This is a genomic window from Shewanella sp. 3_MG-2023, assembly GCF_030548765.1.
Classification (GTDB): domain Bacteria; phylum Pseudomonadota; class Gammaproteobacteria; order Enterobacterales; family Shewanellaceae; genus Shewanella.
Map to the genome: position 1 here is coordinate 1 of NZ_JAUOSH010000010.1, position 57,671 is coordinate 57,671.

Sequence of the window (57,671 nt, forward strand, 5' to 3'; positions counted from 1 at the left end):
CCTACAGAGGACTTTCACCTCATTAGTTCATGCCCATGCTGGGCGTACACAAGGCACTTAAACGGAACTAAAACAGTGGGTTACGTTTCGCTTCGCTACACATTTTAACCCACTATTTTAGTCCGCTTAGTGCGGCGTTAGCACGATCGACATACTTAAGCACTACACATTACTCAAGGAATATAAAATGGAATGCACCTCTGTAATCTCATTCGATACTAAATGTAAAAATAAAGCAGTCTTCTTCATGGAAGCATTTAAATCATTCGAAGGAGTGCGGCTATCAGAATGGACAGATATTGACTCGAGGAAAGAAGCCTTCAATTTAGCTCTTAAGGATGTGAGTGATACTTTGACCGCAGATGAAATCTACTCGCATCTTAACGCTATTGATACTGGAGTGGTAACAGTGTCTGTTAAACAATCTATAGTTTCAGTCGAGATTTTTCCTTGGGCTTTTCCTGAAGAGCTTTGTGAGTACGCATTTACAACACTTAATAAAAATGGTTTTGTTGACATTTCTTGTGAATCTGTCAGTGAATATGGCACACAGTTACTTACTTTTGAAAATGGTGTAATTTCTGAAAAACTAGATCTTATTGAAATGTAAATGTCGTGCTAACAGATAAGGATAGGCCGCGCGTAGCCGCGTCCTTATCCCAAGTGTTGAACAAGCCCGAGTGATACCTTTATAGTGTAAATATCGGCGTAAGATCTTACGCTTTTTCGATGTGTGCTGAGCAGTTACATTTTTTACTAGCCGCATCGATCCCTTAGCAACGTCAGCTAATTTCATTACCCCAAAATATCAATGCCTTAGCACCTCCTGATACTTTTATTGTTCTGCATCTTAAGTGTTAACTTTCTAATTCCTCGGCTTAAACAGTGGCGTTAGATGTCGTTGATTTTTGCCTAAAAAAGCTTGTCAGTCGTGCATGCACTTTTTCATCCCTTTGTTGCCAGCAACCCATAATTATCATCGGTTGTCGGCAGCATGGGCAAGGTCGTATGGCTTGCGTTTTAGAAAATTAACTGTGAAACCCATAATTAATTTTTCCCAAATCTAGTTTGTCATTTTGAATAAATCAAAATAGTGATATTAGGTCACATACAATTTAAAACGTTGGTTTAATTGCTTTATTTACAAACTCCGTTTGAATTAACGTCGTGGTGCTTCGCCCATACCAGAGTCAAGGGGGAAACTGCTTGTCCCCCTTAACAATCCCTCAGCACCCCGACGAAAAATGCTGAATAACGCATGATTTTCGATGGGGATTGATCCAGCTTTTAACTTCATCTGTATCCCTCTTCGGTCATTGTCGAAAAGCCCTAACGCTTCCGATAGGCCATCCCTGGCCTAACGATAGCTAGCTTGGCATCCATGCCAAGCTCACGGCCTTTTCTCGATGACCTCAATTCAAATTGAGTCTTTTAGAATTTTAATTTCAGATGTATTTATTTTTATTGTCATAAATACCGTCAAATCGAAGAGATAATAAACCCAGTGTAGATGCAGCAGTGAGCTTCCAAAACATGGATGTTTTGGCAGAGCTTACAAGGACGTACTTGCAGCGTCTCGCAGTTGTATCTGCACATAAGCCTGCGGCAGGCAATGGGTTAGATGGAAGTGATGGTCATCAGTAACTGAGTGAATATAAATAAAGTATAACGTTGGTGCTGGTAACACGTTTATGTCCAGAAATAAGCTAGCTCGGTTCTAAATGAGTGACCATTCCCCCTTGGCCACTCAAACAAAATGATGAGTTAAATTGATAACAAATTTCTCGGAAACAACAGTTAAATTATTTTAAAATCATATACAAGAATACTAGTAATATTGAAGCCAATTATCTTTCATCGCTAATATGATTATCTGTTTTGAATTCGATTGTAATCAAGTATGCCTGCATCTATTGGATGATTTTTTTTGTATTGCGTCATCAAGGTGTCACTGAATGCCCAAAAAGCAGGGTCAGTTCTTCGAACGCCATAGTTATCTAACAATCTTTTGTAATCAGCATTGGTTTTAACCTTGAGAACTTGAGCGACTAATGCTGGCAGCTCAGCTTCTTTTACGCGCCAAAAAGCATTGGGGTAACTTCCAAGTAGGCCGTTAACCAGTGTCACATTATCGCGTTTATATAGCCGGTTGGATTCTTCATCAAATAAGCTAGAGATGTTTTTATGGGCACTGTTTCTTATTAGGGTGAAAAGCTGAGGTTCAACAGAGGTATCTGCAGCTTCAATCACAATATAAGTAAGTTCAGGGAATATAGATGCATTTTCCCCTTGTAGATGATTAATCCTTTGAAGGTGCGCCTTACTCTCATCTGAAAGCTGGGTTGACTCAAGTGCATAACGAGTTGGCGTTACCTTTGCGACTCGCTGTTTGAGCATTTGCAATAATTCATGCTTAGGGTCGTTTGTCGTATAAATAACTTCTGTGGGTTTAATGAACTCATTGATATTGCCTTCAAGATGATCTGTTAAATACAGACTTGCATCTTGATACCAATCAGCAAGCTCTTGGTGACGGTTTTTCGTTGGTAACAAGGTTAAAAAGTTCGACTCACCTTCCATGCGAAGAAGATCCATGTACATGCGAGTAATTAATTGATGGCCAAAATTACCATAGACATCATAACCAGCCACAAGCAGGTAATGAATGCGCTCTAATAAAGAATAACTGATAATCCAAGCGGTTTTAGGTTGCTCACCGATTAAGCCTTTCACGACTGATGCATTATCAAAATGGCGAAATACTGTCAGGCTAGCATTAGCATTCGTACCATTGCCGTCCCAAATAAGCTGAGTCGTTAAGTGCTCATTATTTTCGAATTCTTCTTCCAAGAATGCATTTTTAGCCCGAAGAAAGCGGCCCTGTTGTCTAGCATATTTAATCCAATTACTAACCGGTCGCAAAGTATTGCTTTCCTGCTCAGCAGGAAGGGTCAGGTTGTCGGCCTGTGAGCGATAAAATTCATTTAATTGTGAGAGGTTAGACATATCAGGGTCGACAAAAAACACCCAAAATCTGTCATTAATAACATCAAGTGCAAGCTGTCCTCGACATACCGGGCCTTTTATATACGCCATAATGGTATTTTGCGCATTATCAAGCATAAACTTATAGCGCGCCTCTACGGGTAATTCTGTGAAGGCGATAAGCGGATTTGCAGCAACTGATGGTTTATAGCTTGGTAAAGCGCTAACTGTATAATTGGGTTCAATAAACAATGACTTTATACGCTCAAGCTTTTCATCGCTAAGTGCATATGGCATATGTGTTTTATCGACAATGGTTTCGCGCACTTGTTCTAAGCGATAGTAAAACGAATCTGTCTTTGGATCATCGTAAGGTCGACGTGTTGCGATGACATCGACGACTTCCCCAGGGGCGGTTTTCGATCTAACCAATTTAAAAAAAGTGGGTACCCCTTGCAGGCCAATTTCCTCGTTCTCGAAATATAAATGTGAAACAAACAAATGTTCAAATATATAGCGACTTGATAGTTGTTGTTTTAATGATTTTTTATTAAGGAATGTTTCCCATTTCTGCACCGCTGTAAGTTCATTGCTTGAAGGAGGAGCGACAGCTGTCATTGGTGCTCCATCCACAAGCCACTGCAACAAGATATTATTTTCATTGTTTGATATTTGCGGTAAGCCATAAGGCATCCCCCATTTAGGGAAGTCCTCTTCATAGCTGTCCATTTCTTCAATCGATGGGCACTGTTGGTTATGATCAAGGGAGAAGTCCCACGAGTCATCAAGTATGTCATCTGTTGGTAAAGGATGGCTTTGTTTTAACAGTAGCATTCGCGCAATAACACCGGCTTGTATATTGGCTGCTGGTGATTGTGAGCGTTCATTCAGTACTGGAGTAAAGCCTTTATCACGCCATTGCGCCGTTGTTTGGGCATCGAGAAACATGCGAGTAGTATTTGCGGAAAGTAACCGCGTACCTTGGTACACTTTATCTTTATTCGCACCACGGTCTATACCTTCAGCGGATGACATCTTAAGTTGACAAGGCGCATCGTAACAAGCGTGGCAGACAACACATCGGTTATCGATTATAGGTTTAACATCATTAATATAGCTTTGAGCTTGAACTGAGTTTGTTTCTACCATGCGCTGTTGGGGCTGCGCTTTACCGTATAACTTATCGTAATTAAAACCCACAAAAATCGCGCAACCTGACAAGATAACACAAAGAAAATTACCATTGTGCGGCTGTAGTACTTCAAAAAAAAATTATACATAGTCAATTGGCAACCTCTTGGTTTGTTGCGTTTGCATCAAATGATTATTGATGGTTTTGTGGCAAAAAATTTGCTGTTGCTTCAGGAATAATCTTTCCCATCTCATTCAGCGATTCAATTAATCAATGATAAGGAATGAATTTGAATAGAAATATTTTGTTATTGAGTTTAACCTTTGCTGCTTGGGTTGGTATGGCTTGTCACCAATGAGTTATCTTTATCTCATTCTGTCATAGCGAGTAATTTGCCACTCCTTCAATCACTTGGCGTGGGTTTATTGAATATGCGCCTATATGGCCTAACAAGCTAGTTCAATATCAATTTATCTCGAACACATCGAGGTCCAGAACGACAAAACCTAGCCTAAAAGTAGTCTAGTTATACTGTGCTATCAATAAACACAGTAATAGCCTAGTAAAATTGAGCAGATCATCACAGAGCGAATCCAGGCATAAACGAGTGTTATATAAGTGATAGGGTTTTACGCATTCTAAAGCCAGCGTATTTTTAAGTGAAAAGACCACTGAGGGCAGATAAAAAGTCTAACTTTTTTATTGGTTAGTTGAATCATATCTTATGATTCAAGATGCTGCTGTAAAGACAAAAAGTCTGACCTTAATATCTGCCTACTTCAAGTTATTTTTGGCATAAAAAAAAGGCTACCAGAAAGTAGCCTTAAATCCCCAGCTCTGAAGCAAGCTTCAGCGCAAATGGTGTAAAATTAGCAGACTCTAGCAACTAAGCCTTTTAAATAGAATCCTTCAGGGAAGCCGCTACCGATTGGGTGATCGCTGGCTTGGCTTAAGCGGTCAATAAACTGTACATCACGCTTGGCATCTAAGGCTGCATCTGCCACAACCTTTTGGAATAAGTCCGCAGGCATCAGCCCAGAACAAGAGAATGTCAGTAAAATGCCGCCTGGATTTAATAACTGCATCGCAATCATGTTGATATCTTTGTAGCCGCGACAAGCACCGTTTAGTTGGGCTTTATTATCGGCAAATTTTGGTGGGTCTAATACAATAACATCAAAGGTTTTACCCTCGTCACGGTACTGGCGTAATAGCTTAAATACATCAGCTTCATGGTAATTAACATGGTCATCATTAAAGCCATTGATTTGCATATTTTTACGGGCGGTATCTAACGCTAACGCCGACACATCAACGTTTTCAATGCTCGATGCGCCGCCTTTAGCGGCGTATAAGCCAAAGGTGCCGGTGTAACAAAAACAGTTAAGTACTGACTTGTCTTTTACAAATCTGGCAGCAATATTGCGGTTATCACGTTGGTCTAAATAAAAGCCGGTCTTATGACCTTTAGTGACATCAACTGCGATTTTAATGCCGTTTTCTTCAATGATCACTGGCATTTCTGGCAGCTCACCATGAAGTAAACCCGTTACCGGCTTTAACCCCTCTTTTTTACGAGAGTCAACATCTGAGCGCTCATAGATAGCGCAATCAGGATAAAGCTCAGCGAGGACTGATACTAAGGTATCACGCCAGTAATCTGCGCCCGTGTTAAGTAACTGGCACACTAATACATTAGCGTATTTATCAATGGTTATGCCAGGCAGTCCATCTGACTCAGCAGCAACCAGTCTGTAACCGGTTAAACCCTGCTCAGCAATTAATGCTTCACGGCCTGCTTGGGCTCGTTGAATGCGGCGAACAAAAAAGTCTCTATCGATAGCTTCTTCTTTATCAAAGCTCCAAATACGCACTTGAATTTGCGACTCTGGTGACCAAGCACCACGACCTAACCAATGACCATCATGGGCTACAACATCAACAGTTTCACCAGCTTGTGGTTTTCCTTTAATATTGTGTATACCACTTGCAAAAACCCAAGGGTGTTTACGTTCAAGTGATTTCTCACGCTTTGGTCTAAGCTTGATTCTGATAGCCATGATGTTGCCTTTTTCAAATTGGGATACGGATGATAAGGATCCTCAGAAAGGAACGCAAGAAACAATAGTAAAATATAGCGTATAGCAGGCTTTAACGGATTAAAAAGCAAGATGATGTTGCTAAAATGATGTTACTAAGATGATGTTACTAAGATGATGTCTAGCATCGCTAAATTTATACACGGCTGATTATATTTTACCGAGTGTAAGCAGTCATTAGGTTATTTTCTTGTTTATATTTACAGCTCAAATATGAGCTCTCTCATTTTTATATCATTATTCTCCTTTAAATTTACAACCCAAAAAACGCTAGTTAAAATAAATTCAATAGCGTTTTTAAATAATTTGAAAATTGAAACAGCAAATTGCAACGACAAAATATTAACCATTACTTTTCATGTAATAACAGGGTAAATAATTGAGATTGGCTTAATAAGGTAATATTTTTATAATTATTACCATCTGTGGTTAATGAAATAATCGGGTTTTGTAAAAAGTCTTTGGCATCATCTGCAGAATACAATTCTGGTATGTCTAAATGATATGTTTCACTGCCCTGTACATCGAGTCTTAAATATAGCGGCTCTGATTTTACCCAATAACCTGAGTCATCGGCATTATCTTGAAATAAATCACTATAGCTAATTTCTAACAAATGTAGCCCTTGGCCTAAGTCTACCTCACGCTGAAACTCTACAATAACACCATTAACGCTATCGACATCAAGATCGTCATGAAAGGTTATGCTGGCGGACTGGGCTGTAAAACTGCTGAGTAATAATCCCATAGCAATCGCTAATGTTAATTTAGTCTTCATGTTTAACTCCAATAAATTAATAGTTAATGTCACTTATATTCAAGCTAGCAACTGTGCTTTCACAACGGTCATTTAATTAGACCTAATGCCGTCATAAAAAATTTCACAAATACACTATTTAATTTATTTGAAGACGAACAATACAATCATTAAAAAATAAAACCTGTTGATAATCAACATCACAAACAATAATAAAATCTGATCAACACTTAAATGTTTATCAAAATTTTAATATCATTAAACATCGCTGCAGATTTACCTAATAGGCTTCAACTCACAAAATCGATTGCTCAAGATTACGTATTTTTTTATCAAAGTACGCTTTTAAGAAATCTAGCAATAAGCGCACTTTTTTAGAGTCTGTCGCCCCGGGTGGAAATACCCCATAAATGGTAATGTCACTAAATTGATAATCATCCAATACGGTTTCTAAACTGCCCTGTTTCACTTTTGGCCAAGCATCATAGGTTGGCACTCGCCCTATCCCATGGCCGCCTTCAATGAATGCGGTACGCGCTGAGGCGTTATTGGTGGTAATTGAGCCTTTCATTTCAATACTAAATGAGCGTGAACCCTTATTAAGATGCAGCACTTTTTTTTGTGGTTTATACATCACCCAGTCATGGCTGGATAAATCAGCTGGGGTTTCTGGCCTGCCGTATTTATTAAAATACTCAACCGAGCCACATAGGCAAGTTTTGAGCACACATAATTTAGTTGCCTGTAAGCCTGAGTCAACCAAAGGCGCACCACGAATCGCTAGATCAATGCCTTGATTGATAATATTAACGATTTCATCAGTTAACATCACATCAAGTTCAATTTTTGGGTACAAACGTTTAAATTCATTAAGGGCTGGCACTATGGTTTCTAAGCCAGCGTTGACAGGACAGGTGATCCTAATCAAACCCATAGGCTCACTTTTCATATTCTCAATTTGCTTGTTGGCCGTGTTAGCTTGATCGGCTATCACTTTACAAGATTGATAATAGGCTTCACCTTCTTCGGTCAAACTAATACTTCGAGTAGATCGATTTAACAGTCTTACCTCTAAATGCGCTTCAAGCTTTTTTATGTGATAACTCACTACCGCCCTTGAAAGACCAATATGCTTTGCTGCGCCGCTTAAACTGCCCTGTTCAACAACTTGGGCAAACACCACCATGCTTTTCAACTGCTCAAATGACACATTCATATTTTAATATCCAAGAGTTTATTTACTGGAATATTGTATCAATTATTTAAACAATGAAGTCAATTATATCTGCATTGTCAGATGCTAATTGGCTTTCTATACTGTAGCCACTTTCAACAAAGAGATAATGACTTTCTCTTTTGAATCACTCTACATCAGAACTTATGCAAGCTTTGTACTTGCCGTAATAACTAAAATAAAAGGGTTTTAAAATGACACAGAAAAAAGTATTAATGGTGCTTACCTCTCATTCAGAACTAGGCAACACGGGTAACAAAACTGGTTTTTGGGTCGAAGAATTTGCCGCTCCATATTATGTGTTTTTAGATGCAGGTTTTGAAATCACCCTCGCATCGCCAGCAGGCGGACAACCACCGATTGATCCAAGCAGTGAACTAGAAGGCTTTCAAACCGCTGACACTCAGCGCTTTGAAGACGATAGCCAAGCTAAAATGGCACTGGCTAACACCAACGTATTAGCTGATATTGATGCCAGTGATTACGACGCGGTATTTTATCCTGGCGGTCACGGTCCACTGTGGGACTTAACAGATAATGCAGACTCTATTAAATTAATCGCGCAATTTATTGCTCAAAACAAACCTGTTGCTGCGGTATGTCATGCAACGGCAGCGTTACTTAACGTAAAACAAGATGACCAGTACCTTGTAAAAGGTAAAGCGGTAACTGGTTTTACAAATAGTGAAGAAGATGCTGTGCAATTAACTGATGTAGTTCCTTTTTTATTAGAAGATGAATTACTAAAACGTGATGCAGATTACCAAAAAGCAGCTGACTGGCATGCGTTTTCAGTTCAAGATGGGCTAGTTATTACAGGCCAAAATCCTGCAAGCTCATCATTAACAGCACAAAAATTAGTTGCTCAGATCACTGAGTCATAAATTCGTTATTTAGGATATTCTCATGCTTAATTTTACATTCCAAAATACCACTAAAATTCATTTCGGTGAGGGCCAAATTAGCGCCATCTCAAAGGAAATTCCAACATCAGCTAAAATATTAGTTGTTTATGGCGGCGGCTCCATTAAATCAAATGGTGTTTATCAGCAAGTGTCTGATGCGCTCAAAGATCACACATGGTTTGAGTTTTCAGGTATTGAGCCTAATCCACAATACGATACGTTAATGAAGGCACAAACCATCATTGAAGCTGAAAACATCGATTACTTGCTAGCAGTCGGTGGTGGCTCAGTGGTCGATGGGGTTAAATTTATTGCTGCTGCTGCGAAATTTGAAGGTGATGACCCTTGGGATATCGTCGCAAAAGGCGCCAAAATTGAACAAGCATTACCTATTGGTGCCGTATTAACCTTACCTGCTACGGGTTCTGAATCAAATGGCGGCTCTGTTATTACTCGTAATGGTAATAAATTGCCTTTTGGTAGCCCATTAGTACGTCCGTTATTTGCAGTGCTTGATCCTTCAGTCACTTTATCTTTATCAGACCGTCAAATTGGTAATGGTGTTGTTGATGCTTATATCCACATCATGGAACAGTATTTAACCTTTGATGTAAACGCTAAAGTACAGGACCGTTTCAGTGAAGGTTTACTACAAACCTTAATTGAAGAAGGCCCTAAAGCCCTTGCTGCTGAAACAAAAGACGATTTAGAGATTAGGTCTAATATCATGTGGTCTGCCACTATGGCGCTTAACGGCTTGATTGGCGCCGGTGTACCACAAGATTGGTCTACACATATGATTGGCCATGAACTAACAGCAAGCCATGGTATTGATCATGCGCGCACCTTATCAATCGTACTTCCTGCGGTAATGAAAGTGCGTCGTGAGCAAAAACATGCAAAATTAGTTCAGTATGCTGAACGTGTATTTGGCATCACAACAGGTAGCGATGAGCAAAAAATTGATCAAGCTATTGAGGCTACCGAAAACTTCTTTAAGTTAATGCAAGTCCCTACACGCCTAAGTGATATTGATCTTGGTGCAGAGCAAGTTGACGTATTAGTTGCTGCACTTGAAAGCCATGGCATGACTAAACTTGGCGAACATGGCGATATTGACTTAGCAGTAAGCCGCGAAATTCTCACCACTGCGATCTGATCTATAACTCAATTGACCATTTAGATGAAAGGCTAGCATTGCTAGCCTTTTTTAATGGCAGTTTTTATCTTTACTCTTAATAGCTCACTGTTCTTTGCTTCTTTGCAAAATAACACCACTAAGTTTGCCAAGTGGTTTTATAGGTAAAATTATGCTTCGACTTGTAGCTTTAATCATTGACTTCATAGCAGTAAATAGCTATTTCCGCTAATCCCAGCCTTCACTAGCGCTTGTATTTGTGATCTAGTTAAATAATTCATCAGATGATGAATATTGAAGAATTAATTCACTAAAACAATCCGCTGCATTGCTTTACCATATTCTACACTTAATGAATTAATGGATACGCTAAGTATCTTCAAATCTGTGTTGAATTTATGCCTAAAAAAATAATGCCAGTTAAAAAGCCAGTCGGTAGGCCAGCTGTCAAAGCAGATAATCGCTGCGCACTTATCAATGCAGCAAAAACCTTATTTGTCGATAATGATTACGATAAAGTCTCTATTCGAGCCATTGCTGCTAAAGCAAAAGTGGATGCAAGTTTAATCCGCTATTATTTTCAATCTAAATTGGGGCTTTTTGCCGAAATGCTCAAGGAAACCATTGAGCCAGTTCATGCCCAATTAAATAATTCCAAGGAAAAATCGACTCAAGATTCACCAGAAAAAATATTACTGGCCTTTTATAAAATTATGAGTCAAAACCCAGATTTTCCGAAACTCATATTTCGCACCGCCAGCCTTAAAACCACCAAGAAAAACCAAGAGCTGCAAGCCAATTTATTGAGTTTATTCCCGAAAAATAGGTTAACCATTTTTGAAAAGATGCATCAGCAAAACCGTCTACAGCAAGGTATTGATCCAATGTCCGCCAAAATGAGTTTTATTAGTTTAATGGTATTTCCATTCTTAATGCCTGACATATTTAAACAAGCATTGAATATTAAAACCTCAGCAGAATTTTTACAGCATTTAGCTAAGCAAAATGCACAAATATTACGTCATGGGCTTATTGCCAATGAATCTCAACTCAGTCAGGACGCTTAACATGACCCCGTTAAAAAGACGCTATGTTTTTCCAGGCATCATCGCCGGTATTATCATCTTTATCGCTGCGATATCATTACGCTCGTCACCAGAGTTGCAACCCAACCATGATAAATCACGCCTGGTCGATGTTATTAGCCTGACAAAACAACCCGTACAACCTGTGATCAAAGCCTATGGTCGTGTGGCTCCAAAGCATATCTGGCAAGGCATTGCCGAAGTGGGCGGCAAAATTACTTATCGCCACCCTGAGCTTGAAACGGGCAGATTGATCAAGGCTGGCACCTTAGTGTTAACCATTGACCCTCTTGAATACCAACTAAAACTTGCTCAAGCTGAAGCTAACTATAATTCAGCTCAAGCGCAGTTAGTACAGCTAAATCAGCAAGAAATAAACTTACAATCAAGCATAGAAATTGAGCGCCAACGACTGACCTTAGTTGATCAAGAATATAAACGTAAACAATCGTTAAATAAGAAAAACTTGATCTCAAAATCAGAACTTGAAACCCAAAAACAAGCTTTACTGGCCCAGCGTAACTTAGTGCAAGACTTAACCAGCAGCTTAAGCTTGTTGCCTGATGATAAAAAAGTCACTGCGGCGCAAGTTAAGGTTAATCAAGCTTTACTGGAAGATGCCCAACGTCAACTCAATAATACTCGCTTTACTTTGCCTTTTGATGCACGCATTGCCGAGGTCAACATTGAGCAAGCTCAAGCCGTCACCAATGGCGCTGTGTTGTTCGAGGCCCATCAATTAGGCGCAGTTGAAATAAAGGCTGAATTGTCATTATTTGATGCCGAAACCTTAATTCATTCAATTAATGAACTGCCAAGAGATACCTCTGCATTACCTTCAATTGAAAAAGTTAATTTTGACACTCATATCACGGTCAATATGGGTAAAACCTTACACCAATGGCAAGCTAAATTGACTCGCGTTGCCGATACCATAAACCCAGATCAAGCGACGATAGGTTTTTATCTTGAAGTTGATCAAGATTTCAACCAAATGAATTTGTTAGCTAAACCGCCATTAACCAAGGGCATGTTTGTCACCTCCTATATTAAAGGTTATCCCTCAGAGCATTACGTTATCCCAGAAAAAGCCTTACATGGTGAGCAAGTTTATTTAATGGATCAAGACAACAAGCTGGTTATTAAACAGGTTGAAGTGCTATTTAGAACCGACAATGGCGTCGCCATTAAAGGCGATATTCACCAAAATGACCGTGTGGTTACCAATGACTTAATTCCTGCCATTAATGGCATGGGGCTTAAATTATCAACAGCGAACGAAACCACTACCCCAGTAACAAGTGATCTAGCGAATGACGAGGAGCAGGCACTGTGATTAATTTTTTCACTCGTCACCCCACCATTGCTAACTTAATGATGTTGGCATTTTTTGTCATGGGCTTAAGCAGTATTGGTAACATTAAACGTGAAACCTTTCCTGAATTTAGTCCGCCTTACATTATCGCCAGTGTGGTTTACCCCGGCGCATCTCCAGCAGAAGTGGAAGAAAGCCTGTGCCTGCGTATGGAAGATGCCATTGATGGCTTAAGTAATATCGAAGAAGTGAAATGTGACGCCCAAGAAGGGATTGCATCATTGACGGTAAAACTTAATGGCGAAGCCGACATTGGCCGCAGTTTGGTTGATATTCAAACCGAAATTAACGCCATTAAAGACTTTCCGGCGCAAATTGACCCACCAACGGTCAAAGAGCTTGATTGGGCTGAACCGGTTGTAGATATTGCCATCGCTGCAGATGCCAGCTTGCCACACCTTAAATCCTATGCTGAGGATTTAAAGCGACGGTTAAAAATCGAGGCGGGCGTGAGCTTAGTGAGCGTGTCTGGCTTTTCAGATCATCAAATACGAGTCGAGTTAAACGAAGCGGATATTCGTCGCTTAGGGCTAACAGTAGCCGAAATAGCTGATAAAGTGGGCAGGCAAAATGTCCAAATGCCCGCTGGCAGTATCGAGCTTTCTGATAAAAACCTGTTGATCCGTTTTGATGAACGACAAATCACCCCTGATAACCTCAGTAAAATCATCGTTTCCTCTAATACTGAAGGCGGCGTGGTTACCTTAGGCGACATTGCTACCATCACCGACTTATTTGAGCTTGAGGAAGAACATACCATCTTTAATGGCCAACCTGCGGCCATGCTTAAAGTGCAAAAAAACAAAGCCGATGATGCCTTAAGAATTAAGTCCAGAGTCACTGAGTTTATCGAACAAGAACGGCTTATAGCCCCCGATGGCGTGACCCTAACCTTAACCAACGATTTATCTTCACTACTGCAAGACCGATTATCAATGCTGCTGCGAAATGGTTGGCAAGGGATCATCTTAGTGTTCTTTTCGATGTGGTTATTTTTCTCGTTACGCTATTCGTTTTGGGTTTCAGCGGGCTTACCTGTAGCCTTTATGGGCGGCTTGTTCTTAATGAGCATGTTTGGCGTGTCAATCAACATTATGAGCCTAGTCGGCTTACTAATGGCCATTGGTATTATGATGGATGATGCCATTGTTATTGCCGAATCCGTTGCTGCCCATGTTGAAAAAGGCTTACCCACCAATGAGGCGGTGATCCAAGGGGTAAATAAAGTCGCCCCAGGCGTATTTTCATCATTTTTAACCACAGTGTTTATTTTTGGCAGTTTATTGTGGTTAGACGGGCAAATGGGCGCGGTATTGTCGGTGGTGCCACTGGTATTAATCATGGTCTTAAGTGTGAGCTTAATTGAAGCATTCTTGATTTTACCGAATCACTTAAGTCACTCGCTAAAATCTAATAAACAGCAGAAACCACCGTTAAAGTTTAAACGGGTCTTTTTAGAAAAGTTTGAACACTTCAAAAACAACACCTTAGTTAATGCCGTTACCTTTGTGGTGAAATGGCGCTATGCCAGCCTTGGGCTTACACTTGGCGGTTTAATGCTGTCTTTTGCCTTAGTGGCAGGTGGCGCGGTAAAATTTGTCGGCTTTCCTGAACTCGATGGCGATATTGCTGAAGCAAGAATCATTTTGCCACCAGGTTCCACTTTAGAGCAAACCAAAACTGTCGTTAGTCACTTGGTTGCCGCAGCCAATACCGTTGGCGATAAATTAACGCAACAAAATGGCGAACAGTCGAATCTCATCCGCTACGTTACCGAGCAATATAATGTCAATGCGGATGCGGGCGAACAAGGCCCACATGTGGCAACGGTAAGATTAGATTTGTTATCAGCTGAAACCCGCGAAACCCTGATTGATAACTTCATTTCAGCATGGCGCAGCGCCAGTGGTGATATTGCAGAGCCCATCTCCTTGGTATTTAAACAACCGAGTATGGGCCCTGCTGGCCGTGATGTTGAAGTCAGACTGCAGCATGATAATTTAGCCACGTTGAAACTGGCCTCCGTTGATTTGCAATCTTACTTAAGTCAGTTTTCTGGGGTTAATGGCATTTTAGATGACATGCGCCCAGGCAAAGAAGAAGTACTGGTAAAATTAAAAGATGGCGCTGAAAATTATGGTGTTGATGGTGAGATGGTAGCATCGCAACTGCGTGCGGCATACTTTGGCCAAACCGCAGATGATGTGCAATCAGGCCCTGAAAACATCGAAATACAAGTCAGGTTGAATAAACAGCAAGCAGGTAATCTGCAAGCGTTAGCTAACTTCCCAATCATGTTAAGTAACGGTAATCAGATACCATTAAGCGCAGTAGCAACATTAGACTTTGAACGATCTTATGTACGTATTCAGCGCATTGAAAGTCAGCGCACTGTAACCATTATGGCTGACATAGATAATGCCAAAGCCAATGGCAGCGAAATTGTCGCCAAAGTGCAAAATGAATACGCTAATGAATTACGCCAAAAGTATCCGGGACTAAAAGTTGATTATGAAGGCGCAGCCAAAGAAACCGCTAAGACTGGCGCTTCTTTCTTACAGGGTTTTATTATCGGTTTATTTGGATTATTTGCGATTTTAAGTTTTCAATTTAGAAGCTATTTAGAACCTTTTGTGGTGATGTTAGCCATTCCTTTAGCACTCATAGGTGTGTTTTGGGGCCATTTACTCACAGGCCATAATCTATCAATGCCATCAATTCTTGGCTTTGTATCTTTAGCGGGTATTGTGGTTAACGACTCCATCTTGTTGGTGCAATATATCCGCCATCACGTAGATATTGGCGATGATATTCAGCAAGCGGTAATTAAAGCGTCTCGAGACAGATTCAGAGCAGTATTTCTCACCTCACTGACCACTGCTGCGGGACTATTGCCATTACTGTTAGAAACCTCGCTACAAGCGCAGGTTGTAAAACCCATTGTAATATCAATTGTGTTTGGAATATTTACCTCAACCTTGTTGGTACTGTTTATTATTCCCTGTGCGTATGCGGTGTTAGCAGATTTTAATTTAGTCCATAAACACGAGGATTTAGAGGCCTAGTGCTTACTAGGCTATAGCTCTCAGACAAAGTTACAAGCTAAAAATAATGGCTAATTAATAACCCGCAAGCTGTATTAATGGCTAGCGGGTTATTTTTACATGTGTAGATATATGAAAGAGCTAGAAGCTTTAGCTATAGGTTGGCGCTTTAGCCTAACGATCAATAAGCCCCAAACAATGATGTTAATCTGGCTTATTGATTTTATTTAATAATCTCATGAAAGTTTGTTGCTCTTCATAGGATAAGCCACTTAGGCATTTTTGATTAACCCACTCAGCTTCACCAATAAGATCTTGCTCTAAGGCCTTACCGGCATCAGTTAAAAAAATCTGAAAGGCGCGGCGGTTATCAGACTCTTGATGGCGAGTGATATAACCCTGTACTTGCAGTTGATCTAATAGCCTAGTCATAGTGTAATTAGCCACATCACACACTTTAGACAGTTCAGTTTGGCTAATGCCCTCTTCTTGCCACAGTGAAAACAGCACAGGCCAAAGCTTAACGTCAAGTTGGTAACGTTTTAAGCGTTCATCTAGCTCGTTTTGCAGCGTAAGATTAAGATGCGAGATTTGATAATATAGGCTTTCGTATCGTTTCATATAACCACTCCTACAGGCTCATCAATCCTTAGTTAAGCGCAAAAGTTAATCATCAACATAAAATACTTGGTGGCTGGTGCGTAAAAGAACTAACCAAGTTAATCAATGTTGCCCTAAAAATGTAATTGCTACTAATCATTGGTGCTATCACTAACGGATGTGACTAACATCAACAGGCTTAAGTACTGATATTATTTATCTTTATACTTATTAAGCTTGTTAACGTGTAGGTCAGTAAACCCTTGCGGAGCTGCTTTGTTATACAACAGCTTGCTACACAGGCCAATTAGCACCTCACCCTCTTTGTACGTATAAGACCGCTTTTTTAGTCAATCTATTACAAACTGATTTATATAACGGTAATAGCAAGCCCGCCCCAAACAAGCGATGATGCCTCGCTCAATGGGCACTTCAATGGTGTTTTCTAATAGTTTCACAGCCTTAATATCAACAATCTGATGCTCAGTGCCAATGCTACTTATTAAGGTTAGTCCATTATTTGCTAGCGGCTCATAGTCAACGATAAAAATTGCATGGTTATCTACGCTGACTTTAACCTTTTCAACCGGGGTGATAAGAAAATATTCATTATCAATACAATGAAGCACACTGGCAAAAAGCTTAGCAAATTTTGTCGGTAAAGGACTGGCTAAATAGAACCAATCCCCATGATGGTCAATATAAAACAATGGCTCAGTGCTACATAAATCAACTTCTGCACCTAATTGACTGGCAATACTCAATGGTTCATCATTTTTATGTTTAGTCATTAGCAACGTGCTCATCGGCAGCAATCAGTAACTGAAGTAAGGCTTCTACTGGGTGTTTTGGCTTAAAGCCCGCAAAACGTTTCACTTGGCTACGGCAAGAATAGCCTGATACCAATATTTGGCTTTTCTCAGCGATGCTGTCTAAGGTTGGCTGCCAAGACATAGCAAACAGCTTAGATGAGCGGCCCATATTATCCAGTTCATGGCCATAGGTGCCCGCCATACCGCAGCAACCCACGTTGATCATTTCAAACTCAGCGCCAAAATGATTAAATACCGCTTTCCATTCGTTGGCCGTAGCCGGTTTTGCGGTGGATTCAGTACAATGACTAAACCAACTAAATGACGCGCTGGTTTTGTCTAACGCTGGCATGAGTTGAATCGCATCGGTTAACCACTCATTAGCTAACAGTACTTCAAAATTGCCTCGCTGCGCCCCTAGCACCTCTTGATATTCATCTCGATAACAAAGCACTAATGCAGGGTCTAAGCCAACCATCGGCATATCAAGTTGATAAACTTGATTTAAAAAGTCTGCACTTGATTTGGCAGTCGCGGCAAATTTATCTAAAAAGCCTTTAATGTGTGATGGTTTACCATTGGGTTTAAACGGCAATAACACCGGCTTTAAACCTATTTTTTCTATTAATTGTATAAAACGATAAACCAGCTCAGCATCATAAAAACTGTTAAATGGATCTTGCACCACCAGTACATAATTGCCACGCTCTGATGTTGGAATACTTTGCAGCGCCTCTAAATCATAACCACGGCTTGGATGGCCATCCAGACGCTGTTTTAATGTGGGAACTGATAATGCAGGTGAATCTATATAACCAATAGATTTTTTGATAACCCACTGACTTAATTTATTTTGCGAGGCAAAATTGGTTACTTTTGGCATAGCAGCCATAAGCGGCAGCATGTCTTCAATACCTGCAACTAAATAGTCTTTTGCTGGGCGCATATATCGTTTGTAATAGATATTGAAAAATTGCGCGCGAAATTTAGGCACATCCACTTTAACAGGGCACTGCCCTGAACAGGCTTTACAGGCTAAACAGCCTTTTAACGAGTCCATGACTTCATGTGAATAATCATAATCTCGGCCAATGTGAAAGCTGTTTTGCGCTCGCTGCATAAAGCTTAAAGGTTTAGATTGAGCCAGTGCCTCTACATCAACGCCCTCTGCCTCCAGCAGCCTTAACCATTCCCGCATCAAGCCACTTCGGCCTTTAGGTGAATGGATCCGATCGCCGGTAACTTTAAATGACGGACACATGAACGAATAGCTACTGTAGTTAAAACATAAGCCATTACCATTACAATTCATTACATCAGGAAATGCATCACGGACTTGAATCGGAATTTGTCTATCAAAGGTGCCGCGCTTAACGCTATCAACATTAAACATCATTGGGCCACTGCCTTTAGGCGCGACTAGTTTGCCCGGATTTAATCGATTGTCAGGGTCAAATAAGCCTTTAACCTCTTCAAGTTCGCCATATAGTTCATCACCAAATACGGCTGGTCCATATTCACCACGCACCCCTTTACCATGTTCGCCCCACATCAAACCGCCATATTTAAGCGTGAGTTCAGCAACTTGATCGGATAACACTTTTAGCAGCTTTTCATCCGCTTCATCGCACATATCAAGCGCGGGACGCACATGCAGCACTCCTGCATCAACGTGACCAAACATGCCATATTGCAATTTATGGCCATCTAATAAGTCCCTAAACTCCATGATAAAGTCAGCTAAATTTTCTGGCGGTACGGCAGTATCTTCGGCAAATGGCAGTGGTTTTCTGCGGCCTTTAGTTGCGCCTAGCAAGCCTACGGCTTTTTTACGCATGGCGTAAATTTTATTAATACTGGGCTTATCTTCAGTAATTTGATAACCCACAACCCCAGCTTGTTCGCTAGCCAATTGTGCCGCCAGTGTTTTTTCAAGGGCAGCAATGCCTTGCCTAATATCAGCCTCATCCCCAGCGAATTCAACCATATTGAGGCCTTCAATGGTTTTATTGGGTACTGATTCAATGAGGTGAGACACTGAGTGCCAAATAATATCTTCACGGGCCAAATTCAGCACTTTTGAGTCTATGGTTTCGACCACGGTGGCATTGGCTTCAACCAATGATGGTGCATGACGCAATGCTGATTCAAACGAGTCATATTTAATATTTACCATCATCCGCGTATGTGGCAATGGGGTGATATTTAATTTGGCCTCTGTTAATACCGCCAGTGTACCTTCAGAGCCTGCAAGTATGCGTGATAAATCAAATTGGCTTAAATCATCATTCCATACATGTTTTAGATCGTATCCGGTTAAAAAACGATTTAATGGCGGAAACTGTTTTAGAATAAGCTCACGCTTGTCGCGGCAACGCTTGGCAATCGTGCTAATAATATTGGCAGCAAAGCTATTGGTGTTTACGGATTGGGACTCTGACTGATTTAACGCCTCATCTGCCGCTATTGGTGTGCTTGAAAGCACACTACCATCAACCAATACGCTGGTAAGGCCAAGGACATGATCAGATGTTTTACCGTAAACCAGTGAACCCGCACCCGATGCATCAGTGCTGACCATGCCGCCAACCGTTGCACGATTAGAGGTTGATAAATCTGGACTGAAAAAGAACCCATGTGGCCTAAGGGCATCATTAAGTGCATCTTTTACCACACCAGCTTGTACTCTTACCCAGCCTTCTTCTGCATTGACTTCCAGTACTTGATTCATGTGCCTTGATACATCAAGTATCAACCCATGGGTTAATGACTGGCCATTAGTCCCCGTTCCGCCGCCACGGGCACTAAAAGTCACTTGTTTATATTGAGGGTCAGCAGCTAATGTCATCACCAGCTCAACATCCGCCTGAGTGAGAGGATAAATAACCGATTGGGGTAAAAACTGGTAAACAGAATTGTCGGTCGCTTGAATTAAACGCGCACTATAACGTTTATCAATTTCGCCAGAAAACGAAGATGCTTCAAGCGCATCAAGAAAGCTTAAGTAAATTGGTTCTAACGTCTGTTGATGTGATAGCAGCGGTAACATAGTCAATTTCTGTTTATAGTAATTTAAAGTCATTATAAACAAAAAAAAAGCCGCTAAAAGCGGCTTTTGTTCATGTTGATAAATTAGTTAACTAAAAACTAACTTTTCAAGCATATTAAGCATGTTCTTCTGCTAAATATAACCAAGTGTCGATAACGGTATCAGGGTTAAGTGATACGGTATCAATACCTTGCTCTACAAGCCATTGCGCAAAGTCTGCATGGTCAGAAGGGCCTTGGCCACAAATACCCACATAAGCACCTTTCTTTTTAGCGGCTTTAATTGCTAATGAAAGTAACGCTTTTACTGCATCGTTACGCTCATCGAATAAGTGACTGATAATGCCAGAGTCGCGATCTAGACCCAAAGTTAACTGAGTTAAATCGTTTGAACCGATAGAGAAGCCATCGAAGTGTTCAAGGAACTGGTCAGCTAATAATGCGTTTGAAGGTAACTCACACATCATAATAACGCGAAGACCGTCTTTACCGCGTTCTAGACCTTCTTCTTTAAGAAGCTCAATAACTTGTGCAGCTTCATCAACGGTACGAACGAATGGGATCATAATCTCAACGTTCTTAAGGCCCATATCATTACGCACACGTTTAATTGCTTCACATTCTAGAGCAAAACAGTCACGGAACGATTCAGAGATATAACGACTAGCACCACGGAAGCCCAACATTGGGTTTTCTTCTTCAGGCTCGTAACGGTCACCACCAACAAGGTTAGCGTATTCGTTAGACTTAAAGTCTGACATACGTACGATAACTTTCTTAGGATAGAACGCACTACCAATGGTTGCGATACCTTCCACTAGACGAGCGACATAGTACTCAACTGGTGATTCGTAACCTGCAATCATTTCATTGATTTCTTGCTGCAGCTCAGCAGGTTGTGAATTAAATTCAAGCAGCGCTTTAGGGTGAATACCAATCATGCGATTGATAATAAACTCAAGACGCGCAAGTCCCACACCTTCGTTAGGTAAACGGGCGAAATCAAATGCACGATCAGGGTTACCGACGTTCATCATGATTTTCATTGGTAGTTCAGGCAAGGTATCAACACGGTTAGTGATAACTTCAAACTCTTGCTTACCATCGTAGATGAAACCGGTATCGCCTTCAGAACAAGATACAGTCACTACTTGGCCATTTTTGATACTGTCAGTAACATCACCACAACCAACAACTGCAGGAACACCAAGCTCACGCGCAATAATTGCTGCGTGACAAGTTCGGCCACCACGGTTAGTGACAATTGCGCTAGCGCGCTTCATGATAGGTTCCCAATCTGGATCAGTCATGTCAGTAACGAGTACATCACCTGGCTCGATTTGATCCATGTCTTCGATAGAGGCTAGCACTTTAGCTACACCAGTACCGATTTTATGACCAATCGCGCGTCCTTCTGAAACAACAGCACCTTTGGATTTTAAGTGGTAGCGTTCAATTAATTGCACGTCTTCACGGCTACGAACAGTTTCAGGACGAGCTTGAACGATATATAACTTACCGTCGTTGCCATCTTTTGCCCATTCGATATCCATTGCACGGCCATAATGTTGTTCAATGATCACCGCTTGCTTTGCAAGCTCCATCACTTCTTCATCATTAATAGAGAAAGTGCCGCGCTCAGCTGCTGCAACATCTTCGATTTTAACTTGCTTGCCGTGAGAAGCATCATCAGAGTAAACCATCTGAATCATCTTGCTACCGATATTACGGCGCACAACGGCTTTATGCCCTTGCGCTAAAATTGGTTTGTGAACATAGAATTCATCAGGGTTAACAGCGCCTTGTACTACCATTTCACCTAAACCAAATGATGAAGTGATAAAGACAACGTCGTTATTACCTGATTCAGTGTCCATGGTAAACATCACACCAGAAGACGCTTTATCTGAACGTACCATGCGTTGTACGCCAGCAGATAATGCCACACCTTGATGCTCGTAACCTTGGTGAACACGATAGGAAATTGCGCGGTCGTTAAATAGCGATGCGTAAACATGCTTAATCGCAAGCAGTACAGCTTCAAAGCCTTTAACGTTTAGGAAAGTTTCTTGTTGACCCGCAAACGAAGCATCTGGCATATCTTCAGCTGTTGCTGATGAACGCACTGCAAATGAAGCTTCTTGAGTCTCGCTAGAAAGTTGCTCGTAAGCTTCACGAATCGCATCTTCTAGTTCTGGTTGAAATGGGGTGTCGATAACCCATTGTCTGATCTGCGCACCAACTTTTGCAAGTTCGTTTACATCATCAACATCAAGGGTTGCCAAGATGTCGAAAATTTTCTGGTTAACACCACTTTGCTCTAGAAACTCATTAAATGCATGAGATGTAGTCGCAAATCCGCCAGGTACTTGAACACCGGCATTAGCCAGGTTACTGATCATTTCACCAAGTGACGCGTTCTTGCCGCCAACCTTGTTTACATCACCCATGCCTAATTCTTGATACCAGAGTATGTATTGCTGCACAGTTATCTCTCCACAAGTTTATTTCAATGGCCCCTTCACACGAGGGCAGAGGCATTCTACACTCCCCCTCAACAACCGTAAATGTATAATTTTATTTGTAATTTTATTACTACAAGAGGCTGAAATGACACCAAAAGTATTCTATATCTCAGATGGGACCGCGATCACAGCAGAAGTATTTGGCCATGCTGTCCTATCCCAATTTCCAGTTGATTTTGAAGCACTTACAATTCCATTTGTTGACAGCATTGCTAAAGCTGAAAAGGTAAAACAACAAATCAATGATAGTTTTATTACAACAAGCTTAAGACCCGTTGTGTTCCATTCCATCGTAAATTCCGACATTCGCGATATTATTTTCTCCAGTGAAGGTTTAGATTATGATTTTTTGAACACCTTTGTTTCGCCATTAGAACAACAACTGGGTATAAAAGCTGCGCCGGTGATCAACCGAACTCACGGTAAAAGCACGACTAACGAATCTTATGATAATCGTATTGATGCGATTAATTTCACTTTAGATAATGATGACGGTCAAACCATGAAACATATGGATAAAGCTGACATTATTTTGCTAGGTGTTTCTCGTTGCGGTAAAACGCCATCGAGTTTGTATCTTTCTATGCAATTTGGCATTAAAGCAGCAAACTACCCTTTTGTTGAAGATGACATGGATAATCTCAAGTTACCTGAAGCGTTAAAACGTAATAAGTCCAAATTATTTGGCTTAACCATTGATCCCCAACGTTTACATGAAATTCGCCAAGGCCGCATGGAAAACAGCCGCTATTCATCACTAAGACAATGCCGGATTGAAGTGAAAGAAGTAGAAATGATGTATAAAAAAGAACGGATCCCGTTTGTTAATACCACATCTCATTCTGTAGAAGAGATTTCAGCTAAAATCCTCGATATTACCGGGCTGAAGCGTCACATGTTTTAATTTTAATGTCGCTGTGGTTATTTAACTGTTAAGCCGAAAATGTGAAATTCATAACATTTTCGGCTAACTTATGTGAATAAAATGATATCAGTTCAAAAACCTGCATGATTTGTCCGTGTCTAACGCCTGCTAATTAGTTATAATCTCGAGCAATATGATGTTAATTCATCGCAAACATGCTCGGTAAAGTGAATGACTATTAAAACAGACGAACTACGTACATCCCTTTTATGTAAGGTTATTTCTCCTGCGCAACTCGCATCTGAATACCCACTGACGCAAGATGCTGCCGATTATTTAGTTGAGCAACGTCATGAAGTTGAAGCCATTATTGCTGGCGAAGATCAACGTTTATTGGTCATCATTGGTCCTTGTTCAATACATGACACCGAAGCCGCTTTAGATTACGCCCAGCGGTTAGCCAAACTTCACCATGAGTTAAAAGACGACTTATGCATTGTGATGCGGGTTTATTTTGAAAAGCCGCGTACTATTGTTGGCTGGAAAGGATTAATCTCAGACCCTGATCTTGATGGTAGTTTTAGCCCAAACAAAGGCTTACGTATGGCGCGTCATTTACTTCAGCAAATCACTGAATTAAAACTGCCTATTGCCACTGAGTTTTTAGATATGGTCAATGGTCAATATATTGCCGATTTAATTACCTGGGGCGCTATTGGTGCCCGCACCACTGAAAGCCAAATTCACCGTGAGATGGCGTCGGCTTTATCTTGCCCTGTTGGCTTTAAAAACGGTACTGACGGCAACATTAATATTGCAGTCGATGCTGTTCGCGCCGCCCAAGTACCACATATATTCTATTCACCAGATAAAGATGGTGCTATGGCAGTTTATCGTACACACGGTAACCCGTATGGCCATATCATTTTACGTGGTGGTAAAACCCCGAACTATTCAGCCGAAGATGTTGAAATCGTCCGCGCCCAGCTCGAAACCGTTGGCGTAACCCAACGTATGGTGGTTGATTTTAGCCATGGTAATAGTGAGAAAAAACATAAAAACCAGCTAAAAGTTGCTGATAGCATCATGGCGCAAATGCGCGCTGGCAGCACTGCGGTTGCAGGGATTATGGCAGAAAGCTTTATGATTGAAGGCAACCAGAAAGTCGTTGAAGGCCAGCCATTAACATACGGTCAAAGTATCACTGATGCTTGCCTGCATTGGGAAGACTCAGAAAAATTATTACGTGATTTAGCCCAAGCCTCTAAAGAACGTAAAGCACTTTTAGCCAAATAACGGCTCAAGTATTAACTTATAAAAAAGCCAGTTAGGGTAACCTAACTGGCTTTTTTATCGCTTTAACTTGTACTGACGTTAACTCACTTTTTGTGCCGACGGCTCCACTGCTTGTAAACAAGGAACATTGGTATAAGCGGGATCGTCATCTAATGAGCTTAATGATAATTGCTGAAATTGTTCATGTACGCTCATAAAGCTCTCAACCAACCTTGGATCAAAATGTTTGCCCTTTCCTGCAACTATCACTCTTACCGCTTCATAATGACTAAAGGGCTTTTTGTAACACCGTGGTGAAGTCAGCGCATCGTACACATCCACTAGCGCGACTATTCTTGCAGACAATGGGATCTCGAGACCTTTTAGCCCTTTAGGGTAACCACTGCCATCCCACTTTTCATGATGCCCACCAGCAATATCACGGCCCATTTTTATAAAACTGCATTGAGGCGCAAATTCAATTAGAGAATCTAACACTTCTGCGCCAATCACTGGATGAGCTTTAATATTTTCAAACTCTTCAGGGGTTAGTCGACCCGGTTTTAATAAAATAGCATCGGCAATCCCCACTTTACCAATATCATGTAATACAGCTGACAGAGTTATTTCTTCTACAAATGAGCCAGTTAACTCATTAGGCGCATCTTTGTCTAACCCTCTTTGGCTTGCCAATAACGCGGCATAGTGCTGCATACGTAATAAATGAGCGCCTGTTTCATTGTCGCGATATTCTGCCAATTTGGCTAAACCAATCACAGTTGCTCTTCTTGAAGTTAATGTTGACTGTAACGAACTGAATAATTTTTCTAATAAATAACTGACAGAAAGCGTAAGAATGGCATTAGCTGCCACAAAATTAATGCATACAACCGCCCAAATAATACTGTTGTAGCCTTCAATACTCGGCCAAGGCAACCAATTATAATGACCGCAAATACCGACAATAACTAACGACATGGCATTGAGTATTTGCGCCCAATAACTGGCATTACGACCTAATAACACCCCTGTTAATGGAGGAAAAAGAAATAACCAGAAAAAACCGGCACCACTTGGGCCTATCGCCAGTAAGAAGCCTGTTCCAATCATATAGGCAAGTAAGCAACCAATGATGAATCGCAGTCTATTTGCTAAGTTGTTTTTATAAATAATCAGCAATAAGGTGGCATAAACCACTGTATTAAAGATCGCCATCGGCCATAAGCCTTGAACAATACACAAATAAACACTAGTAAAGTAAACGGGAATACAAAGGAAGGCTAACGTGGTAAATATCCGGTCAAATACCACTTTACGCCAAATGCATAATGATTCATTTGATGCGGTGAGCTCTCTTAACAAGCCTGCAAATGGTGACATACTTCATCCTTGAATCGTTCATTGGAACAACCAACCTTGCCTTTTTAAAACAAAAATATGATGCTTTAAGCTTTAAGTATTGTAGAGATAGCGGGAATAGCAACATAAATTGCCGATAAAAACCTGTTACCTATAAATAGATTTGCCGCCACAGCCTTAAACAATTATTGCCCCATGAGCTCAATGTTTTTGCCGCTAACAGCTTGCAAGTTTGACTCAGGTAAAAAAAACTGCCAGCTTAAAGGAAAATATCAAGCACAAAATATTGATTATTTAAAAGGATTTACATGAAATCATCATCATCTCTTAAAACCATAGCTGTACTTGTTAGTAGCTTACTTTTGCCTGTGACATCTTTGGCTGCTAACAGCGATTTTAATACTGCATTTAAAGATTATAATTTAGCATTAGAAAATAATGATGCGGTGTTAGAACTACAATATGCCCGGTTAGCGTTTGATTTAGGTAAGCTCAAATTTGGCGAGGATAATATTAATAGCGCTAATTTAGCCTTAAATTTAGCTACTGCGTTAACTAAAAACGCGCAAAAATCACAAGCAATGACTTTTTACCAATTGGCCTTAGATATTTATCGTACCAATGGTGACGCCATTGACGATATAGAATTAATTGATCCACTCACCTTACTGGCCGATGCCACTACAAATAACAAACAAGCAAGATCTTTACTCAATGAAGCAATAAATATTAGTGAAGACTCTGGCAATCCACTATTACATGCTAAAACCTTGATGCTGGCATTTAAACGCTTGGTGAATACTGAGTTTTATACTTCTAGAGTTAAGCAATTTCTAATTGATGCTGAAACGATATACGTGCAGCATTTACCGGCTAATTCTGCAGATAGAGTCGATGCTACCTATCTGCTCGGCTCAGTATTACTTTGGGAAAAACAATACTCTGAAGCTGAAACTAAACTTTTACAAGCCATTAAAGAGTACAGCGTGCTCGATTATGACCATCCCTTCCAGTTAAGTGCTCACGCTAAATTAGTTGAAATTTACAGCTTGCAAGATGAGCCAACCAAGGCTACCGAGCATTGCGTAGCCATTGGAAATATGACGCCATGGGAAGCTAATCAAGAGCAAACACCACTATTTAGATCTAACCCTAATTATCCCAGATCAAAGCTGATTCAACGAAAAGAAGGCTTAGTTCAATTGTCATTAACGATTGATAAAAATGGCTTTGTCACCAATCCTAAAGTGATAAAATCCAAAGGTGGGAAATCCTTTGAAATAGAAGCATTAAAAGCACTTGAGAAATGGCGTTATGCGCCAAAATTTGTTGATGGCAAACCCGTTGAAGCAGAAACCACCCTGCAACTAGATTTTTCCATCGGATAAATTATTGGACATTCTACTGTTCTTTAAAGTCAGCCATCGCTAGCCACTTGAGTTATTTATCTAGGCTAAGACAGTAATAATAGTCTCGTTAATTGCTGTCCTAGTCTAATGTTAAGTGACTAAAGTTAAGTGCCTCATGTTACTTTACTAAGGTTAAGTGCCTCATGTTACTTTACTAAAGTTAAGTGACTCATGTTACTTTACTAAAGTTAAGTGACTCATGTTACTTTACTAAGGTAAAGTGACTCATGTTATTTGACTAATGTAAGGTGACTCATGTTACTTGACTAAGGTTAAGTGACTAATATTAAGCGACTCTCGTTAATTACTTAATCAACAACTCCCCCCGAAAAGCGATAATAAAATGATGAGCTACCCTTCAGTAAAAATTATATTTCAGTTAAGCATCATATCGATAATTTTCATTGGATTAAGTTCGCCAATTCTCGCCACAGCCAATGAAAAAAACGCCGCAGTAAATAGCCATAATACTCCTGCTATGTCTAACGCTAGCGCATCAACGTCCCATAAAACCAGCACCATTTTTTTGGTTCGCCATGGTGAAAAACAAACTGGTGAAGATCCACAATTAACAGAACAAGGTAAAAATCGCGCCCTTGCTTTAGCGAATACCTTATCAGCAATTAAGCTTGATGCCGTTTATAGCACTCAATACCAGCGCACAGAGCAAACAGCGCTGCCAACAGCTAACTCACAATACCTCAAAATCAGTTACTATAATCCCAGAGAGTTAGCTGAATTTGCCAGCCAATTACAGCTTAATAGTGGCGCTAAGGTATTAGTGGTTGGACACAGCAATACCACCCCTAAACTGGTGAATTTACTGGGCGGCGAACCCGGCACTGAGATTAATGAAAAATCTGAATTTGACCGTTTATATATAGTAACGATATTTGCCCCAAGCAGTTCAGAAAAACCAGCAGCGCAGGTTAGTACCACATTGCTAAAGTATTAGCCTACTAAAGACCTGTGTTATTGGCCTTGTTGATTTAACCTAAAACAAGTTAGAGGCTCATGAAACTTGTGCATATTATTATAATTAAACTTTGCTAATCTAAGGCTACTACTCCCTCGCACAGCTACCCTTTATTCCCGCTTAAACGTATAATCGCGCCACCTTGGCGAAGCCGCCACATAAAAGCATAATATTAGGTCGTTATATGCCCTCCACTAGTCAAACAGAAATCACATCACAGCTTAGTTTTCATGAAGATGTCGCTAAGCGAATCGAACAATCAGAGTCGCGAGTGATTAAAGCAATTTTCCCTTCCAATACCAACCATCACAACACCCTTTTTGGTGGCGATGCATTGGCGTGGATGGATGAAACCGCCTTTATTGCGGCCACCCGTTTTTGCCGTAAGTCTTTAGTTACTGTTAGTTCTGATCGCATTGATTTTAAAAAAGCGATACCGGCAGGTAGCTTAGCTGAGTTAATTGCCCGCGTTATCCACGTCGGTAACACATCAATTAAAGTTGAAGTGAATATATTCCTTGAAGATATGTATCAAGACAAGCGTGAGCATGCCATACGCGGGGTATTTACATTCGTCGCCGTTGATGAGCAGCGCGCTCCAACTCAAGTGTGGCCATAAACTCAAATTGCTATAAAAAACTGCCCATCATAAATCGTGATTGACCCTATTCAATGGCGAGTTGCTTATCAAAAAGCAGGTTTAAGTAACGGAATGACTCTTTCGCTCCGTTACTTTCTGTTTTTACGTACAATCATGCCTTTAACCCATAAGCTTATTAGACAAAAGTCTAAAATAATGAGTTAAATTGTTCGTTTGCCGCTTTGTATTTGATAAACCCTAGAATTTTATCTTACTTATCTGTTACATTAAATCTTCTTCACGTGCAAACAAGACTATTAAAAAGCCATGAAGCTACATAACTTAAATATAATTATTGCCGATGACCATCCATTATTTCGAAATGCATTAAGACAAGCGTTAAGTAATGCCTTTCAAGGTACCAATTGGTTTGAAGCAGACAGTGCTGAAGCGCTGCAACATATACTTGATGATAAAGCCAGTGAGCTTGACCTCATTTTACTTGATCTTCAAATGCCGGGATCCCATGGGTACTCTACGCTAATACATTTACGTGGCCATTACCCTGACATTCCTGTGGTGGTGATTTCAGCTCACGAAGATATCCAAACCATCAGTCGTGCTATTCATTACGGTAGCTCAGGCTTTATTCCTAAGTCGGCATCTATGGATACCCTTAAAGAAGCCCTTGATGGCGTTCTTCAAGGAGATATTTGGCTGCCTAAAGGAACTGAAGTACTCCCCGTTTCTGATGATCCTTCAAGCCAAATGGCCAGTAAGCTTTCAGACTTAACCCCGCAGCAATATCGGGTATTGCAAATGTTTGCAGAAGGCTTACTCAATAAGCAAATCGCCTATGACTTTGGTGTATCTGAAGCAACAATTAAGGCCCATGCCACAGCAATATTTCGTAAACTCGGGGTGAGAAACCGCACCCAAGCAGTTATCGCATTGCAGCAATTAGAAATGGAAAAGGTCGACCTATCTTAAGCGAACTCTCTCAACTGCCGTTTTCCCAAGCTTGTGAAAATAATAAAAAACCGATTTTAACTGAGTTAAAGTCGGTTTTTTCAAGTTCAACACAAGTATTAGAAATCGGCAGTGGTACTGGTCAGCATTGTGTTTATTTTGCTAAACATTTACCTCACTTAATCTGGCAAGCTAGCGATCAAAGTGATTACTTAGCCCAGCTTAATAGCCGCATCCACATTGAAGGTCCTGAAAACCTACTAGCCGCAATCGAACTTGATGTCACCAAGGCTTGGCCAAGTGCACAAATTGCGACAAACATTGATGGTTTATTTAGCGCCAATACTCTTCACATTATGAGCGAATCTATGGTAGTCGCCTTTTTTGAAGGCTTAGGGCAATATCTTAATTTACATGCTAATGTCGCAATTTATGGGCCGTTTAATTATCAAGGTCAATTTAGTAGCGACAGTAATGCGCAATTTGATATGTGGCTTAAGCAAAATAACCCTCAAAGCGGTATTAGAGATATAGAGTGGATAACATCACTTGCAAGCGATCAAGGCCTAAGCTTACAAGCCGACACCTCAATGCCGGCCAATAATCGCTTATTACATTTCAGCCGCAGCTAAATTAAATGATTATATTAAAGCACATCTCTTAATACTTAATCTCGGCAACATTAGCATTATTGCTTATCGCTTTTGCCGAACACTAAAACCATAAAATCAAAGCCCAAATAGCTTAAGTTATGTCGCAAAACTTTGTAAGCTAGAGCTTAGTTATTTCTCTAACGATATCTACAACAAGGAACACGCATTATGGGTTCGGTTACCACTAAAAAACACCCAAACGGTTTGGAATTTGTCGAAGTTAATACCCCACTTTGTCAGGCACGTATATTTCATCAAGGGGCTCAAATAGATTTTTTCCAGCCCAAAGATAAAGCGCCTTTGTTATGGGTCTCTGATGCTGATGATTATCAGCCGGGTAACGGTATTCGCGGCGGCATTCCAATATGTTGGCCATGGTTTGGTGCCAGTGACATTGAAGGTTTCCCGCAGCATGGTTTTGCCCGCACCAGTTTATGGTCTTTAGCATCCGTTAAAATGCGCAATCAAATTGTTGATTTAGTGTTTACCTTGAAAGTTTCAGCCGAGCAGCAACAGTATTGGCCACATGATACTGAGGTAAGTGTATTATTTTCACTGTCTGAAACGTTAACTGTCAGCATAGTGAATAAAAACAATGCTGATTACCCAATTAACTTTACCCAAGCATTGCACAGTTATTTTCCTATTGAGGATATTCATCAACTTAAAGCCTCAGGCTTTAAAGATTCCAAATACATAGAATTTGCCAAAGGCCCTTTTGCCCAAGAGTCTGACGACGTGTTATTTGACCGTGAAACTGACCGAGTTTATACAGGTTTAGCACAAACCCAGGTACTGCATACTGCAGCTGGTGATATTGAAGTCAGCCGTGAAAACAGCCAGTCTGCGGTGTTATGGAATCCGTGGATTGATAAGTCCCAGCGTTTATCTCGCTTTAATGATAATGACTATCTCACTATGGTTTGCCTTGAAGCGGCTAACGTATTAGAAGATGAAGTTCACTTGCAAGCAGGTGAAAGTCATACCCTCACAACCCACATTCGCTGGCGATAAGCATAATTTGCATCAGTTATTTCCCTGTTAATAGCACAGCTTAACCTGCTGTTGTTAACAGGGTGATATCAGCGAGTAAACTGCTGTGATAAACTAGCTTACAATCAATATCTTAAAAGACTACTCAGCCCAAATGACAGTTCGCCTTTTTACTGTTAAACGATTCTTTATCCTATGCTTTTTTACCATTGCATTAGGCTTGCTTGTGCTGCAACAAAATTTTCGCCCTATCGCCTTAAAAGTACTTAACACCCTCACCTCGGCTTATGATATTCAGGTTAAAGATCTCGCGGTTAGCTTTGATACTGTTAATAAACTCAATTTTAAATTTATCTCCCTTGAGTATGAAGATAGTGTAATTAGCTTACACAATGCCGAGCTAAGATTAGTCGATGGCTATGGCGCATTAAAAAACATGGCTCTGACAATACAAGATTTTGAGGCTGTTACAGTAGAAAGAATTGATGTTAACTTAGGTTATTCATTTCTTAAGCGCCGTTTTGTGGGTAAAGATAACCAAGCAACAACTGACGCTGATGTCGGCCTGAGTATCAATCATTTGCCGTTCATTGAGCTGGCTAAGATAAATATTTACTGGGCTGATGATAAAGACTTAACTCAGCCGTTAATCGAGGCGCATAATTTAAGCCTTGCTGCCAGTGGTCAAAATCAAAACATAGCAGTTAATCAAACAAGTCGTAAAAAAAGCGCTGCTACATCTTTTGCTACTTCAACTTCAACAATACTGACAGGTAAGCTGTTGCTTATGCAGCAAGAGTTTATTGATATTGCGCTAAGCCTAAATCCACGTGAGTGGCAGCTTAATTCCGATGTCGATATCAATAAAGTGCTCCAAAGCCTGCAATTGCTGGAACAGTCAGTGACTCAGAGAATAACGGCCACCACGAATACAGATGAACAGCAGGGATTACAACTATTATCCCAAGCTTTAGCCCCTGTAATAACGCCTATTTCAGCGGCAAATTATCAATTTAATGGCAACTGGTTAGGGCAAACACGATTAGATTTACCAAGTGGGTCAATCAGCAGTCATCACGAAATTAGCAATATTGAAATCGCGCCAACTGCTGACAATAACGTTAATAGTACTATTAGCTTTAAACCTGAAATGCCCATCAGCCTCGAGGTTAATTATCAGCCACAAGATACACATAATGCTAATCAGCGGGTATCAATTTCTTTAGCGCCGTTTTCGTGGCAGCAATCCACCAGCCCAAAGGCGCTTATAAAACTCAGCGGTTACTTAAATGATATTCAAGGTAATCGTGCAGATAGCGTTGCCAACGTAAATCAAAAAGTCGAAGATCGCCAAAATCTCGAAAAAAACCAAAGTGAGAACAATATACAGTCATTACTGACTCAAGTTGCTAAGCTTAGCGCCGAGACAAATACAGGATTACCTAAGGGTGACGCCACTATTGACTGGTCTTTGGCGTTTAACTCACCGACTTACATGGATATCACACTGGCTAACGATAGCCCAAACTCAAATAGCCATTATGATTTACATATAGCTTCATTCAATGCACAAATAGCCCATCCACTGCTTACTACTCAGCTCATTTTTACTGATAACAGCGCCGCTATTGCTAATGAAAATTACCAAGTAAAAAGCGCAATAAATGTTGATATCAACCAAGTTAAACCAATTGATTTAAGTCACTTAGATAATGTCGACAGTACTTTAATTATTGATGGCGCAAGCTTAACAGGCCAATTAGCTGTTGAGCATCAGCTAAGTCAAAATCACCCCACAACCAAAGTTAGCCTCAAACAAAACGCTCAATTACAGCTTAGTGATTTAAGCTTAATATCTGCCAACAAACTTATCGCCTTTGAGGGACTGAACTGGCAACAACAAGGGGCTAGCGAGCTTAGTTCAACCATTGACGGCAGCCAAATAAAGCTCAATGACTTCTCATTCGGATTTGATAAGTTTCATCTTCAAGATCTAAGCACGGCAACTGATACGATTAACGCCAAAGAATCGCTTGAAATACATTTAGGCCAATTTGCTGTTGATGCTAAACAAGCAATTGAGTTATTTATGCCAGCGACGTTACCCGTGGATGAATTAACCTCAAAGCTCTTACCTTCAAGTATGAACCAGCCTAAGAATCTAGCTAGTAACAATTCAACTAATGACATCAAAAGCCAACCAAGCTTACTTACGTCATTATTAAATCAGCGCAATAGCAGTGATTTAATCTGGCAATTAAACGATATCCGCATCGATAAATTGATCCCGACTAAATCAAAACTGCGCCGCTATCCACTACTGCGATTAGACAGCTTAACCCTTGAACAAAACCTGCAGTTACACAGCCAGCTGCTCACAGGTAAAGAGCTTTGGCAACTTGATGAGCTAGCACTATCGAGCTACCACCTACTGCAACTACCTAAAAATAATAACCCTTTATCATTAGCCGGTCAGTGGCACACTGACTCTGATTTAGCCCCTCTGCTTGGAGTGTTAGCGCAAACTCAAATGCTGCCGAGTGATTTATCCATTGCAGGCCATAATAAATTGGATGCTGGTTTTGCCCTTGTTGAAAGCCAAGGGGTATCCTTATTTGAAATGAAATTTACTCAGTCACTCTCTGATGTTGAGGCGCAGTACAACGAAATGTTTTTTGATAATGGCAGTATCAATGCCCAATGCCAATTTAACTGGCAACAAGCCCATAGCTCACAATTATTAACAAAAACCTACAGCCAAAGTCGATTATTGTGTCAACAAACTGAGCTAAACATTGCTAACGCCTATGTCGGCATAAACTTAGATGAACTCAATCTCAAAGCCGATATTTCATTAGGTAAAAATGAGCAAATACCTGCCAAAAACTGGTTACAAGAAATCACAGGTTTAAGTGATACAGACGTCAACTTAACAGCACGGGGCAATTTACTGGATGGCGAGTTTTTAATACCTGAGTTTTTTTTAAAATTACACGATAAGTCAGAAGGCTATTTGATGCTTAACGGCATTAGTTTACAAACCTTACTGGCAGCACAGCCTCAAGTAGGCGTATATGCCGATGGGATCTTTGACGGAGTCTTACCCGCGACTTTAGTTGATGGAAAAATTAATATTGCCGGAGGCCATTTAGCCGCCCGAGCCCCTGGCGGCTTAATCAAAGTCTCTAATAACCCAGCACTTGAGCAAGTGAAAGCAAGCCAACCTCATTTAGAGATAGTGGCGCAAGCATTAGAACACTTGCAGTATTCCGAGCTAATAAGCACACTTGATATGCAACAAAATGGCGATGCCCAATTAGCCGTTCAAGTAAAAGGACAAAGCAAAGATATTGAACGACCTATTCATTTGAACTACTCTCATGAAGAGAACCTATTTCAATTATACAAAAGCACGCAGATTGGTAACCAACTGCAAAATGATATTGAACGTTCCGTGAAGTAAAAGGACACCTTTGTGAACACTCAGTCGATTTACCGAATATTTCTTATTGCCGCATCTGTACTGCTGATAGGCGCCTGTACCCCAACCGTTAAAATTGAGCCACCAGATAAGCCTATTGTCATTAATCTTAATGTAAAAATTGAGCATGAAATCATTATAAAAATCGATAAAGAGCTCGATATTCTTTTAGAAGATGATGAGCTGTTTTAATCAATAAGGAAGCAATAATGAACACAAAAATCATGGCTTTAGTTTTAACGTTACTTCTAGGGTTAACACTGAGTTCAAATGTAGCTGCGTTGACATTGCAACAAGCTAAAGACCAAGGATTAGTTGGTGAGCAAACTAATGGTTATCTTGGTTTGGTGGTCAATGATAACGACGCAAAAACATTAATAACTGAGGTAAATAGTAAGCGAAAGCTACATTATCAAAAAATTGCCAAAAAGAATAAATTATCCACTGAAGATGTCGCTGCAAGAGCTGCGCAAAAAGCCATTGCCGCAGCTAGAAAAAGTCATTTTATCCAAACAGCTAAAGGGAAATGGACCCAAAAATAAATGACTAAATACCGATTTCAGTCGATCGATTATGGCTTGGAGCTTGGTATGAGAATTAACTGCATGAGGGATAATTGCATTATATGTACTAGCTCAGACTTTAACAAAACTAACGCGCCTTGGTTTAAAATACCTTGGCGCGCCGCAAACTTAAAATTACATAGTCACCATTGCCCAGTAATCGAGACGCGCCTTAGGATCTAACACCGCTTTTTTACACACTTCTTTGTATTTATTCATTAACGGACCTAAGCCGCTTTGGCCTTGTAAACTGGCAAGCTGCTGGTTTTTCGCTTCTGTGACCGCTTTAGCCGCCTTTTCGGCACTTAAGTAGCCCGCGGCTAATTTTTCAGCTTCAACTGCTGATGTTTTCAATCTTTCACCAACCGGTTTCATCTGCGGCGCATTCATACCCATAATCATGCTAGAGCTAATTTGATAATATGCGGCACATTGGACTAATTCATTAGTAAATGCGGCTTCAGCTTTATCTTGCGCCTGTACGCTTAAGCTAGTGGCAACTAACGTGATCGCAGCGGCGAACTGATATCCTTTTTTAAACATACTGTATCCTTTCTTAGTAATTAATTTCTGAGTGCGCAATGCTATTGCTAAATTGTTGTTGGTAATGAGCTAAACGATGCTTTAAATGCTGCTTAACCGTTGGCCATTCTGAATCAATAATGGAGTAAACAACTGTGTCTCTGACTGTGCCATCTTTCAAAAGTTTATGGTTTCTTAACACCCCATCTTGCTTAGCCCCAAGACGCGTAATTGCCTGCCTTGATGCTTGATTGTGCCAATGGGTGCGAAATTCCACCGCCATGACATCCAAGGTTGAAAACGCATAATCGAGTAATAACAATTTGGTTTCGGTGTTAACACCGGTGCGCTGGGCACGTTTTGCATACCAAGTGTAGCCAATTTCTAAGCGACGATTAGGTTGATCCCATTGGCAGATACGGGTGCTACCGATCACCTCACCTGAGGTTTTGTCCCGCACGGCAAAAGCCAATGCTTCGCCAAGTTGTTCTTGGGCTATGGCTTTTTCAACATAAGCTTTCATATCATTGGCATGGGGAACCGAGGTATACCAAAGCTCCCATAAGTTGCCATCAGCAGCTGCAAGACTTAGCGCTGGCACATGCTCGAGTGTTAACGGCTCTAAAATGACATGTTCACCCATTAAAAAAGTATGACTGTCTGCGTATGCCATTGAGTGCTCCTAGGTAAATAGTTAACTTGATCAAACAATGACAGAATACATGATCTAGATCAGAATAAAATCACCTTTTTGCTATTAAAAACAACAATAATGTCTTGTCTCATACGAACCAAAAAACCAAAAAGACCAATATCAATTGATATTGGTCTTTGGAGTAAGTGTTCTGAGTCAAGATTGCTGCTCGAGTGTAACGATGGATTTAGCTTATTTTGTGCTAATTAAAACTTATTTGATAAACACTGGTGCTGCCGCTTACTTCATTGCCAATAATTAATAATGGCAAACCTGTAGGGCTATCCTCAGCTAGAATAAATTTCATCCCTTCTGGGCCTAAATCACCCACAAGCTCAGGTTGCCCACTCATGGTTTCGCCGTCTATTTCAAAGTCGATATCAAAATCACGGTTCACCACATAGTCAATAAAACTGACGTCAAAAGGATTAGTAATATCGTAAATCATTATCCCAGATGTACGCTCTAAGCCGATGAAAGCATAATTTTTATCACCGATTCTACCTATCGCTAGCGCTTCAGGCTCAGGACCTTTATCATCACTGCGACTATCGCCTTTGCTTTCTTCATTATGATTGTTGAAGTTTTCACCTAGCACTGCTGCGGTAATCCTCTCAAAGTCATTACCACTATCAAAGACTAATTGACCAGCATGACTCCAGATAGAAAATGAGCGGCCACCATAAGATACAATTCTATCAAAATCGCCGTCATTATCATCATCACCCATGCTAGTGGTAACCTTTAATCGGCCTAATTGAGTTTTATCTTGGGCGGCTAATATTTGCGGGTGGCTTGAGTCTAAAATCAAATCATCGGCGCGGGCTTCTTCAGAAAAACCATCATAATCACGAGCATCACCTTCATTGGCTGTGACAATAAAGTCTTGTCCATGCCATTGATAACTGGCGATAGTGTCAGGCTGATACATCCCATAGACACCAGCATAATTAACGATATTAATGGCATCATCTTTGTCGCTGGCATCAAGCTCATTACCTGCTTTACCGTAATCTTTAAGGCCTAAAGCATTAATGGCTTCGACGGTATTATTCTCTAAGTTAATCACTGCGATAGCATTGTTTTCTTGTAAGCTGACATAAGCAAACTGATTATCTTTGGACACTGCAATATACTCAGGCTCAAGATCCTGTGAAACTGAAGCGTTTGGTCCATTAATCTTAATCATATTACTAAGCTCATTATGGCGAGCTTCACCTAGATTAAATTCATTAAAATCAATCAAAGTAGCAGTATCTGCTGGCAGACCATCGGTAATCTCTATCAACGCAATAGTACCTTCTGGATCAACGCTATAATCAGAGTTTGGCTCACCTTCATTTGCTATAACCAGTTTGGCACCATCATGGGTAAAAACCACATTATCCGGTAATGCCCCTACTTCTACGGCCTTAATAAATTCAGGCTCTGCAGTGGCTGATAATTGATAAAATGCAACGATACCATTGCCTTGGGTCGCATTGCCGGCACTATCAGCTCTCTCAACGGCGGCGGCTAATAAGTCGCCATAAATACTGACACTGTTGACGCTGCCTAAATCATTAATTTCAGCATCTTCAGCAACGTTTACACTTAAGGTTTTAGTGAGGTTGTTTAATGTTATCGCCGTTATGTCATCTGAATTAACCCTTGCTAACGAAGATAAGTCTAGGACATCTAACATGCCACTTTGTGCATTAACTACATATACGCTGTTGCTAGCCTGATGAAAGTCAACAATTTCTGCTGCGCTTTGGCCATAAATTCCTGATTCATAACGACCGATTAGCCCTAACTGCAATTGACCTTGAGCTTCAGCACATAGTATTTGAGTTTGGCCAGCAAGCACTTCATCTGTGTCTAAAACACCATTTATGTTTACATCAATCCCCGTGTCGATCTGTTGACCACCAAATGGACACTGGCTATTGCCAGCAGTTAATTCAGTGATTGAGATTAACGAGCTTAAACCATTCGTACCATCAACACCTTGAACGCCATTAAGACCATCATCACCATTACAGCCTGCTAGCAGCATCATTGACATTACTGTGGTTAACGGCAAAAATGTGGTTAACGGAAAAATTTTCGTTTTCATGCTTTAGTCTCTATTAAGTAATTGTTGCAAAGTTGGGCGCTAAGCTACTCAAGTTCGATGACACTAAAACGACAACAATGTTACTTTAATGTTAAGCCTCAACAGTCTGATTTAGTAAAGATTAAAATACACTTAATTCCTGATATTTTTCGATGCTGATCACCTTTTTCATGGTAAAATTTTGCCAGAATTTCGTACTCTCTTTCCTATAAAATTCTTCGATGTGATCCTATTTTATGTCTATCCAATGAGGTTTTTGTCAGCATGTCTTCTAACTCTCCTTCTGTGACCTCGGCGCAGAACTCCCCAAACCTTGCCATGCTTATTCCGATGCTGGCTGCGATTGTGGCCATCACCCCATTAGCCATCGATATGTATTTACCAGCAATGTCTGCCATTGCTGACAGCTATTCAACCCATGTCACCACAGTGCAGCAATCGTTAAGTATTTACCTTGCGGGCTACGCGCTAGGGATGCTCACTTTTGGCCCGCTTGCTGATCGCTTTGGCCGTAGACCCTTGGTCATTTTTGGCTTAAGTGGGTTTACCTTAATCAGTTTCTTTATTTCTATCACCGCTAATATTGAGTTATTTTTAGCGCTGCGTTTTTCCCAAGCATTTATTGGCGCAGCTGCCACGGTTGTGGTACCTGGTTATATTAAGGAAGTTTATGGTGACAATACTGCCAAAGGAATGTCTTACGTCAGCTTAATAATGATGTTAGCGCCGTTACTTGCGCCCAGTGTAGGCAGTTTAATTTTAGAAGTGGGTGAATGGCCGTTAATCTTTTTAAGCCAAAGTTGTTATGCTATATTTTTGCTTTTGTTGGTTATTTTTAAATTAAAAATGCCCAGCGACAAAGCAAAAGATGCCCGCAGTAATAAGTCTTTTTTAAACGCCTATAAAACCGTGCTGAGCCGCCAAGGTGTGAAACTCAATATTAGTTGCGGAGTACTGACTTCCTTTGCGTTTTTCTGTTATTTAACAGCTTCGCCTTTCATTTATATGGAAGTCTTTGATTTAGATAAAACCTTATTTTCAATATTATTCAGTACTAATGTCGGCGCTCTGATGTTGGCGAACATTTTAAACTCTCGAATTGTCGGGCGTTTTGGCTCAAACAGAATGCTGTTTGCTGCAACCGTGTTTGCCACCTTAGCAGCCGCAGGTTTGTTGCTGGTGAATCTTTTAGGCTTGAGTTACCACTTTACTGTCGCCATGCTGATCCCATTAATGGGCTGTTTAGGAGTGATGTCAGTTAATGCCGATGCCATTGTGTTGATGAAATTTAAACAAGAAACCGGTACTGCAACGGCTGTAATTGGCACTCTGAGATTTGGCTTTGGCTCATTAGCTGGCCCTTTATTGGCTTTCTTTTATACTGGCACCGCAGTGCCATTTTCGGCGATGATGCTGTTATCAGTGATAGCCGTGATGGGTTGCTTATTGTTCCAACGCACCCAGCCAAGAAACTAATCATCTAGCTGCTTGAACTTGTGATAAAACGGCTCATAAAGAGCCGTTTAAATTCACACTAACACCATAGGTAATGTGCTTAGTAACATCGTTGCCATCAACCAATTAAAATTTCGCTGACGAATAGGTGTGTTTAACTTCTGACTGATAGAAGAGCCTATCAGTACCCAAAGCAATGACATTGGTAGCCCTACAATATTGAATACCAGCACCCCACCAATTGCCGTTGTCCAATATAAATCACCACTAATAGTAAATGCGCTTAATAAGCTAATTGAAGCCATCCATGTTTTAGGGTTTATCCATTGGATAAAGGCCGCTTCAACTAAGGTTATCGGCTTAGCCCTTTCGCTGGCTTGATTGCGTCCATGTTGCGTGGCTATTTTGACCGCGAGATAGATCAAATAGCCAATGGATGCATATTTTAACATCTGATGCAGTAGCGGCCATGACTCAAATAAAGACCCTAACCCCAATAACACAGCCACATGTAAACTGGTTTGGCCTACACGGATCCCAATCATATGCGGCACTGTTTGTTTAACACCAAAATTAGCACCAGAGTTAGCCAATAGCACATTATTAGGACCGGGTGTGCCCGTCATGGTCGCGCAAAATAGTGCGGCCGATAACATCAACATGACAACAGATGGGTCCATATATTTCCTATTTAAACATTTTAATAAAGTCGCCTTAAACTCAGCAAATACCTGTCCGAAAAACAACACGATACAAGCAAGCGTAATATACTCGGTTTAATTCAAGTTTCTGCAGTTTTCACGCTTTTTAATTAATTTAAAACGCCTAATTGTCATTTATCTTAAACAATCATGAAATACTTTCACCTAAATTACTTTATTTCAACAAGACACTTGTATCGTGCTCAAAAATAAATATGATGAAGGTATCTTGGAAATCAGCAAGATACATATTTAGTCAAATTATCTGAGGCGGTTTTCTACTGCGTAGATAAGCGAGTTCGAATTACCGTTCGGGCTTATTTTTAGAACGATTACCGTCGTTGTAGCAAGATACTGTTTACCATAACGGTAACTTAAGAGGATTTAGCAATGGAAAAATTATCCGGCGCCAGCATGATAGTGCGCTCGTTAATCGATGAAGGCGTAAAACACATTTTCGGCTACCCAGGTGGCTCAGTACTCGACATCTACGATGCGCTGCACAAAGATTCTGGCGTAGAGCATATCCTAGTAAGACATGAACAAGCAGCTGTGCATATGGCTGATGGTTATGCCCGCGCCACCGGTGATGTGGGTGTCGTACTGGTAACCTCTGGTCCTGGTGCTACTAACGCCATTACCGGTATTGCTACCGCCTACATGGACTCTATTCCTTTAGTGGTTTTATCAGGCCAAGTTCCGAGTAATTTGATTGGTAATGATGCTTTCCAAGAATGTGACATGATTGGGATCTCACGCCCTATTGTCAAACATAGCTTTTTAGTTAAAGATCCCCGTGAAATCCCCGAAATCATCAAAAAAGCTTTTTATATTGCAGCAACCGGTAGACCTGGCCCTGTCGTAGTTGATTTACCAAAAGATTGCTTAAACCCTGAAGTCCTGCACGAATACATTTACCCTGAAAGCGTTAATATGCGCTCTTACAATCCGACAACCGCAGGCCACAAAGGTCAGATACGCCGTGGATTACAAGCGCTGTTATCGGCTAAAAAACCTGTGTTATATGTGGGCGGCGGCGCTATTATTTCAGGTTGCGACCAACAAATTATTCGCCTAGCTGCAAAGCTCAATATTCCAGTCATTAATACCTTAATGGGCTTAGGCGCATTCCCTGGCACTCACCCACAATGCTTAGGTATGTTAGGCATGCACGGTTTATATGAAGCTAATATGGCGATGCACAACTGTGACTTAATTTTTGGTATTGGGGTGCGTTTTGATGACCGTACCACCAATAATGTAGAAAAATATTGCCCTAATGCCACCATTTTGCATATCGATATTGATCCGGCATCTATTTCTAAAACCATACGAGTGGATATACCGATTGTTGGCTCTGCTGAAAATATCCTCGATAGCATGTTAGCTTTACTTGATGACACCGAAAAAACCAACGACAGCGAAGCGCTTGATGCTTGGTGGGTTGAGATTAATCAATGGCGCGAAAAAGATTGTTTAGCCTATGACAAATCAAGTAATCGCATAAAGCCACAGCAAGTGATCGAAACACTGCATAAATTAACCAATGGCGATGCCTACGTCACCTCTGATGTGGGTCAGCACCAAATGTTTGCCGCGCTTTACTATCCATTTGATAAGCCACGCCGTTGGATTAACTCAGGTGGGCTTGGCACCATGGGCTTTGGTTTACCTGCAGCCATGGGCGTAAAAATGGCGATGCCAGATGAAACCGTAGTGTGTGTTACGGGTGATGGTTCAATCCAAATGAATATTCAAGAACTTTCAACTGCGCTGCAATATGACACCCCAGTAAAAATCATTAATTTGAATAACCGTTTCTTAGGTATGGTTAAGCAATGGCAAGACATGATTTATTCAGGTCGTCATTCACACTCTTATATGGATTCAGTGCCTAATTTTGCCAAAATCGCTGAAGCTTATGGCCATGTTGGCATGACGATTAGTGATCCTAACGAATTAGAGTCAAAGTTAGCTGAAGCATTGGCAATGAAAGACAAGTTAGTCTTTGTTGATATTAGCGTTGATGAAACAGAGCATGTTTATCCAATGTTGATCCGTGGAGAAGCAATGAAAGATATGTGGTTAAGTAAAACGGAGAGAAGCTAATGCGTCGTATTATTTCTGTATTATTAGAAAACCAACCAGGGGCATTGTCTCGTGTGGTTGGACTGTTTTCTCAGCGTGGCTACAACATCGAAAGCTTAACCGTTGCGCCAACAGAAGACACCACCCTGTCACGCCTTAATATTACGGTGAATGCTGAAGCTGATGTTCACGAACAAATTGAAAAGCAACTTCATAAGTTAATTGATATTTTAAAAGTCTCTAACATAACTGAAAATGCCCATATTGAGCGAGAACTGGCATTGGTCAAAGTTAAAGCCCAAGGAGAGATGCGTGAAGAAGTCAAACGCACTGCTGATATCTTCCGTGGTCAAATAGTGGATGTCACCGCCAGCTTGTATACCATTCAAATGGCCGGTACCAGCGAAAAAATAGATGCCTTCATCAGCGCGCTTGCTGAAGTCACAAAGGTGATTGAAGTTTCTCGCTCAGGCGTTGTAGGTCTTGCCCGTGGCGAGAAAGTCATGAAAGCATAGCAGTTCACTTTTTACATGGCTAGTAACAAGTCTATGCTTAAAAAAGTGTCACAATAAAGGGAGCTGATTAGCTCCCTTTATTATGCTCATTATTGACCCCTCCTGAGATAACCTGTTTTTGAGGCTAATTGATTCACTGTTCATGTTTGAGAGCAATAATGTTTGATCAGAAATGGCAGGGGCTTGCTTATTTATTGAACTTCGACTTGATGAAATTTGATCGTTTTCACTAGCTGAAGTGAAGTTATTGTCAATTGAAAACAATATCGTTTGATCATTTTGTAACTCACCTCTGGACATTTCCGAGTTAGATCTCTAAATCTAATTGGTGAATTTAGGATTAAAATTTCTATGCTAAGTGAGTTCAACTACAAATGAGTGGCCAAATTCACCTTGTCACTACACTAAACGTTCATTTCCTACAAATGCCAGTAACTCTTTGGGTTGCTCACCTTTAATCGCTGAATTTATGCGTCGTTGAATACTAGTGTAATCTGAAGTTTCAGGTGTTGCAGCCATTTACGCGCGAATTGGATTCAAATCAACATAGGCCATACTGGCAAGAACTGCTGCGTCAAAACTTTATAAACTGCAGACAGATCATATTGATTCACCTTGTTAGCTTTACGCTTAAAGCGAAAACAGCCCTACCCTATATTTTGCTCACTCTGTTATACTAACCAGCTATTCTTTACCACTGCGCCATGATTAACGCTAAACCAAGCATTGATCATTGCTGACAGTGTTGTTAATTATCATTTTACTTTACCCGAGATTACACATGCCATTTTCGAAGCTGGGATTAAGCGATCCAATAATCAGTGCACTTAGTTCTTTAGGTTATACCAAGCCGACTCCCATTCAATCTAAGGCTATACCTGTTGCTTTATCGGGTAAAAATATCATTGCCGCGGCGCAAACCGGCACCGGTAAAACAGCCAGCTTTGTACTGCCTATTATCGAACGCTTTAAAGCCCCCCATAAGGTACGTGGCAAACGCGTCAAAGCACTGGTATTAGCACCTACCCGTGAACTGGTGATTCAGGTTGAGCAGAACATCAAAAAATACAGCCAGAACTTATCAATAAATTCAATGGTCATGTATGGCGGCGTTGACAGTAATGCCCAAAAGCAAAAGCTCATTGAAGGCATTGATATCCTGGTGGCAACACCTGGCCGTTTGCTGGATATGTATACTCAACGTGCCGTTAACTTTGACGAGCTTGAAGTGTTAGTGCTTGATGAAGCCGATAGAATGCTGGATATGGGCTTTATTGAAGACATTAACCGCATCATCGAATTGTTGCCTGATGAACGTCAAAACATGTTGTTTTCAGCCACTTTGTCTAACCAAGTTCGCGCTCTGGCTAAATCAGCTATGCGTAACCCAGTGCAAATTTCAGTGGTTGAAGATGCTGACGCAGCGCCAAAAATTGATCAATGGTTAGTTACCGTTGATAAAGAAAAGAAGTCAGCATTACTAAGCCAGTTGATTAAAGACAACGATTGGAAACAAGCGCTGATCTTTATCGAAACTAAACACGGTGCAGCAAAGCTGGTGACTCAATTAGAAAAGCGCGGCATTATTGCAGAGTCTTTTCATAGTGGTCGTAGCCAGCCGATACGTGAGCAATTACTTAAAGATTTTAAAGATGGAAAAATCACCTATCTTATTGCCACTGGTGTTGCTTCTCGTGGTATTGATATTGATGACTTACCTATCGTCATTAACTACGACTTACCATACCCTGCTGATGATTATGTGCATCGCATTGGTCGTACTGGCCGTGCTGGGGCGTCTGGTATTGCAGTGTCATTGGTGTCAAAAGATGACTTTAAAAATCTCTGCGCAATTGAGCGCCGTTTGGGTCACTTAATTGTCCGTAAAGAAGTTGAAGGTTTTGAAGTTCGCAAAGAAGTGCCGATTTCAATCTTAGATTTTGTGCCAAAGAACGCCAAAATGCCAAAAGCTAAAACGGATGACAAGCCAACGCTTTCACGTGGTAAGTCAGATAAGCCGAAGAATAATCATTACGATAAAAACAAAGCCAAACGCTTTAATAAAGAAAGCGCAGCTAAAAGCCCATATAAAACTAGTGACCGCGGCGAGAATAGAAGCTCAGACTCTCGCAAGCCTAGTAAAAATAACACCAGCAGATCAGTGCCCAATGGCACTGGCGCTGTAAACCCTTGGGGTAAATAGGCTGATATTTTTATAGCCGCTAGGTTAAAAGCCACACTTGGTCAATATTGTTTAAAGCGCCGCTAATTTAATAGCGGCGCTTTTTTAATGCTGATTACCTCAGTATGAGTATCTGTAGTTAATGGTTAATGGTTAATTGTGAATGGTTATTTATCACGAATAGTCACTCGCCACGGTGGATTTAATCGATTCTCTCCTGCCCAATACAGCTTTATCTTATTACCTGCAGGATCAAACAGCCTTGCTTCACGCCATAAATAGTCTTGATCTGTGGGCAAAGTTTCAAATTCGATGCCTTTTTTAATCAGCTGATTAACCCATTCATCTAGTTGCTCATGTTCAAAATAGATAACGGTTCGGTTATCACTCATATTCAATTGCAGCTCATCTAAGGTTAATGAAAAACTGGCCTCACCATCAGGACACATAAAACGAGCGTAATGGGCAGTATTAACGATTTGAGTAAAACCGAGAGTTAAATAAAACTCACAGGCTTTAGTCATATTATTAACCGTTAAGGTAACTTGATTAAGATGCATACTGACTCCGACTTAAGATAAATCTCCAACTAATACTGTTCGTTTTTACTGTTGCTTATACTATTTATAAGCGCCAATGAAACTTAAACATAACGATTTCGTTCACTGGGAATATCCGTTAAATACTGGACAAACTCTACCTCAATGCCATCAGGGTCAAGATAATAAACACTGTCAGAGTAAGTATCTTCACGGCCTTTAATCGCTATTTCAAAACCAGCTTGCTCCATTCTTGCCATTAAACTTTTAAGATCTGACACCACATAAGCAAAATGGGCTAAGCCTAAATCATAACCTTCATTGGGACGCATTTTTCCTTTACCGCCATCGTTAAGCGATAAGTAATTATATTCATCACCAAAGTGCAGCCATTTACGCTGCACCCCATGCCACTCACCTTCACCACCGCCGCGAACTTGCCAATGGGGAAAAGCTGCCCGATAAAACGCTAAGCTAGCGTCTAAATTTTGTACTACTAAATTTAAATGCTCTAATCGCATAATCATATTCCTTGTTTTAAAAAGCTGACATTACTTATTAATCATCACTTGATTGAATAGGGTTCGGCTTAGTTCAATAACCGCTGTGATTGCGTTTTCTGCTGACAAATCATGATTCTTAGCGCCACTTGGGGAGCGGCTTGGGTCATCTGAAGCATCATAAGCTTGCTCAGTGACCACTTCCTTAGAGGGTTTGATTACTGTGGTAACCGGAGTTGTTGTTCGATGACTGAATGTATTCACTTGTTCAGTTTTAAAAATTAAATACGTCATTTTGCCTCCTGCATTGCAACGATTTTTAAATCAACTTGTTGTAATATAGTGCCACTATAAAACCTCAACCTTGGTTGAGGTAAAGTATTATTTTTACTGTAATAGGAATATTTTGATGCTTGATGAAATGGATTTAACAGTCGGGCAAGTGGCCAAGCGTTGCGGCATAAAAGTCTCAAGCCTGCATTTTTATGAATCAAAAGGCTTGATCACCAGTTTGCGCAATCAAGGCAATCAGCGCCGCTATCGCCGAGATGTGATCAGGCGGATATCCGTGATAAAAGCCGCCCAAACCATGGGAATAAGCTTGCAGGATATCAAGCAGGCATTTAGCCACCTTCCCAATGAACGCACCCCAACCCCTGAAGACTGGGCGTTGCTATCGACCAAGTGGCAAAATCAGTTAACTAGAAAAATCAATTATTTGACTAATTTACGTGACTCTCTAGATGGCTGTATTGGTTGTGGATGTTTATCAATGAAAAACTGCCCCATATACAATCCTAATGATGAACTGGGTAACAATGATGCTGGTGCGGTCATTTTAGATAGAGCGCTTAAATAGGGGCTTGTGACTTTTACGAGCAGTGCTTTTATTGAAAGCGACGTTATCGCGAAGTGCTTTTGTTGAGAGTGACTTTAATGTGGGATCAATAATGTGGCGTCAATTTGTTGTGAGGGGCTTTATAAACAGTCATAAGGCAAAAAGCCCAACTAGGAAAATGAATCTAGTTGGGCAAAAATCAGGGAAGAGATGAAACTAGTGCCCTTTATTATTTACCTAAAGGGCGGTAACGCATTAACTTTCAATCGTATTACTGGTAGCGCTGCGCGCAGAATTGATTTGAATTTTACGTGCTTTTAACGCTTCAGGGATTTCTCTTACTAAATCAACATTTAATAAACCATTTTCTAATTCAGCACCAACAACCTTGACATGGTCTGCTAACTGGAAAGTGCGCTCAAATCCACGCTCTGCGATACCTTGATGTAAGTATTTACGTTCATCGTTTACTGCAGCCACTTTACTGCCTTTGACGAGTAACTTGTCACCTTCGCTAGTGATATCAAGTTCTTGCATACTAAATCCAGCAACCGCCATAGTGATACGGTAGCGATTTTCGCCAAGTAATTCGATGTTGTATGGAGGGTAACCGGTGTTACCATTTTGTACTGCGGCGTGTTCTGCCATTTTAGCTAAACGGTCAAAACCAATCGCACTACGATAAAGAGGGGTTAAATCTGGAGTTAGGTTAAATTTGCGCATAATCATATCCTTGTCTAAAGCAATATGTGAAAAATAAAATGCCATTATTGGCGGTTTGTCATTACCCTTGCGGCGTAATGGTAGTTAGTACCTCTATTGAGCGTGCCTAACTTATAACTAGATATGAGAACGAAATTTTCTTTTTCAAGTAAATAACTGGAAATAATTTTAAAGGATGCTACCTGAAAGATTAAATCCCTTTAAATACAGTGTATTAAAAGTAAATAATTTTTAAATAAAAAAGGCAACCAAATGGTTGCCTTTAAATAAAACACTAGCGAATTACAGCTTTACTAATAAATACTGCAGCCTAATGAGCTTTTAGATTGGGTAAATTTCACTTCATTTTTCGGATTATAATCCTCAATTTGAATATTTTTCTCTTTCTTAACGTATTCATAAAGCTCAATGGCATCTACATAACCCGCTTCAAGAATATTAATCTTAGGGTAATTGTCACCACCTGCTGCGCTAAAACTTGGAATAGAGAACTGATAGGTTGCCGATATATCAAAAGGCTGACCATTAATACTATGAATTTCAACGTCTTGATCACGACATTTTACAGTCATATCAATACCGTAAAATTGCGCATAAGCACCGCTAGTTCGGGTATTGGTAGCCACTTTTGATAAATAGCTAATTAATTTGTCACCTGACATTTCTGCTAAACCAATAGTATTTGAAAATGGTTGCACCGTGAGCACATCACGATAAGCAATATTTCCTGCCGGAATAGAGGCTCTGACGCCACCAGAGTTCATGATACCAAAGTCAGCGCGCACTTTATTACTGTGTACTTTCGCAATTAACCTACCTAAATTGGTTTGCTGGGCACGCACCACCTTGCGATCGCCTTGTAATAGCCCATCTACTTTACCTATGATCACATCAAGCTCTGCGCTGCCTTTTTGCTGATAAGGTAATAACGCCGCTTCAACCTCAGGGTTACGCTCAACATGCTCACCTACTGGCCAAGCAAGCTTTTTACCAAAAGCCATTCGCTTTAAGTTAATTGGAATTAATCGGTAGTCCACTAAATACAATTTACCGTTAATGTATTCAAAATCAGCGCGGCCAACAAAGCGTCCCCACTCATGGGCTTGCATAATCCAAGTGCCATTTTGTTTGTCTGGACGACAAGAGTCACCCGCGGTGAAGGTTTTATCATATTCACTGTTGCGACCAGCCATACACACTGGATTTTGCGAGTGCCCGCCGATAATGGCGTCTAACTGCCCTTCCTCTAACGCTCTAGCCATCGTGACATCACCAGGGGCATTACTGCCAAAATCTGCATCCTGATAATGGCCCATATGGGTAGCTGCAAACACTAAGTCTACAGTTTCATTGGCTTTTATTTGCGGTAACAACTGCTTCATTTCCGCGATAGGATCGGTAAAAATCAACGATTCTGTATGCAATGGATTAGTTAGCTTTGGTGTGTCGTTAGTGGTCAACCCCACTACAGCAATGTCAATATCACCCACTTTGAACACTTTATAAGGTTCAAAATAACGTTGATTAGATTCTTTATCATAGATATTGGCAGCCAACATTGGAAATGTCGCTAACTCTGCTTGCTCTGCCAATACTGACAATGGGTTATCAAATTCATGATTGCCCACCGCCATGGCATCATAACCAATCATATTCATGCCAATAAAATCGGGGATGGCGTTTTGTAAGTCGGATTCTGGTACACCCGTATTGATGTCGCCACCTGATAACACTAAGGTATGCCCACCATTTGCGGCGACCTCTTTACGAATACCATCAATGACAGTAAACCGCGCTGCCATGCCATACTCACCCGCTTTGTTATGCCAAAAACGACCATGATTATCATTGGTATGCACCACAGTAAATTTAGTGCAATTATTATCTTCGCAGTCAGGTTTTCGATCACACGCAGTTAAACTGGTTAATACACCGATGACGACCAGTAGACTCGGAATTTTTCTTATCATTATGTTATCCGTAAACCTTCAATTTAATACAAGTTGCCTGCAATTTGTTTGCAACTAGTTTCACTACATAAAACGAGCTGTATTTTAACAAAAGTTTACTAAATATTGTGATTTATTTTTAAGTTATCACTTTAAATAACAATGATTTAGTTTTTATTAATACACGCAGATTGTCCAATATAATAAAAAGGGATTTAGCCAAATGATTGAGCTGTTCGAATATAAAAAAGGCTCAGCGCCATAACAGCGCTAAGCCTCTTGTTTTTTATAGCATTTAACTATCACAAGTTAATAGTGACATTGTACTTAATTTGAAACAGCCACACTAAAGTGCCAGTTATGCTTTCCCGAGTTTATCGGTTAGCCATTGACCAATGTGGGACAACTGCGCAGGTATAACACTATGTGCCATAGGGTAAGTAAGCCACTTGCTCGAATAGCCTGCTTTAATTAAGGCATCATGGGCCATTTTTCCAGCAAATAATGGCACCACTTCATCTTGCTCACCATGGTTTTGTAATATCGGCGTATCACTGTTAGCTTCGCTTAAGCCCTCAGGTAAAGCCTCTCCTGCGGGTAAATAACATGACAATGCCATAATGCCTGCAAGTTTTTGCTCAAACCTCAACCCAGTAAATAAACTCATGACGCCACCTTGGCTAAAACCTGCCAGCACAATGTTTTGAGCGCTAATACCCGATTCAATTTGTTCATTGATCAGCGCTTTTACTGCGATTTCAGAGGTTAACACCCCATTGATATCGGCTCGATCATGTAAATCCATGCTTTTAATATCATACCAAGATCGCATGATATAGCCGCCATTTATGGTCACCGCTTGTTCTGGTGCATGGGGAAAAACAAATCGAATACTATGATCACTTGGTAAACCTAAAACAGGCACGACGGGCGCAAACCCGGCTCCTGAGTCTCCTAAGCCATGTAACCAAATGACACATGACTTCGCAGGTGTAGCTGGTTCAACTGTTATACGTTCTAGTAGGGTTGTCACCGACGACATAATTAAATCCTTTATGATGAATTGCGGCTATCTTATACCAATCCATAAGCACCGTTAAGCTTGAAACAAAAAAGGTAGCCGTAGCTACCTTTTTCAATTTACACCGTTTTTAACTTACTCATTAGTTAATCAAAAGAAATTATTGAGCACAACTTTTCACTAACGCGCCATTACGGTAGAAATTTAATTGACCTTCTACAGGTGCATAATCGGCAGCTGATAATACAGGGTTTGCCACAAAGTACTCACGAAAAACTGCTGCATCAGTTAATTGGGTATCTATGTAGTTTTTATGTTGATTAATAACTGGATAATCGTCACCACCAGCAGCACTGAAATGGATTAACGAGAAGGTATAATCATCTTCTAAATCGAAACTACGGCCACCAAGAGAAGCAATATCGACGGTTTCAGCATCACAATTCACATCCATAGCTACATGGTTAAATTGTGGGAAACCACCACCGGTTTTAACTGCCACAGCAGCTAAATAGTCTTCAACTTCCGCACCCGTCATAGTGACATAAGACACAAAATTACCAAATGGCTGTACAGTTAACACATCACGGTATGAAATATCACCTTCAGCGATAGAAGCACGGACACCACCTGAATTCATTACGCCAAAGTCTGCGGTGACATTGAAGTTATTGCTAACAAATTCTGAATAAGCTGTAGTGAGCAGGTTACCTAGGTTTGTTTGCTCAACACGTACCACTTCACGATCGCCTTCAAACTTACCATCAGTATAGGAAATCACTACATCTAACAATTCTTGACCGCGCTGTTGATATGGCAATAAGGTGTCATATACTGTTTGGTCTTTTTCAATTTCTTCAGTAATGAAAACTAACTCGCCACTTTCATCTTCTTGCTTTAAGTTAATTGGGATGAGTGAGTATTCTGCCAGCGTTAGCTCTCCATCCATGTATTCAAAATCAGCACGTCCAACGTACTTGCCCCATTCATGGGCTTGCATGATATAAGTCCCATTTTGCTGATCAGGTTTACAGTCATCACCTGGAGCAAAGTCGGCGTACTCATCCCCTTCCATACATACTGGGTTTTGTGAATGACCACCTATAATCGCGTGCAGTTGACCTTGCTCAACTGAGCGAGCTAGCATCACATCACCAGCGGCTTCTGTACCATGATTACCGTCAGCATAATGACCCATATGGGTTACAGCAAACACCATATCAACGTCTTCATTGGCTTCGATTTCAGCAAGAACAATAGGCAGCTCGTCTTGAGGATCGGTAAATGTCAGTCTGTCGACATTTTCTGGATTAACAATTTTGGGGGTATCAACAGTGGTAAAACCGATAATTGCAATTTTTACGCCATTAATATCAAACACTCGGTAAGGTTCAAAATAGCGCGCGTCTGCATTTTTGTCATAGATGTTAGCTGCAAGCATTGGAAAATTAGCCAATGTTGACTGCATATCAAGGGTGCTTAGAGGATTGTCAAACTCATGGTTACCCACTGCCATAGCGTCATAACCTAATAGGTTCATCCCCATGAAGTCAGGAATGGCTTGCTGCATGTCTGACTCAGGTACACCAGTGTTAATATCACCACCAGATAAAAGAATGGTTTCACCGCCAGCACGCTCTACTTCATGTCGAATTTGATCAATCACAGTTTTACGCGCAGCCATACCATATTCGCCATTGCTGTTTTCCCAAAAACGGCCATGATTATCATTGGTATGAATAACAGTAAAGCTAGTACATGCATCACCAGCAGCTTCACAAGCTGTTAGGTTTTTATCATCGTCATTACTACAACCTGACAATGTCGCGAGTACAGCAGAGGCCACTAAGCATTTGCACAAGATGTTTTTCATGATCTAACCCTTAATCAATTTAATTTTTATAATGTACGAGCTATCCAGCCCATTGCTGAATGCTAGCAAACATTGCATAAATCTCATGTCAGTTTGATTACAAAAAACCACAATTTACCCAGCCACAACAACAAGATACATCTTGGAAAACATTAAAATCAAAAACAAAACACTCGCACAAAAAAAACAAAACAAGTCAGACATTTTAAGTTGTAACAACACAAATTGTATCTGGTTGATATTTGAACCCATATAGCCATATTTTTCTATTGATGTGAGTTTTTTGTTAAAAGCACCGCAATTAAAGCAACCAATACTCGCTATTCCAATTCAATATTTTCAGTAACAGTAAATACATTTAGGCTCAAGCAGCTTCGAATTAATCGAACGTTATTGCCCATTTAATCCGCTTTTTTTGCTAAAATTTATCACTTAAACTCAGTCATAGAAGTTGAAATTATCAGGTGGCAATGATGGGGTTATTACAAAATGGACACTGGGTCGATCAATGGTACCCAACGAAGGAAAATGGCGGCAATTTTCACCGAGAAGATGCACAATTTAGGCATTGGATAACACCAGACGGCAGTGCAGAAGTAAGTGGTGATGCAGGCTTTAAAGCTGAAGCTGGACGTTACCATTTATACGTTTCATTGGCTTGTCCTTGGGCTCATAGAACCTTAATTTTTCTACAACTTAAACAGTTAACCCAAATGATTGATGTCACTGTGGTTGAGCCGCACATGCTCAGTAACGGCTGGGAGTTTGCAGGATCTAATCAGTCGGCAGCTGCTAATGCCATTGAAGGCGCTAATACCGATCCTTTGTTTAATAAAGATTACCTGTATCAAATTTACCAAATGGCCAAAGCTGATTATAACGGTCGTGTCACTGTGCCCGTATTATGGGATAAACACACTAATACCATAGTCAGTAATGAATCATCTGACATTATTCGTATGTTTAATCGGGCGTTTAATCATCTTACGGCTAACCATGACGACTATTATCCAGCAGCACTACGTCAAGATATTGATGAACTGAATGCCATGATTTACGACAACATTAATAATGGTGTATATCGCAGTGGTTTTGCTACTACTCAACAAGCATATGAAGCAGCAATAACGCCACTGTTTGCCAGCTTAGCGCAATTAGAACAACGCTTAGCAACAAAACGCTACTTAATGGGAGATGTGATAACTGAAGCAGATTGGCGTTTATTTACCACTTTAATTCGCTTTGATTGTGTTTATGTAGGCCACTTTAAAACCAATATTAGAACCATTGAGTCCTACCCTTGCCTTTCTGGTTACCTCAGGGACTTATACCAACAGCCTGGCATTGCTGACACGGTAAACTTTGAGCACATCAAGCAGCATTACTACTTTAGCCACCAACAAATTAATCCAACCCAAATCGTGCCAGTTGGCCCAGAGATTGACTATAGCAGTCCCCATAACCGAGATTCACTAGCCTAGGTGCTCCTGTAGTGAAGCTTGTCGCAGCCGAATCAGATTATTCGGCTGCAATGCCCATTATTTCGATGGCTTCATAAAATTGCTGGGCATTATCCAATTTTAAACTCCAGCGCACAGCGCCAGCATCTGCGATTAACATTAAACTGTCACTAAGACATTTCATGTCATCGACCATTGCGGTCAAGACGATGTTATTGGTATTTAATCGACACTGGATTTCAAATGGCGTGACCACTAATTTACCTTGGGAAAATTCAATTATCATTCGGATGCTTCTTTTATTTCAAACAAAAATCCCAAGTATATTAACTACACTTGGGATTACATTTGGGGTAATGCAGCAATAAATTAGTGCTGATGACCACCCTCACCGTGTGAATGACCGTGGGCAATTTCTTCATCAGTTGCATCACGAAAATCAACCACTTCGATATCAAAGGTTAACTCACGACCGGCTAATGGGTGGTTAGTATCGATGGTCGCCATGAATTTACCCATTTTAACGATAGTCACTTGGCGTTGGCCTTCTTCAGTATTGACAATAGCAGACATGCCCACTTTCCATACTTTAGCGCCTTGTAGGTGTTTTACTGAAACACGTTGCTCAGCACCTTCCATACGCTCACCATAGGTCTCAGCAGCTGGTAATGTAACGGTGAACTTTTCACCCGCATCTTTGCCAGCAATGGCATTTTCTACACCTGGCATCATGTTGTCATGGCCATGTAAATAGGCGATTGGAGAACCACCTTCGTTACTTTCAATCACTTCACCTTGTTCGTCACGAAGGGTGTAGTTGAATCGAACTACCATATTGTCTTGAGCGCTCATCGAATGTCCTTAGTTTACTTCGATATCAATAGTTTCCGCAGCTTAACAAATACCCGATTAAGCTGCCAGTAAAAGCCGAGATAATCGATTGCTATGCTTTTAGCTTATGCTTTTAGCTTATTCTTTAAGCTTATGAACTGAGTTTAAGCACTAAGCCTGCGAACTGGCAGAGAATAAACTCTCAGCGATGCAATCATTATTTTTTAATTGAAGCTACGGATTATAAACTGATCTTAATACCTAACGCGGCGAAGGTTTTTTGATCGGGAAAGCCATCAGCAATCAAGTTTTTACTGCGCTGAAATGCCTGCACTCCTGCAATCGAGTTTCGCCCGAGTACACCATCTGGCTTACCAACATCAAAACCCAGTTCATTTAATTTTGCTTGCATAAGCTTAATGTCGCTGCGATTAAATAGACCATGATCCGGCGCGCTTACTCTCAGCGGCGCTGCACCATTCACCCTATCGGCTAAATGGCCCACGGCAATGGCGTAAAATTCAGAGCGATTCCAGCGCATAATGACATCAAAGTTATCGTAACCTAAGAATGCTGGCCCGGTATGACCAGACGGGACATACAATGAGGCTTCCATCTCTGGAGTCGTCAACGGTGTGCCATTGGCTTGCTTGAGGTTTAATGCAGCCCAATCGGTTAACGGTTTAGGGTGCTTGCGGCCAAGGTATTGGTAATCATAATTTTCAGGCAATAATACTTCTCTGCCCCAGCGTTCATTCGCTTTCCAGCCCAGTTGCTGCAAAAAGTTTGCCGCAGACGTTAGGGCATCGGCAGTGCTATTCCACAAATCGACTTTACCGTCACCATCACCATCAACGGCATATTTAGCGTAATTGGTTGGCATAAATTGAGTATGCCCCATCGCGCCAGCCCAAGAGCCCACCATAGTCGCATCATCAAATTGATACTTTTCTTTAAGCTTTAAAGCTTGCATCAATTCATTGGTAAAATAGCTACTACGACGAGGATCACAGGCTAATGTCGCTAACGAATTTAACACTGACATTTTGCCCTTATAGCCACCAAAGTTGGTTTCCAGCCCCCAAAAAGCAATGATATATTGGCCTGGTACCCCATACTTAAGGGTAAGCTTATTTAATAATTCTCGATGCTCGGCTAATAAACGCCGCCCCTCTTTAACACGCCAATCAGTCACACGCTTATTGAAGTAATTACCAAAGGTGGTGCTAAACTCTGGCTGCTGATTATCAAGCTCAATCACTCTAGGAATGTACTTTAGATTAGCGACACTGGTATTTATCGTTTGCTCGGATAAGCCTTCACTGCGGGCTGTAACTTTAAGCTTATCCACACACTGGGAAAAATCATCGGACGCTGCAATTGCTTGAAGACTAACAAAGCAGCTAGAAACCACTACAGCCGATTTTAGTAACGCTGGAAATTTGAAACTCACCATAAAAAGAATACTTCGACTAATCAATGAATAGCCACATCCTGACTTATCAAGCAAAAGGAAACAAGATCAAAACCCGCTAAAACTGTGATAATTTGTATTTGTTTATTTCATTTTGCGATAGAAGATTAATAGTGTTTTGTATTGTTTAGCGTTAACGTATAATGCATCAGTTAATTGAAATTTCTAAGAGACTAATCATGATTGAACTAACCCCTGCAGTTGTAAGCTTTATTGAAAATGTGAAAAAGCATCAAGTCCTTTGGGGCTTAGCGGATGAGACTGGTGAAGGTTGGGTTGTCTGTGACTCTTCTGAATTTGAACAAACTGATGTGATGCCTTTATGGTCAACACAAGCTGCGGCGGC

47 protein-coding genes and 2 pseudogenes (1 of these 49 running past the window's edge) are annotated in these 57,671 nt (G+C 40.7%); 24 read left to right on the top strand and 25 right to left on the bottom strand.

Going from position 1 to position 57,671, the window contains the following annotated elements:
* The first annotated feature begins 247 nt into the window (after window positions 1-247).
* Window positions 248-610, top strand: coding sequence for a hypothetical protein (locus Q4591_RS07465; RefSeq protein ID WP_303460293.1), 363 nt, complete (start codon window positions 248-250; stop codon window positions 608-610).
* A gap of 268 nt (window positions 611-878) precedes the next feature.
* Here the strand turns inward: Q4591_RS07465 and Q4591_RS07470 are convergent.
* The 5 genes and pseudogenes from Q4591_RS07470 to Q4591_RS07490 form a co-directional block, all read right to left on the bottom strand.
* A pseudogene (locus Q4591_RS07470) lies at window positions 879-1,025 on the bottom strand (IS91 family transposase); the annotation flags it as partial.
* 844 nt (window positions 1,026-1,869) lie between these two features.
* Entirely contained in the window at window positions 1,870-4,185 is a 2,316-nt protein-coding gene (locus Q4591_RS07475) for a fatty acid cis/trans isomerase (RefSeq protein ID WP_303460296.1), read from the bottom strand.
* Window positions 4,186-4,986: 801 nt separating this feature from the next.
* Window positions 4,987-6,177 carry a class I SAM-dependent rRNA methyltransferase gene (locus tag Q4591_RS07480; RefSeq protein WP_102436505.1) on the bottom strand — a complete coding sequence of 397 codons (1,191 nt, stop codon included), beginning with the start codon at window positions 6,175-6,177 and terminating at the stop codon, window positions 4,987-4,989.
* Between the two features lie 388 nt (window positions 6,178-6,565).
* A complete protein-coding gene (locus Q4591_RS07485) occupies window positions 6,566-6,994 on the bottom strand; it encodes a DUF2057 family protein (RefSeq protein ID WP_102436507.1) in 429 nt (142 codons plus the stop codon).
* 274 nt (window positions 6,995-7,268) lie between these two features.
* Window positions 7,269-8,189 (bottom strand): LysR family transcriptional regulator, encoded by a 921-nt coding sequence (locus tag Q4591_RS07490; RefSeq protein WP_102436509.1) that lies wholly within the window; start codon window positions 8,187-8,189, stop codon window positions 7,269-7,271.
* A 212-nt stretch (window positions 8,190-8,401) separates the two neighbouring features.
* Here Q4591_RS07490 and Q4591_RS07495 point away from each other — a divergent pair, with 212 nt between their 5' ends.
* The 5 genes from Q4591_RS07495 (at window position 8,402) to Q4591_RS07515 (ending at window position 15,775) form a co-directional block, all read left to right on the top strand.
* Complete coding sequence (locus tag Q4591_RS07495) at window positions 8,402-9,091, top strand: type 1 glutamine amidotransferase domain-containing protein (protein WP_303460300.1); 690 nt, start codon at window positions 8,402-8,404, stop codon at window positions 9,089-9,091.
* 22 nt (window positions 9,092-9,113) lie between these two features.
* Entirely contained in the window at window positions 9,114-10,271 is a 1,158-nt protein-coding gene (locus Q4591_RS07500) for an iron-containing alcohol dehydrogenase (protein ID WP_102476260.1), read from the top strand.
* Window positions 10,272-10,648: 377 nt separating this feature from the next.
* A complete protein-coding gene (locus tag Q4591_RS07505; protein ID WP_303460304.1) occupies window positions 10,649-11,317 on the top strand; it encodes a TetR/AcrR family transcriptional regulator in 669 nt (222 codons plus the stop codon).
* 1 nt (window position 11,318) lies between these two features.
* Window positions 11,319-12,671 carry an efflux RND transporter periplasmic adaptor subunit gene (locus Q4591_RS07510; protein ID WP_102476259.1) on the top strand — a complete coding sequence of 451 codons (1,353 nt, stop codon included), beginning with the start codon at window positions 11,319-11,321 and terminating at the stop codon, window positions 12,669-12,671.
* Window positions 12,668-15,775: an efflux RND transporter permease subunit gene (locus tag Q4591_RS07515; RefSeq protein WP_303460307.1), complete on the top strand. Its 3,108-nt coding sequence runs from the start codon at window positions 12,668-12,670 to the stop codon at window positions 15,773-15,775. Before Q4591_RS07510 ends, Q4591_RS07515 begins: the two co-directional genes overlap by 4 nt.
* Window positions 15,776-15,958: 183 nt before the next feature.
* On the opposite strand, the gene Q4591_RS07520 is transcribed toward Q4591_RS07515, so the two are convergent.
* From Q4591_RS07520 to ppsA, 4 genes are all read right to left on the bottom strand, one after another.
* Window positions 15,959-16,375: a MarR family winged helix-turn-helix transcriptional regulator gene (locus Q4591_RS07520; RefSeq protein ID WP_102436521.1), complete on the bottom strand. Its 417-nt coding sequence runs from the start codon at window positions 16,373-16,375 to the stop codon at window positions 15,959-15,961.
* Between the two features lie 329 nt (window positions 16,376-16,704).
* Entirely contained in the window at window positions 16,705-17,145 is a 441-nt protein-coding gene (locus Q4591_RS07525) for a DUF1285 domain-containing protein (RefSeq protein ID WP_241901000.1), read from the bottom strand.
* The gene (locus tag Q4591_RS07530; protein ID WP_303460311.1) at window positions 17,138-20,215 is read right to left on the bottom strand and encodes an FAD-binding and (Fe-S)-binding domain-containing protein; all 3,078 of its coding nucleotides are present in this window, start codon (window positions 20,213-20,215) and stop codon (window positions 17,138-17,140) included. Before Q4591_RS07530 ends, Q4591_RS07525 begins: the two co-directional genes overlap by 8 nt.
* A 115-nt stretch (window positions 20,216-20,330) precedes the next feature.
* Entirely contained in the window at window positions 20,331-22,700 is a 2,370-nt protein-coding gene (ppsA, locus tag Q4591_RS07535) for a phosphoenolpyruvate synthase (protein ID WP_303460314.1), read from the bottom strand.
* A 124-nt stretch (window positions 22,701-22,824) separates the two neighbouring features.
* On the opposite strand from ppsA, the gene Q4591_RS07540 reads away from it, so the two are divergent.
* Window positions 22,825-23,643 carry a pyruvate, water dikinase regulatory protein gene (locus tag Q4591_RS07540; RefSeq protein ID WP_102476252.1) on the top strand — a complete coding sequence of 273 codons (819 nt, stop codon included), beginning with the start codon at window positions 22,825-22,827 and terminating at the stop codon, window positions 23,641-23,643.
* A 192-nt stretch (window positions 23,644-23,835) separates the two neighbouring features.
* Window positions 23,836-24,900, top strand: coding sequence for a 3-deoxy-7-phosphoheptulonate synthase (locus tag Q4591_RS07545; RefSeq protein WP_102436529.1), 1,065 nt, complete (start codon window positions 23,836-23,838; stop codon window positions 24,898-24,900).
* Between the two features lie 78 nt (window positions 24,901-24,978).
* On the opposite strand, the gene Q4591_RS07550 is transcribed toward Q4591_RS07545, so the two are convergent.
* Entirely contained in the window at window positions 24,979-26,259 is a 1,281-nt protein-coding gene (locus tag Q4591_RS07550) for an HD-GYP domain-containing protein (RefSeq protein WP_303460318.1), read from the bottom strand.
* 287 nt (window positions 26,260-26,546) lie between these two features.
* Here Q4591_RS07550 and Q4591_RS07555 point away from each other — a divergent pair, with 287 nt between their 5' ends.
* From Q4591_RS07555 to Q4591_RS07595, 9 genes are all read left to right on the top strand, one after another.
* A complete protein-coding gene (locus tag Q4591_RS07555; protein ID WP_102476250.1) occupies window positions 26,547-27,626 on the top strand; it encodes a TonB family protein in 1,080 nt (359 codons plus the stop codon).
* Window positions 27,627-27,990: 364 nt separating this feature from the next.
* Window positions 27,991-28,602, top strand: coding sequence for a histidine phosphatase family protein (locus tag Q4591_RS07560; RefSeq protein ID WP_198589282.1), 612 nt, complete (start codon window positions 27,991-27,993; stop codon window positions 28,600-28,602).
* Window positions 28,603-28,807: 205 nt separating this feature from the next.
* A complete protein-coding gene (locus tag Q4591_RS07565; RefSeq protein ID WP_102438169.1) occupies window positions 28,808-29,242 on the top strand; it encodes an acyl-CoA thioesterase in 435 nt (144 codons plus the stop codon).
* Window positions 29,243-29,530: 288 nt separating this feature from the next.
* Window positions 29,531-30,193, top strand: a complete 663-nt coding sequence (locus Q4591_RS07570; RefSeq protein WP_076537614.1) for a response regulator transcription factor — start codon at window positions 29,531-29,533, stop codon at window positions 30,191-30,193.
* Window positions 30,163-30,804 (top strand): DUF938 domain-containing protein, encoded by a 642-nt coding sequence (locus tag Q4591_RS07575; RefSeq protein ID WP_102438171.1) that lies wholly within the window; start codon window positions 30,163-30,165, stop codon window positions 30,802-30,804. The genes Q4591_RS07570 and Q4591_RS07575 overlap by 31 nt, the downstream gene beginning before the upstream one ends.
* 189 nt (window positions 30,805-30,993) lie before the next feature.
* Complete coding sequence (locus tag Q4591_RS07580; protein ID WP_102438173.1) at window positions 30,994-31,839, top strand: D-hexose-6-phosphate mutarotase; 846 nt, start codon at window positions 30,994-30,996, stop codon at window positions 31,837-31,839.
* Window positions 31,840-32,044: 205 nt separating this feature from the next.
* On the top strand, window positions 32,045-35,281 hold the full coding sequence (locus Q4591_RS07585; protein ID WP_303460323.1) for a YdbH domain-containing protein: 3,237 nt from the start codon (window positions 32,045-32,047) through the stop codon (window positions 35,279-35,281).
* Window positions 35,282-35,308: 27 nt separating this feature from the next.
* Window positions 35,309-35,491, top strand: coding sequence for a YnbE family lipoprotein (locus Q4591_RS07590; protein ID WP_241901002.1), 183 nt, complete (start codon window positions 35,309-35,311; stop codon window positions 35,489-35,491).
* Window positions 35,492-35,508: 17 nt separating this feature from the next.
* Window positions 35,509-35,841: a YdbL family protein gene (locus Q4591_RS07595; RefSeq protein ID WP_102476248.1), complete on the top strand. Its 333-nt coding sequence runs from the start codon at window positions 35,509-35,511 to the stop codon at window positions 35,839-35,841.
* 156 nt (window positions 35,842-35,997) lie between these two features.
* Here Q4591_RS07595 and Q4591_RS07600 read toward each other — a convergent pair whose 3' ends face one another.
* The 3 genes from Q4591_RS07600 to Q4591_RS07610 form a co-directional block, all read right to left on the bottom strand.
* Window positions 35,998-36,405, bottom strand: a complete 408-nt coding sequence (locus Q4591_RS07600; RefSeq protein WP_102438181.1) for a hypothetical protein — start codon at window positions 36,403-36,405, stop codon at window positions 35,998-36,000.
* Between the two features lie 13 nt (window positions 36,406-36,418).
* On the bottom strand, window positions 36,419-37,057 hold the full coding sequence (locus Q4591_RS07605; RefSeq protein WP_102438183.1) for a GNAT family N-acetyltransferase: 639 nt from the start codon (window positions 37,055-37,057) through the stop codon (window positions 36,419-36,421).
* 223 nt (window positions 37,058-37,280) lie between these two features.
* The gene (locus Q4591_RS07610; protein ID WP_303460326.1) at window positions 37,281-39,176 is read right to left on the bottom strand and encodes a choice-of-anchor I family protein; all 1,896 of its coding nucleotides are present in this window, start codon (window positions 39,174-39,176) and stop codon (window positions 37,281-37,283) included.
* A gap of 264 nt (window positions 39,177-39,440) precedes the next feature.
* On the opposite strand from Q4591_RS07610, the gene Q4591_RS07615 reads away from it, so the two are divergent.
* The gene (locus Q4591_RS07615; protein WP_303460328.1) at window positions 39,441-40,652 is read left to right on the top strand and encodes a multidrug effflux MFS transporter; all 1,212 of its coding nucleotides are present in this window, start codon (window positions 39,441-39,443) and stop codon (window positions 40,650-40,652) included.
* A gap of 53 nt (window positions 40,653-40,705) precedes the next feature.
* On the opposite strand, the gene Q4591_RS07620 is transcribed toward Q4591_RS07615, so the two are convergent.
* Window positions 40,706-41,311, bottom strand: a complete 606-nt coding sequence (locus Q4591_RS07620; protein ID WP_303460331.1) for a LysE family translocator — start codon at window positions 41,309-41,311, stop codon at window positions 40,706-40,708.
* Between the two features lie 411 nt (window positions 41,312-41,722).
* Between Q4591_RS07620 and Q4591_RS07625 the strand changes: the two genes are divergently transcribed.
* Together Q4591_RS07625 and ilvN are read left to right on the top strand one after the other, a co-directional pair.
* Window positions 41,723-43,441: an acetolactate synthase 3 large subunit gene (locus Q4591_RS07625; protein ID WP_303460334.1), complete on the top strand. Its 1,719-nt coding sequence runs from the start codon at window positions 41,723-41,725 to the stop codon at window positions 43,439-43,441.
* Entirely contained in the window at window positions 43,441-43,935 is a 495-nt protein-coding gene (gene ilvN / locus Q4591_RS07630; protein WP_076537586.1) for an acetolactate synthase small subunit, read from the top strand. The genes Q4591_RS07625 and ilvN overlap by 1 nt, the downstream gene beginning before the upstream one ends.
* Before the next feature lie 408 nt (window positions 43,936-44,343).
* Here the strand turns inward: ilvN and Q4591_RS07635 are convergent.
* Window positions 44,344-44,511: pseudogene (locus Q4591_RS07635) on the bottom strand (transposase); the annotation flags it as partial.
* A 205-nt stretch (window positions 44,512-44,716) separates the two neighbouring features.
* On the opposite strand from Q4591_RS07635, the gene Q4591_RS07640 reads away from it, so the two are divergent.
* Entirely contained in the window at window positions 44,717-46,138 is a 1,422-nt protein-coding gene (locus Q4591_RS07640; RefSeq protein ID WP_303460337.1) for a DEAD/DEAH box helicase, read from the top strand.
* A 146-nt stretch (window positions 46,139-46,284) separates the two neighbouring features.
* Here Q4591_RS07640 and Q4591_RS07645 read toward each other — a convergent pair whose 3' ends face one another.
* From Q4591_RS07645 to Q4591_RS07655, 3 genes are all read right to left on the bottom strand, one after another.
* The gene (locus Q4591_RS07645; RefSeq protein ID WP_102476242.1) at window positions 46,285-46,677 is read right to left on the bottom strand and encodes a VOC family protein; all 393 of its coding nucleotides are present in this window, start codon (window positions 46,675-46,677) and stop codon (window positions 46,285-46,287) included.
* Between the two features lie 83 nt (window positions 46,678-46,760).
* The gene (locus tag Q4591_RS07650; protein ID WP_102438333.1) at window positions 46,761-47,180 is read right to left on the bottom strand and encodes a VOC family protein; all 420 of its coding nucleotides are present in this window, start codon (window positions 47,178-47,180) and stop codon (window positions 46,761-46,763) included.
* 27 nt (window positions 47,181-47,207) lie between these two features.
* Window positions 47,208-47,450 carry a hypothetical protein gene (locus Q4591_RS07655; RefSeq protein WP_102476241.1) on the bottom strand — a complete coding sequence of 81 codons (243 nt, stop codon included), beginning with the start codon at window positions 47,448-47,450 and terminating at the stop codon, window positions 47,208-47,210.
* Window positions 47,451-47,565: 115 nt separating this feature from the next.
* Here Q4591_RS07655 and soxR point away from each other — a divergent pair, with 115 nt between their 5' ends.
* Complete coding sequence (gene soxR, locus Q4591_RS07660; protein ID WP_102438202.1) at window positions 47,566-48,015, top strand: redox-sensitive transcriptional activator SoxR; 450 nt, start codon at window positions 47,566-47,568, stop codon at window positions 48,013-48,015.
* Window positions 48,016-48,249: 234 nt separating this feature from the next.
* Here soxR and Q4591_RS07665 read toward each other — a convergent pair whose 3' ends face one another.
* The 4 genes from Q4591_RS07665 to ushA (Q4591_RS07680) all read right to left on the bottom strand — a co-directional run bounded on the left by Q4591_RS07665 (window position 48,250) and on the right by ushA (Q4591_RS07680) (window position 53,560).
* A complete protein-coding gene (locus Q4591_RS07665) occupies window positions 48,250-48,717 on the bottom strand; it encodes an Hsp20 family protein (RefSeq protein WP_303460340.1) in 468 nt (155 codons plus the stop codon).
* 293 nt (window positions 48,718-49,010) lie between these two features.
* Window positions 49,011-50,687: a bifunctional UDP-sugar hydrolase/5'-nucleotidase UshA gene (gene ushA, locus Q4591_RS07670; RefSeq protein WP_102519677.1), complete on the bottom strand. Its 1,677-nt coding sequence runs from the start codon at window positions 50,685-50,687 to the stop codon at window positions 49,011-49,013.
* Between the two features lie 337 nt (window positions 50,688-51,024).
* Window positions 51,025-51,699: an alpha/beta hydrolase gene (locus Q4591_RS07675; RefSeq protein ID WP_102519695.1), complete on the bottom strand. Its 675-nt coding sequence runs from the start codon at window positions 51,697-51,699 to the stop codon at window positions 51,025-51,027.
* A gap of 148 nt (window positions 51,700-51,847) precedes the next feature.
* A complete protein-coding gene (gene ushA, locus Q4591_RS07680) occupies window positions 51,848-53,560 on the bottom strand; it encodes a bifunctional UDP-sugar hydrolase/5'-nucleotidase UshA (RefSeq protein WP_303412558.1) in 1,713 nt (570 codons plus the stop codon).
* Between the two features lie 473 nt (window positions 53,561-54,033).
* Here ushA (Q4591_RS07680) and Q4591_RS07685 point away from each other — a divergent pair, with 473 nt between their 5' ends.
* Entirely contained in the window at window positions 54,034-55,041 is a 1,008-nt protein-coding gene (locus tag Q4591_RS07685) for a glutathione S-transferase family protein (RefSeq protein WP_102476238.1), read from the top strand.
* 37 nt (window positions 55,042-55,078) lie between these two features.
* Here the strand turns inward: Q4591_RS07685 and Q4591_RS07690 are convergent, their stop codons facing one another.
* From Q4591_RS07690 to Q4591_RS07700, 3 genes are all read right to left on the bottom strand, one after another.
* Window positions 55,079-55,306, bottom strand: coding sequence for a DUF3389 family protein (locus tag Q4591_RS07690; RefSeq protein WP_102438220.1), 228 nt, complete (start codon window positions 55,304-55,306; stop codon window positions 55,079-55,081).
* An 83-nt stretch (window positions 55,307-55,389) separates the two neighbouring features.
* Window positions 55,390-55,872 (bottom strand): peptidylprolyl isomerase, encoded by a 483-nt coding sequence (locus Q4591_RS07695; protein ID WP_102476237.1) that lies wholly within the window; start codon window positions 55,870-55,872, stop codon window positions 55,390-55,392.
* A gap of 220 nt (window positions 55,873-56,092) precedes the next feature.
* Window positions 56,093-57,307, bottom strand: coding sequence for a lytic murein transglycosylase (locus Q4591_RS07700; RefSeq protein ID WP_303445799.1), 1,215 nt, complete (start codon window positions 57,305-57,307; stop codon window positions 56,093-56,095).
* Between the two features lie 197 nt (window positions 57,308-57,504).
* Here Q4591_RS07700 and Q4591_RS07705 point away from each other — a divergent pair, with 197 nt between their 5' ends.
* Window positions 57,505-57,671, top strand: partial view of a DUF2750 domain-containing protein gene (locus tag Q4591_RS07705; protein ID WP_076537554.1) — the 5' end (the start) only. 193 nt of this gene lie beyond the right edge of the window; the window shows 167 of its 360 coding nt (coding positions 1-167); its start codon is at window positions 57,505-57,507; the stop codon falls past the right edge of the window.

Coding starts and splice junctions, on each gene's coding strand:
- Q4591_RS07465 (WP_303460293.1), top strand. CDS start 248: ATGGAAGCATTTAAATCATTCGAAGGAGTGCGGCTATCAGAATGGACA.
- Q4591_RS07480 (WP_102436505.1), bottom strand. CDS start 6,177: ATGGCTATCAGAATCAAGCTTAGACCAAAGCGTGAGAAATCACTTGAA.
- Q4591_RS07485 (WP_102436507.1), bottom strand. CDS start 6,994: ATGAAGACTAAATTAACATTAGCGATTGCTATGGGATTATTACTCAGC.
- Q4591_RS07490 (WP_102436509.1), bottom strand. CDS start 8,189: ATGAATGTGTCATTTGAGCAGTTGAAAAGCATGGTGGTGTTTGCCCAA.
- Q4591_RS07495 (WP_303460300.1), top strand. CDS start 8,402: ATGACACAGAAAAAAGTATTAATGGTGCTTACCTCTCATTCAGAACTA.
- Q4591_RS07500 (WP_102476260.1), top strand. CDS start 9,114: ATGCTTAATTTTACATTCCAAAATACCACTAAAATTCATTTCGGTGAG.
- Q4591_RS07505 (WP_303460304.1), top strand. CDS start 10,649: ATGCCTAAAAAAATAATGCCAGTTAAAAAGCCAGTCGGTAGGCCAGCT.
- Q4591_RS07510 (WP_102476259.1), top strand. CDS start 11,319: ATGACCCCGTTAAAAAGACGCTATGTTTTTCCAGGCATCATCGCCGGT.
- Q4591_RS07520 (WP_102436521.1), bottom strand. CDS start 16,375: ATGAAACGATACGAAAGCCTATATTATCAAATCTCGCATCTTAATCTT.
- Q4591_RS07525 (WP_241901000.1), bottom strand. CDS start 17,145: ATGACTAAACATAAAAATGATGAACCATTGAGTATTGCCAGTCAATTA.
- Q4591_RS07530 (WP_303460311.1), bottom strand. CDS start 20,215: ATGTTACCGCTGCTATCACATCAACAGACGTTAGAACCAATTTACTTA.
- Q4591_RS07540 (WP_102476252.1), top strand. CDS start 22,825: ATGACACCAAAAGTATTCTATATCTCAGATGGGACCGCGATCACAGCA.
- Q4591_RS07545 (WP_102436529.1), top strand. CDS start 23,836: ATGACTATTAAAACAGACGAACTACGTACATCCCTTTTATGTAAGGTT.
- Q4591_RS07550 (WP_303460318.1), bottom strand. CDS start 26,259: ATGTCACCATTTGCAGGCTTGTTAAGAGAGCTCACCGCATCAAATGAA.
- Q4591_RS07555 (WP_102476250.1), top strand. CDS start 26,547: ATGAAATCATCATCATCTCTTAAAACCATAGCTGTACTTGTTAGTAGC.
- Q4591_RS07560 (WP_198589282.1), top strand. CDS start 27,991: ATGATGAGCTACCCTTCAGTAAAAATTATATTTCAGTTAAGCATCATA.
- Q4591_RS07565 (WP_102438169.1), top strand. CDS start 28,808: ATGCCCTCCACTAGTCAAACAGAAATCACATCACAGCTTAGTTTTCAT.
- Q4591_RS07570 (WP_076537614.1), top strand. CDS start 29,531: ATGAAGCTACATAACTTAAATATAATTATTGCCGATGACCATCCATTA.
- Q4591_RS07580 (WP_102438173.1), top strand. CDS start 30,994: ATGGGTTCGGTTACCACTAAAAAACACCCAAACGGTTTGGAATTTGTC.
- Q4591_RS07595 (WP_102476248.1), top strand. CDS start 35,509: ATGAACACAAAAATCATGGCTTTAGTTTTAACGTTACTTCTAGGGTTA.
- Q4591_RS07600 (WP_102438181.1), bottom strand. CDS start 36,405: ATGTTTAAAAAAGGATATCAGTTCGCCGCTGCGATCACGTTAGTTGCC.
- Q4591_RS07605 (WP_102438183.1), bottom strand. CDS start 37,057: ATGGCATACGCAGACAGTCATACTTTTTTAATGGGTGAACATGTCATT.
- Q4591_RS07610 (WP_303460326.1), bottom strand. CDS start 39,176: ATGAAAACGAAAATTTTTCCGTTAACCACATTTTTGCCGTTAACCACA.
- Q4591_RS07615 (WP_303460328.1), top strand. CDS start 39,441: ATGTCTTCTAACTCTCCTTCTGTGACCTCGGCGCAGAACTCCCCAAAC.
- Q4591_RS07620 (WP_303460331.1), bottom strand. CDS start 41,311: ATGGACCCATCTGTTGTCATGTTGATGTTATCGGCCGCACTATTTTGC.
- Q4591_RS07625 (WP_303460334.1), top strand. CDS start 41,723: ATGGAAAAATTATCCGGCGCCAGCATGATAGTGCGCTCGTTAATCGAT.
- ilvN (WP_076537586.1), top strand. CDS start 43,441: ATGCGTCGTATTATTTCTGTATTATTAGAAAACCAACCAGGGGCATTG.
- Q4591_RS07640 (WP_303460337.1), top strand. CDS start 44,717: ATGCCATTTTCGAAGCTGGGATTAAGCGATCCAATAATCAGTGCACTT.
- Q4591_RS07645 (WP_102476242.1), bottom strand. CDS start 46,677: ATGCATCTTAATCAAGTTACCTTAACGGTTAATAATATGACTAAAGCC.
- Q4591_RS07655 (WP_102476241.1), bottom strand. CDS start 47,450: ATGACGTATTTAATTTTTAAAACTGAACAAGTGAATACATTCAGTCAT.
- soxR (WP_102438202.1), top strand. CDS start 47,566: ATGCTTGATGAAATGGATTTAACAGTCGGGCAAGTGGCCAAGCGTTGC.
- Q4591_RS07665 (WP_303460340.1), bottom strand. CDS start 48,717: ATGCGCAAATTTAACCTAACTCCAGATTTAACCCCTCTTTATCGTAGT.
- ushA (WP_102519677.1), bottom strand. CDS start 50,687: ATGATAAGAAAAATTCCGAGTCTACTGGTCGTCATCGGTGTATTAACC.
- ushA (WP_303412558.1), bottom strand. CDS start 53,560: ATGAAAAACATCTTGTGCAAATGCTTAGTGGCCTCTGCTGTACTCGCG.
- Q4591_RS07685 (WP_102476238.1), top strand. CDS start 54,034: ATGGGGTTATTACAAAATGGACACTGGGTCGATCAATGGTACCCAACG.
- Q4591_RS07690 (WP_102438220.1), bottom strand. CDS start 55,306: ATGATAATTGAATTTTCCCAAGGTAAATTAGTGGTCACGCCATTTGAA.
- Q4591_RS07695 (WP_102476237.1), bottom strand. CDS start 55,872: ATGAGCGCTCAAGACAATATGGTAGTTCGATTCAACTACACCCTTCGT.
- Q4591_RS07700 (WP_303445799.1), bottom strand. CDS start 57,307: ATGGTGAGTTTCAAATTTCCAGCGTTACTAAAATCGGCTGTAGTGGTT.